This window comes from Sphingomonas sp. ABOLE (assembly GCF_003950455.1).
In the GTDB taxonomy this organism is placed as follows: domain Bacteria; phylum Pseudomonadota; class Alphaproteobacteria; order Sphingomonadales; family Sphingomonadaceae; genus Sphingomonas; species Sphingomonas trueperi.
In genome coordinates, this window is sequence record NZ_QQWY01000001.1 from 224,034 (window position 1) to 267,625 (window position 43,592).

Here is a 43,592-nt window from a genome sequence, read left to right on the forward strand (position 1 = left end):
ATCCAGAAACCGGTGAGACACCTCCGCCCCTCACGCCTCTTCCACCCGGCGGGCTTTGGCGCTAGCACCCGGCGATGGATACCCAGAAGCTCGCCATCCCCCGTTCGCTGTTCGTCTACGCCATTCTCTATGGCGGCATGGTCTGCATGGCGGGCGTGCTCGGGGTGAAGCAGGTGGCGCTCGGGCCGCTGGCGGTGGAGGCGGGGATCTTCGCCTTTCTGCTGCTCGTCGTGCTGTCGAGCGCCGTTGCCGAACTGCACGGCCAGGCGATCGCCACCGGGCTGGTGCGGCTGGGCTTCGTGCCGCTGCTGATGTCCGCCGCGCTGATCCAGCTGGTGCTGATCCTGCCGGCCGATGCGGGCATGTACCCGCCCGCGGTCGCCGCCTTCCCGATCGTGGTGGGGCAGGGGATGCGGATGATGCTCGCCGGGTTCATCTCCTACGGCACGTCGCAGACGCTCAACGTGTTCATCTTCAACAAGCTGCGCGGGCGGGACGGGCCGGGCGGCCTCGTCTGGTTCCGCGGCATGGTGGCGAGCGTGGTGTCGCAGATCGTCGATACCGTGCTGTTCATCAGCATCTCCTTCCTCGGCACGCGGCCGATCCTGGAGCTGATGGGCGGGCAGATGCTCACCAAGGTGGTGCTGTCGATCGTGCTCGTGCCGTTCCTGATCACCGGCGCCGTCGCGCTCGGTCGCGCTCTCGATGGACGTAGGGCCTGAGCGGCTCTAAAGGGCCGCGCATGACCGACCACGCACCCCATCCGGCGCTGCTCGCCAAGGCCGAGACCCTCACCGAGGCGCTGCCCTATCTGCAGCGCTATGCCGGCGCCACCTTCGTCGTGAAATATGGCGGCCACGCCATGGGCGATCCCGAGCTCGCGCGCGACTTCGCCGAAGACGTGGTGTTACTGAAGGCAGTGGGGATCAACCCGATCGTCGTCCATGGCGGCGGCCCGCAGATCGGGCGCATGCTCAAGCGGCTCGGCGTCGAATCGACCTTTGTCGGGGGCCTGCGCGTCACCGACAAGGCGACCGCCGAGATCGCCGAGATGGTCCTGGCCGGATCGATCAACAAGGAGATCGTCGCCTGGATCGCGGCGGCCGGCGGCAAGGCCGTGGGCATTTCGGGCAAGGATGCGGGCCTCGTCCGCGCCGAAAAGGTGCAGCGCACCGAGGCCGATCCGCTGCAGGGCATCGAACGGCATGTCGACTTAGGCTTTGTCGGCGAGCCGGTGGCGGTGGACATCTCCATCCTCCAGTCGCTCGCGGCCTCGGGCTTCATCCCGGTGGTCTCGCCGATCGCGCTGGGTGCGGACGGGCACACCTACAACATCAACGCCGATACCATGGCGGGGGCGATCGCGGGCGCGTGTGGCGCCAAGCGCTTCTTCCTGCTCACCGACGTGCCGGGCGTGCTGAGCAAGACCGGCGACCTGCTCACCGATCTCGATGCGGCGCGGGTGCAGGCGCTGAAGGACGACGGCACGATCTCGGGGGGCATGATCCCCAAGGTGGAGACCTGCGTGAACGCCGTCGCGGCGGGCGTCGACGCGGCGGTGATCCTCGACGGGCGCATCCCGCACGGCATGCTGCTGGAGATCTTCACGCGCCAAGGCGTCGGCACGCTCGTCCACGCCTGATTGTCCGGCGCGGATTTCATCCTATATCGCACCTGAAACGGTGTCGCGGAGAGTGAATTGACCCAGATTGGCCTGATGCTGCTGCAGATCGTGCAGGTGGTGCTCAACATCGTCTGGTGGATCATCGTGATCCAGGCGGTCCTGTCGTGGCTGATCGCGTTCAACGTCATCAACACGCACAGCGATTTCGTGCGTGCGGTGTGGACCGCGCTGCAGCGGATGACCGAGCCGCTCTACCGTCCGATCCGGCGCATCCTGCCCGATTTCGGCGCGCTCGACATCTCGCCGCTGGTCGTGCTGCTGATCCTCTACATCCTCCAGAACATCGTGATCCCGCGGATCGCGATCATGGTCGCCGGCGCCGCGCTCTGAGCCGTGCCGGCCTGGCGGCCTAGCGCCACAGGACTCGAGATCGCCGTGCGGGTGACGCCCCGGGCGTCGCGCGACGTGCTCGCAGCCGGGACGCAAGAGCATTTCGCCGCGCGACTCGCCGCGCCGCCGGTGGAGGGCGCCGCCAATGCCGCGCTGGTGCCGCTGGTCGCCAAGACGTTCGGGGTTCCCAAGCGCGACGTGACGCTGATCGCGGGCGAGACGTCGCGGCTCAAGCGACTTTCGATCGCCGGAGACGCTACGGCGCTGGAACAGATCGCCCGCAGCCTCTATGGCGAGGGGCATGACGGCTGAGATCATCGACGGCAAGGCATTTGCCGCGGGCTTGCGCGCCCGCATCGCGACCCTGGTTCCTGCATTCGAAGCGGCGGCGGGGCGCGTGCCCGGCCTTGCCGTGGTGCTGGTGGGCGAAGACCCGGCGTCCGCCGTCTATGTCCGCTCCAAGGGCAAGCAGACGCGCGAGGCCGGGATGGCGAGCTTCGAGCACAAGCTGCCCGCGGATACTACCCAAGCGGACCTGCTCGCGCTGGTCGACCAGCTCAATGCCGATGCGAGCGTGGACGGCATCCTCGTCCAGCTGCCGCTGCCCAAGCATATCGACGAGCAGGAAGTGCTGCTGCGCATCTCGCCCGAGAAGGATGTCGACGGCTTCCACCCGGTCAATGCCGGTCGCCTCGCGACGGGCCTGGAGGGCTTCGTGCCCTGCACCCCGCTCGGCTGCCTGATGCTGCTCGAGGACAAGCTGGGCAGCCTGTCCGGCCTCGACGCGGTGGTGATCGGCCGCTCGAACATCGTCGGCAAGCCGATGGCGGCGCTGCTCACCAAGGCGAGCGCGACGGTGACCCTCGTCCATTCGCGCACCCGCAACCTGCCGCATTATCTCCGCCATGCCGACATCGTCGTGGCGGCGGTGGGCATCCCCCACTTCGTCAAGGGCGAGTGGCTCAAGCCCGGCGCGACGGTGATCGACGTCGGCATCAACCGCACCGAGGATGGCCTGGTCGGCGATGTCGACTTCGACGGCGCGGCGAGCGTCGCGGGCGCGATCACCCCGGTGCCGGGCGGCGTCGGCCCGATGACGATCGCCTGCCTGCTGCGCAACACGCTGGTCGCCGCGCACCGCAATGCGGGGGTAACGCTCGAGGCAGACGCGATTTGATCGAGCTGTTCGTCTCGTCCTTCGTCACCTTCTTCGTCATCATCGACCCGCCCGGCTGCGCGCCGATCTTCGCAGGGCTGACGGCGGGGACCAATGCCGTGCATCGCCGCGCGATGGCGGTGCGCGCGGTAATGGTCGCCGCGATCATCCTGCTCGGCTTCGCGCTGTTCGGCGAGGCGCTGCTGCATGCGCTGGGGATCAGCCTCAACGCCTTCCGCATCGCCGGCGGCATCATGCTGTTCCTGATCGCGCTGGAAATGGTGTTCGAGAAGCGCACCGAACGCCGTGAGGACCGCGCCGAGAAGGTGAAGGCCGAGGATCCGGTCGACATCTCGATCTTCCCGATGGCGATGCCGATGATCGCCGGACCGGGATCGATCGCCTCGGTGATGCTGCTGATGGCGCAGAGCAAGGGGATCGAGCAGTCCGCGGTGGTGCTCTCGGCGATGCTGGCGGTGCTGCTGCTGTGCGTGCTGGCGCTGCTGGCGGCGGGGCCGATCATGCGGATCGTCGGCGCCAAGATCGAAGCGGTGGTGTCGCGGCTGCTCGGCGTCCTGCTCGCGGCACTGGCGGTGCAGTTCGTGATCGACGGCATCCGCGCGGCGCTGGCGGCGGGGTAGGCCTACACCCGTAGCTCGGTTGGCGAGCGCAACGATTCGCTTCATATTGTGGGGATGGCATCGCCCCACCCCACTCCGACGCAGCGCAACGCCGGCATCGATCTGGTGCGGGTGCTGATGACGATGCTCGTCATCCTGCACCACACCGCAATCGTCTATGGCGGGTCGGGGGGATGGTTCTGGCGGCAGGAGCCCAACGCGTCGAACCCGCTGCTGGTGATGTTCAACGCGGTCAACCAGTCCTATTTCATGGGCCTGTTCTTCCTGCTGGCGGGCTATTACACGCCCGCCTCGTTCGGCCGGAAGGGCGCCGGCCGCTATCTGGCGGACCGCGGGATCCGGCTCGGGCTGCCGCTGCTGGCGTTCTTCTTCGTCCTGTTCCCGCTCACCGTCGCGATCGCCGACGCCGTGAGTGGCGAGGATCTGCTGCGGCGGTGGGGGCGGGGGATCATGGGCGGGACGCATGGCCCGGGCCCGCTCTGGTTCGCGCTGGCGCTGCTGATCTTCGCCCATGCCTATGCGCTGTTGCGCTGGGCGGGCGCGTTTCCGGCGAGCGGGCGAGCGGCGGCAGCACTGCCGCGGCCGGGGACGCTGTTGCTGGCGATGCTCGGGATCGGTCTGGTGGCCTTCGCGGTGCGGCTGGTCATCCCGGTCGGGCACGAGGTGCTGTGGCTGCAGCTCGGCTATTTTCCGGGCTATATCCTGTTGTTTCTCGCCGGCATCGCTGCTGCGCCGAACCGGCTTCTGGAGCGGATCGGCATGCGTGCGGCCCTGCCCTGGCTTGCCGTCGCGGTTCTCGCCATCGTGACGCTGCCCGTCGTGATCGCCCTGCACGGCGCCGCCGGTGGCTTCGAAGGTGGGTGGAATTGGAACGCGCTCTACTATGCGCTGTGGGAGCCGTTCGTCGCGACCGGCGTGATCCTGACGCTGTTCGCCTGGGCCGCGGCGCCGGCCCGGCGCTCGGGCCCGGTGGCGCGGTGGTTCGCGGCAAATGCGTTCGGCGCATTCATCGTGCATCCGCCGGTCGTCGGCGCGCTCAGCCGATGGGCGGCGACGATCCCCGCTGCGCCTTGGATCAAGTTCATCGGGGTCTCCGCAGCAGCTTGTATCTGTGCATTCGCGCTTGCCAGCGCGTTGCGAGCGATCCCGGGGGTGCGGCGCGTTCTGTGACGATCCTCGGGTAGGATCGGGGGAGCAGCGCGCGCACCTTAGGGCTTGTGCAGCGCGCATCTCCGCCGCGCCTTTCGAAGTGCTGCACGACCCTGCGCCTGCCTCTCCTGAAGCGCGACCAGCTCTCCGACCAGCAAAAGCCGCGCTATGACGACATGCAGCGTGGCATTTCCTCCAACTTCGACGCCTTCGTCGCGGTGGACGCGGGCGGCAGCCTGATGGGGCCGTGGAACCCGTGGCTGCCGAGCCCCGGATCGGCGGCGCGATCGGCGCGCTGACCAAGGCGATGTCGATGGAGGGACGCTGCCTGAGCCGTGCTTCCGCCGGCGTTTGGCTCAGCCGCCCATGCTGCCGCCCATCGATCCGCCCATATGGCCACCGCGGTGACCGCCGCCGCCACGCCCGCCGCGGCGCTTCATCGATCCGGTGCGCAGCTCGGGCAGCTCGGCCTTGGTGAGCTTCCCGTCATGGTTGGTGTCGAGCAGGTCGAAGCGGCGCTTGGCGGCGCTCATGAACTCGATCGGGCTGACGCCGCCGTTGAGGCTGGTGTCCGCGGCGGTCACCGGCTCGGGGCTGCCGAGATAGTTGAAGCGGGCGAGGCCGCTCAGCACGCGGGTGGAGCCGATATCGGCCGCCTTCACCTCGCCATTGTCGCCCATCGTCGGGCCGCCGGTCTCGAAGCCGCCGCCGCGCGCCTCGGGGGCGAGGACGGTCTCGTAACGCTCGATATCGGCGGGGTCGATCTCGCCGTCGCCCTTGCGGTCGAGGACCTTGAACCAGCGCATCGCATCCTCGCGGAACTCGTCGAGCGTCAGCGCGCCGTCATGATCGGCGTCGGCGCCGTCGAACCAGGCGTCCTGCGGCGCCTTGCCGTCGGGGGTGCCGCGGAACGGCTCGCCCATCGGGCTGACGAACAGCCCACGCGGGCGTGGCGCGTCCTGCGCCTGCGCGACTCCCGACACCAGCAGCAAGCAACCCGCGACCAGCAATCCCCGCATTCTTTCCCTCCCGGTGAAATCCATCCGTCCCGCTATGCCCGGATTGTCGCGAAATTATGCCCGAAAAATTTCTGGGGGAGGGCGGCGGATTGTGGCAGCAGGCGGCGCATGACCGGCGCCACCCCCATCACCCCCGATACCGAACATCGCGGCTTCATCGGCCTGCTGCCCAGCGGCTGGCGGCCCTATGCGCTGCTCGCCCGGCTGGACCGGCCGATCGGCTGGTGGCTGCTGTTCCTGCCCTGCGCCTGGGGGGCGCTGCTGTCCGGGCTGCCTGAGGGCGGCTGGTGGCGGATCGGGGCAATGCTGCTCGGCGCGATCGCGATGCGCGGCGCGGGCTGCGTCTACAACGACATCGTCGATCGCGACCTCGACGCGCAGGTGGAGCGCACCCGCAGCCGCCCGCTGCCGAGCGGTGCCGTCTCGCTGCGCGCGGCCTGGACCTGGCTCACCGTTTTGCTGGCGATCGGCCTGGCCGTGTGGCTGGCGATGCCCACCCCCGCCAAGCTCTGGTCGCTGGCGACGCTGCCGGTGGTCGCCGCCTATCCGTTCATGAAGCGCATCACCTGGTGGCCGCAGGCGTTCCTCGGCATCGTGTTCGGATCGGGCGCGGTGGTGGGGTTCGTCGCGGGCGATCCGGTCGCGGCCTTCGCCAGCCGGCAGGGGGCGCAGTGGTGGCTCTATGCCGGCACGATCCTGTGGGTGATCGGCTATGACACGATCTACGCGCTGCAGGACGTGGAGGACGACGCGATCGTCGGCGTGCGCTCCTCGGCGCGGCGGATGGGCGCGCGGGTGCGGGGCGGCGTGGGGCTGCTCTATATCGGCGCGGTGGCGCTGTGGGCGGCGGCCTTGTGGACGGTGCGGCCCGATCCGCTGGCGCTGCTCGCGCTGCTGCCGGTGGCGGTGCATTTCGTCTGGCAGCTCGCCACACTCAAGCCCGCCGACGGGGCCAACGCGCTGCGTCGTTTCCGCGCCAATCGCGATGCCGGGTTCCTGATGCTCGCCGCCTGCGCGGTCGTGGGGATGTCCGGACTTTGATTTTGTGCCCCCGCGCCCCTAAGTCGCGGGGATGCTGAACAACGATCAGGCCCTGGAGCGCGCCGCCGATGCGGTGGCGCGTGCCCGCCGTGCCGGTGCCGATGCCGCCGACGCCGTCTTCTCCGCCGACCGCTCGCTTTCCGTCTCCGTCCGGATGGGGGCGCTGGAGGATGTCGAACGCTCCGAGGCCGAGGAGCTCGACCTGCGCGTCTTCGTCGGCAAGCGCTCGGCGAGCGTTTCGACCAGCGACCTGAGCAGCGACGCGATCGCCGCCCTGGTCGAGCGCGTCGTCGCGATGGCGCGCGAGGCGCCCGAGGACCAATGGGCGGGCCTCGCCCCCGAGGACCGGCTGATGCACGGCCTGCCGCCGCATCTCGACCTCGACGACGGCGCCGAGGTGGAACCCGCCGCGCTCAAGGCGCGCGCGCTCGCCGCCGAGGAAGCCGCGCGCGGCGTAGAGGGCGTCACCAACAGCGAGGGTGCAGGCGCCGGCGCGAGCCGGGTGCAGCTCGCGCTCGTCACCAGCCACGGCTTCCACGGTGCCTATGCGCAGTCGAGCCACGGCATTTCCGCCAGCGTGCTCGCCGGCAGCGACGGCGCGATGGAGCGCGACCATGCGCACCACTCGGCCCGTCATGCGGCGATGCTCGACTCGCCCGAGGCGATCGGGCGGCTGGCCGGCGAGCGCGCGGTGGCGCGGCTGAACCCGCGCAAGATCGCCAGCGGCGCGATGCCGGTGGTGTTCGATCGTCGCGTCTCCTCGGGGCTGCTCGGCCATCTCATGGGCGCGATCTCGGGCGCCGCCATCACCCGCAAGACCAGCTTCCTGCTCGATGCACTGGGCACCCAGATCTTCGCCCCCGGCGTGACGATCTGGGACGATCCGCACCGCCCGCGCGGGATGCGCTCGCGTGCCTTCGACGGCGAGGGGCTGCCGGTCAGCCGGATGCAGATCGTCCGCGAGGGGCTGCTCGAGACCTGGCTGCTGGAGAGCGCCGCTGCCCGCCAGCTCGGGCTCGAGCCGACCGGCCATGCCACGCGCGGCGGCGGCGGCGCGCCCGGCGTGTCGCCGAGCAATCTCTATATGGAAGCGGGCCATGTGCCCGCCGAGACGCTGATCGGCGAAATCGAGCATGGCCTCTATGTGTTCGAGCTGATCGGCCAGGGCGTCAACGGCGTGACCGGCGATTACAGCCGCGGCGCGGCGGGCTTCCTGATCGAGAAGGGCGAGCTCACCGTCCCCGTTTCCGAAGTGACGATCGCGAGCAACCTCAAGGACATGTTCCTGGCGCTGACGCCTGCCAACGACCTCGAGTTCCGCTACGGCATCAACGCGCCGACGGTCCGGATCGACGGGATGACAATCGCCGGTGCCTGAGCTTGCCGCCGAGGTCGCGGCGATCGCCGCCGAGGCGGGCCGGCACGCGATGGCGCGCTGGCAGAGCGATTTCGCGCGCTGGGAAAAGGCGCCGGGCAACCCGGTCTGCGCGGTGGACCTGGAGGTCGACGCGCTGCTCCGCGCGCGGCTGGGGGCGCTGCTGCCCGAGGCCGGCTGGCTCTCGGAGGAGACGGTGGACAATGCCGACCGGCTGGCATTGTCGCGGCTCTGGGTGGTCGACCCGATCGACGGCACCCGCGATTATCTGCGCGGGCGGCCGGGCTGGGCGGTCTCGATCGCGCTGGTGGAGAACGGCCAGCCGGTGATCGGCGTGCTCGACGCACCGGCGCGCGGCGAGGTGTGGACGGCGCGGGCCGGAGCGGGGGCATGGCGCAACGGCATGGCCTTGCGGGCCGCCGAACGCGCGGAGCTCCCCGGCGCGCGGGTGCCGGCGGACCAGCTCCCCAGGGTCGACCGCGACCTGGTGGCGGTGCCCAAGCCCAATTCGATCGCGCTGCGCATCGCGATGGTCGCGGCGGGCGAGGCCGACCTCGTCGCGACGCTGCGCTGGGGGCATGAATGGGACATCGCCGCCGCGGTGCTGCTCGCCCGCGAGGCGGGTGCGGCGGTCACCGATGCACTGGGCCAGGCGCTGGGCTTCAACACCCCCGCGGGTGAGGCGTACGGCGTGCTGGCGACGACGCAGGGCATCCACGCCGCCGCAGTCGCGCGGCTGGCGGACCGGGTGGATCCGGGAAAGCGCTGAGGCGCCGCAGTCGCGGTCCGAGCGGCGCGCGGTTAGTGACTATGCTGAATCAAGTCTTCATCCGGGCCGACCCTGGCGGTGCCCCGCGTCTATAAGACCTACAGCTACTCCATGCTTCCGGACGTGCGCGGCCACGGCCTCCGCGCGCCCGTGCCGCTGGGAATTGGGGACGGACACGCTGCGCGCGCGACGGCCATCGGATCGAAGGACTGCTGCATGATACCCAAGATTCTGCATTTCATCTGGGTGGGGGACGAAACCAAGCGGCCGGACAATTGCATCGACACCTGGCGCACCCGCAATCCCGGCTGGGAGATCAGGATCTGGGGCAATGAGTCGCTGCAGCAGCGCGGCTGGATCAACGGCCGCCACATGAGCGAGATGTCCGAGCGCGAGCTGAACGGCGTCGCCGACATGATGCGGTGGGAAATCGTGTACGAGCATGGCGGCTTCGTCGTCGATGCCGACAGCGTGTGCGTACGCCCGCTCGACGACCATCTGCTCGACTGCGAGGCCTTCGCCTGCTGGGAAAACGAAATGACGCGGCCCGGGCTGATCGCCGCGGGCTATTTCGCCGCGCAGCCGAAGAACCCGTTCGTCGCGCAGATCATCGGCGACATCTATCAGGAGCCGACGGTGGTCGACCGGATGGCGTGGGAAAGCGTCGGCCCGAAGCGTCTCACCGACTCTTATCGCGAATATCGCTATCACGGCTTGCGCATCTACCCGAGCCACTATTTCATCCCCGAGCATTTCTCCGGCGTGAAATATGAGGGCCCCGGGCCGGTCTATGCCGAGCAGCTATGGGGCAGCACGCTGGACATCTATGACCAGCTGCACCAGCAGGTGGTGACCGGGCAAGCCCCGGAGCCGGCCCCGGTCGCAGCCCCGGTCGACCGCAAGCCGGTCCCGGCAGCCGCGGTGCGCCCGAACCCCGTTCCCGCTCTGGGCGGCGCGCCGAACGCGCCCACTGTCTTCCACCGGATCTGGTTCGGCACGCGGCCGATTCCGGACTCCTACGAAGCCTATTGGCAAGCCTGGCAGCGCCAGTTCCCCGACTGCGCATTCCGCACCTGGACCGACCGCGATCTCGACGAGCTGACGCTGTCGCGGCCGGCGCTCGATCGTTTCGCCAGCCATGTCTCGCGCGCCGATCTCGCGCGCTACGAGATCCTCTACACGCATGGCGGCATCTATCTCGATTGCGACATCATGCCCTATGCGCATTTCGAACCGGCGGCGCTGTGCCGCGAACTCACCGTCTGCAACGAGACCGATGCCACCGAATATTGCTCGATCGGCTTCATCGGCGCGCCGGCGGGGCATCCGATCTTCCGCGACCTGATCGACCATATCCTCGCCGCCGAGCCCGATGAATCGCGCCCGAACGTCACGACCGGCCCCTGGCTGTTCGGCAGCTATCTGGCGAAGCACGCGCATCGGCGGCTGCCGCCGGCAAGCTTCTACCCCTATCTGTACGATGCCCCCTTGTCCTCGATCCGCCGCAAGGACCTCGGCGAGACGCTGGGCATCCATGTGTGGGGCGGTGCCTGGCTGCCGCCCGAGCAGAAGAAGGGCAAGGCGCTCGACCTGCTCGCCAGGGGCGACCTGGTGGACGCGGCCGGCATCCTGGAAGGCTTCGACGACGAATGGGCCGCGAATCTCCAGGTCGTGCTCAAGGTCATGGCCGATTCGCGCGCCATGGCCGCCGAGGCGGCGCAGTTTCTCGGCGGCAGCCTGACGGTGGCGCCGGCGGACCGCCCGGCCTTCGCATTCGACAAGATCGTCCACTGGCTGCTCGACCAGGACCGCGATCGCATGGTGTGGCAGATCGGCGCGGCGGACGGCGTCCTCGTCGATCCGCTGCGCTCGGCGATGGTCAATTACGATCCGCCCGCGCTGCTGCTCGAGCCCAACCCGTACATGTTCGGCATGCTCGAACGCGGCTATGCCAACAACCGCAACGCCGTGCTGCTGCAGCAGGCCTATAGCGCCGACGGAAAGCCGCTGGTCCTCAACGCGATCAACCCGGACAAGGCGGCAGCGGCGGGCCTGCCGCGCTGGGTGCTCGGCATTTCGTCCGTCTATGACGACAAGAATGCGATCGGCGGCCTCACCATCGATGCGGAGACGACGCGCCGCATCCAGAGCTGCATCGAACGCGTCACCGTGCCGGTGACCGGCTTCGACGCGCTGGCCGCGCAGGTGGAAGGCCGCATGCCGGAGATCCTGGTGATCGACGCCGAAGGCATGGACAAGGCGATCATCGACGACGTGCTCGACCATGGCTGCCGTCCGGCGGTGATTCACTTCGAGATCCAGTGCATGGATCCCGCCGAGAGCAGTGCGCTGACCGAGCGGCTCGGCACCGACTATGCAATGTTCACCTTCGGCAACGACGTGACCGCCTATCGCACCGACGTCTTCCTGGACTATGCGAAGTGGATCTACATCCACAACGGCCTGCCGACGATCTTCGCCTCGGCGCTGCCGATCGTGGCGGGGCTGGTGCAGTAGCGCGACGGACCTGCGCCCGTGCGTCGGCGCGGTTCCCGTGCTAGGGGCTTCCGATGTCGAAATCCCTGAGCACCAGCGGTGCCATCGATCTGGATGGCGTGACCTATGATTGGCGTCTGCAGCGCGAGCCCCATCTGTCCGACGACGAGGGCTGGAAGGGGATGACCATCGCGGTCGCCCAGCGCGATGCCAAGCGCGAGGCGTGGATGGAGTTCCCGGCGCCCAAGCGGTTGCTCAAGGGACTGCCGCGCGGCCGTCTCCAGCTGGACGATGCGACGATCACGCGTTGCGTTCGCTCCGCGCTGTCGGCCGGCTGGGATCCCCTGTCGCGGGGCAAGCCCGAGGTGTTCGTCGTCGATTCCGAGGGCAATTGACCCGCCCCGCGCGCGGGTGAGGGAGGGTTAGCCCCGCTTCACCCGCGTGACATGCCCCATCTTGCGCCCCGGCCGGGCCTGGCCCTTGCCATAGAGGTGAAGGTGCGTGCCCGGCTCGGCGAGCAGCTCGGGCCAGCGGTTCGCCTCGTCGCCGATCAGGTTTTCCATTTCCACATGCGTGCCCGCAAGCGCGGTCGAGCCGAGCGGGAGGCCGCAGATCGCGCGAACATGGTTCTCGAACTGCGAGGTCTCGGCACCCTCGATCGTCCAGTGGCCGCTATTGTGGACGCGCGGCGCCATCTCGTTGAACACCGGGCCGTCCTCCGTGGCGAAGAACTCGCAGGTCAGCACGCCGATATGGCCCAGCGCCTCGGCGACGCGGCCGGAGAGCGCTGCCGCCTCGGTCCAGTGGCGGGCGATCTCGGCGGGGGCGGGCAGGGTGGAGCGGGCGAGGATGCCGTCCTTGTGCTCGTTCCAGGGCGGCGGATAGCTGGCGAGCGTGCCGTCGAGCCCGCGCACGGTGATGATCGAGAATTCGTGGCTGAAGGTGACGAAGCCTTCGAGGATCGCCGGCCGCTCGCCGATCGCCGCCCAGGCCGCCTCGGCCTCGGAGGCGTCGTGCAGGCGCACCTGGCCCTTGCCGTCATAGCCGAGCCGCAGCGTCTTCAGGATCGACGGCGCGCCGATCCTGGCGATCGCGGCGTGCAGCTCGTCGCGGGTGGTGACCAGCGCCCAGGGCGCGGTGCGGCCGCCGAGCTCGGCGACAAACGCCTTTTCGTTGGCGCGGTCCTGCGCGATCTCCAGGCTCCGGGCGCCGGGGCGGACGGGCACCTTGCTCGCCAAGTGCGCGACGGGGGCGAGCGCGACATTCTCGAACTCGTAGGTGATCACGTCGGCGTGGGACGCCAGTTCGTCGAGCACGATATGGCTGTGATAATCGGCGCGGGTGAAGCTGGAGGCGGTCTGCGCGGCGATGCTTTCCTCGTCGGGGGCGAGGACGTGCGTGCGGTAGCCGAGCTGGGCGGCCGCAACCGCGATCATCCGGCCGAGCTGACCGCCGCCGAGGATGCCGATGGTCGAGCCGGGGGGAAGCGCGCCGCTCATGCCGGTTCCTCCGCGACGCTGTCGGTCTGCGCGGTGCGCCAGGCGATCAGCTTCTCGGTGAGCGCTTCGTCCGAGGTGGCGAGGATCGCGGCACCGAGCAAGGCGGCGTTCTTGGCGCCGGCCTTGCCGATCGCCAGCGTGCCGACGGGAATGCCGCCGGGCATCTGGACGATCGAATAGAGGCTATCGAGCCCCTTCATCGTCTTGGATTCCACCGGCACGCCGAGCACCGGCAAATGCGTCATCGCTGCCGCCATGCCGGGCAGGTGCGCCGCGCCGCCGGCGCCGGCGATGATCACCTTGAGGCCGCGGTCGGCCGCGCCGGTGGCATAGTCATAGAGCCGCTGCGGGGTACGATGCGCGGAGACGACCTTGGTCTCGTGCGGCACGCCCAGTTCGGTGAGAATGTCGGCCGCGTGGCGCATCGTCTCCCAATCGGAGGTGCTGCCCATGATGATGCCGATAAGAGGTGCGTCCGCCATTGCCTGCCCGACCGTGGAATGGAAGCGGGGTGTTAGTCAGGCAGGGGCTTCAGGGCAATGGTCTAGGAATCAAGTTCGAGCAGTTCCTCGCGGACATGGATCGCCTTGAGCGACATCCGCACCTCGACGAGGAAATAGAGCAGCCCCGCGATCAGCAGCAGCATCGAAATGATGAAGGCGACGGCTACCCAGATGCCGACATGCAAATTCGCCAGGCGCGAGACGAACATCAGCGCGACGACCAGGCAGATGGCGAGCGCGCTGGCGGTGCACAGGAAGATCGCGTTGTTGATCACCGAGATGCGGCGATCGATGATGCGGAGTTCCCAGACATGGCGGTCATGCTCGGGGCCGCTGGAGCGCGGATGCAGCTCCTCGATTACCCGCGCGCGATCGACGATGCGGGCGAGCCGGCCGACCATGGTGTTCAGGAACGCGCCGATGCCGGCGAGCAGGAACACCGGCGCGATCGCGGCCTGGATCGTATCCGAGACGGTGGAGAGATAGGGACCTTCCATGCATGCTCCTTATGCAAGGGGTGGTGCGTGCGGCGCAAGCAGGGGCTGCACCGGATGGTAACGGGTGAGGGGGTAGAGTGGATGCATGGCTCCCGTCGTCCGCTTCGAAGCCGGCCTTGCCGATGCGCTGGACGACGCCGCCATGCGTGCGGCCGAGGGGCACCGCTTCCTCCGCCGCGCCTGGTACGCCGCGGCGCTGCAGGCCTATGGCGGGACGGCGCGAACGCTGGGGGTGGAGGAGGCGGGCGTGCCGGTGGCGGCGCTGCCCTTGGTCGCCAAGGGGCCGGGCTGGCTGGGGCTGGCGGAGATTCCCGGCTGCTACTGGCCGTTCCGCAGCTTCCCCGTGGTGGAAGGCGCAAGCGCGGCGGCGGCGGATGCGCTGCTCGGCGCGCTGGCGCGACGCGTGCGGGCGCTGCGGATCGGGCCGGTCTATGACTGCGATCTGGCGCTCGACTGGCTCAAGGCGCGTGCGCTCGCGGCCGGCTGGACGCTGCTCGACCGGCACGTGGCGGACAGCTTCCTGCTCGATATCGCATCAGAAGACTGGCCGCGCGGATCGACGCTTCGCAAGAACCGGCATCTGGAGAAGCATCTGGCAAGCACGGGCACGCTCGCTTGGGAATGGGGCCCGCCCGATATCGACACGCTCGCCGAGATCGAACGGCACAGCTGGATCGCCGAGCGTACCGAGGGGCGCGATGCCAAGTTCACCGCCGAGGGGCACGGCGCCTTCTGGAAGGCGGCGCTGCACGATCCGGTGCTGGCGGACATGCTCTCCGCCGCGATGCTGCGGATCGACGGGCGGCCGATGGCCTTCTCGTTCGATCTCGTCACCGGCGCGCGCTGCTATGCCATCGCCAACAGCTATGATCCGGCGGTGGCGAAGCATTCGCCGGGCAAGCTGCTCCAGTATCGCAACCTGCTGCGCGCCCGCGAGCGCGGGGTGAGGCTGGTCGATTGGGGCGCGGGCGACAGCGGCTACAAGCAGACCATGGGCGCCACCGCCGGCCCGGCGATCCGCGACTGGATCTTCGTGCGGCCGGGGCTGGAGGCGCTTGCCGCGCGGCTGCTGCGCGGGGCCTGGCGCCGCAGCGGTCAGGCGGCGGGCGGCCAGGCCTGAGCGTCGAGGCGCTCACGCAGGGCAAGAACCAAAATCGCGGTCTTCATGTCCGCCAGCGCCGCCATGCCCTTCTCCCAAAGATCATCGAGCCGCATTTCGATCACCTCGATATCCTCATGGTCGTGGGCAAGCCCGCCGCCCGCGCTGGTGCGATCGGCAAGGCTGTAGGGCGCGAGATAGAGGCTCAGCCGCTCGGTCGAGACCGCCGGCATCGCGAAGAAATGGCCGACCAGGTCGATCGCGCCGAGGGCGACGCCGCATTCCTCCATCGCCTCGCGGCGGGCGGTGGTGTCGGCGGCCTCGCCCGGATCGATCCGCCCGGCGAGCGCCTCGTAGACTGACTCGGGCTCGCCCCGGAAGATCAGCGGCGGGCGCGACTGGCGGACCAGCAGCACGGTACCGCGGGTCGCATCATAGGGGAGCACCGCGACGGCATCGCCATGGTCCTCGATCTGGCGGGTGATGACGCTGCCGTCGGGGGTGCGCAGCGTCGCCAGCAGCAGCCGGCCCCACCCCTGATAGACCGTCTCGACGCGTTCGATGCGGTGGCCGGGCTCAGACCCGGACATAGCGGAAATACCAGACCTCGTGTCCTTGGCGGCGCGCCTTGCGCTCGTAGCGGGTCTCGGGCCAGTCGGCGGGGCGGGTGAGGAAGTCCTGCGCGGTCTGCGCCTGCCAGACGAAGTCCTTGCGCTGGCCCAGCACCATCATCGCCCAGCGGCAATAGGTGGGATCGTCGGTGCCGAGGCGGAATTCGCTGCCGGGCTTGAGCTTGGCCGCGATCAGGTCGAGCGGGCCGTGGTTGACCATGCGGCGCTTGGCGTGGCGCGCCTTGGGCCAGGGATCGGGGTGGAGCAGGTAGACGCGCGACAGGCTCGCGTCGGGCAGCCGCTCCATCACCTCGAGCGCGTCGCCCATGTGCAGGCGCACATTGGCGAGTTCGCCGTCGCGGATATGGTTGAGCGCGCCCACCACGCCGTTGAGGAAGGGCTCGCAGCCGATGAAGCCGTGATCGGGGCGCATCGTCGCCTGGCCGGCGAGATGCTCGCCGCCGCCGAAGCCGATCTCGAATTCGAGCGGGCGATCGTCGCCGAACAGGGTCCGCGCATCGAGCGGGCCGGCATCGGGCACGCTCACCTGGGGCAGCAGTTCCTCGACGAGCGCGGACTGGCCCTGGCGGAGCTTGTGGCCCTGGCGGCGGCCGTAAAGACGGCGAAGAGTGATGGGATCGGCCATGGGGCGCAGCGCATAGTCGCGCCGCCGCGTGCTGGCAAATCCGGGGCGTTCAGGCGGCGAGGCGGGTCGCGGCGATCGGCGCACCCCAGCGGCGGACCGGGCGGGTATAGCGGCGGACGTGCGGCGCGCTATTCGGTGTGCCCTGGAAGTGGCGGAGCCCGGCGGCGGCGGCGGCGCGCTGCCCGGCTTCCTCGGTGGGAACCGGTGCGATCACGGTGACGCCCATGCCGCGGGCGAGGCGCAGCACGCCTTCGACCAGGCGCGCGCGCGCCGGGGCGGCCTCGAGATGGTGGACCAGCGCCGGGGCGAGGCGGATCAGCCGCGGCGAGCAATGGGCGAGCAGGCCCAGCGCCAGCGGGCCGGCGGCGAAGTCGCTCAGGCCGATCATCATGCCGCGATCGGTGCAGGCGTGGATCATCGCGGCGGCGGCATCGCGATCGGTCGATTCGTCGGCGCTGATCTCGACGACGATCTGGTCGAGTGGGAAGCGGTGGCGCAGCGCGGCGCGGAACAGGTGGCCGAGCAGGCGATCCGGCGCACCGGCGCGGACCTGGACCGGCACTGCCAGCAGCGTGCCGGCATCGGCCAGCCCGGCCGCGGCAGCGGCGGCGAGCGCGCGATCGAGGCGGATGCCTTCCAGTTCGGCCCGGTCCTCACGCAGCAGGATCGCATCGACGGTGTGGAAGGCCTGGGCGCGTGCCTGGATGCCGGCATGCCAGGCGAAGGGTTCGGTGCTGCCTTGCGCCGTGATCGGCTGCAGGTCGATCCGAAGATCCATCGTGGTTGCCATGGGGTGTGCTCCTCAACGCGATTCTTGTGAACCTGAATGTTGGGTACCCAATTCGACCCGACCCTCCCATTCCGTGCGTCGCCGCAGCGGATTCAACCGGTTGGGGAATCTACGGTGCTTGCTTTCGGCAGTTGCAAACGATTCCCCGATTCGGGCCTCATGCCGCCGCGTTGAGCCGCAATGCAGGGGCGGGCAACGCGCCCACCTGGGCCGGTGCGATCAGGTCGCCCTGCATCAGCGTCACCTCCAGCGACCGCAGCCGATCATGCTCGGCGCGAGTCGAGACGCCTTCGGCGATCAGCCGGATGCGGCTCTTCTTCGCGATCTCCGCGACGCGCTCGACGACGATTCGCTTGGCCCAGCTGCTGCACAGGCTGTGCACCAGTTCGGGGGCGAGCTTGAGCGTATCGGGGGTGAAGGCGGAGAGCAGGTCGAGCCCCATGTCGCCCGCGCCGAAATCGTCGAAGGCGATGAGGAAGCCGAGCTTGCGATAGGCCTTCATCAGCCCGAGCATCTTGTCGCTTTCGAGATCGTCGCGGTCGCTGAACTCGAACACCAGCTCGCGCGCCGGGAAGCCGAGGCGGCGGACGATGCGCAGCATGCGATCGGCATCGGCGACCGGATCGGTGATGTAGCGCGGCATCACCTTGATCGCGAGGCGGGTATGGCGCTCGGTGATGCCGAGCGCCATCGCCTGTTCGATCGCCGCGACGCGGCAGCGCAGGTCGAAGGTGGGACGCTTGTCCTCGGCCAGCGTCTCGACGAACGCGGCAGGGCTTTCGCCGTCCGGGCCGCGGAACGTCGCCTCATAGGCCGTGACGATCAGGGTTGAGGTGTTGACGACCGGCTGGAACGCCATCGCGAACCAGTCCCGGCGAAGCGCTTCCTGAAGCGGAGCGGGGGCGATTTGGTCGAGCATGGGGCATCTCCAAGCTGGATCCCCTTGGCTCGAATGGTAGGCGGAAGTGATTACCCGAGCGTTGATGGTGACGCTCGGGCTAACACCATATCAGGCGGCTGCAGCCGGGCGTTCGATCCGGGTGGGCGGGAGCATGCCGGGCATCGGCGGCGCGACCAGATCGCCCTGGAGGTGGAAGATGCCGAAGCTGCGCAGCCGGCGTAGCACGCCCTCGTGCGACACGCCGTCGGCGATCACGCGGATGCCCTGTTCGCGCAGGCGCGGCGCCAGCTCCTCCAGCATCAGCCGGCGCGACCAGCTGGCGTCGATGCCGTTGACCAGATCGGGATCGAGCCGCACCATCGCCGGGCGGTAGCGCACGCAGGGGCTGAAGCCGATCGGGTCGTGCCCGAGACCGAGGAAGGCGGTGAGCGCGCCCGCGCGGGCATGGCCGTCGACCAGGTCGGCGAGCTGCTGGCCGGGCACGTCGGCAAAGCCGTGGATGCCGAAGATCATCCGCTCGGGGATCAGGCCGGTGCGCTGCCCGGCCAGGGTGGCGGCGGTCAGCGCGGCGCCCGCCGGGGCGGCGTTGGGCGCATGGATCGGGATCAGCAGGCGGGCGGTGGTGGTGCCGAGACCCATCTCCATCGCCCTGGTGACCGCGCCGGCGGCGACGCGGCGGTCGAGCTCGGCATGGCGGTCGGCGGGGATCCGGGCGAGGATGTCGTCGCCTTCCTCGCCGTCGGGGCCGCGTAGCACCGCCTCATAGGCGAAAACGCGGGCGGTGATGACATCATGTACCGGTCGAAATGCGAGATGCAGGCCTGGTGCCGGCGCGGCCTGCCAGTCCTCCGTGTCGAGAACCATTGCTACTCCCTCCGTTGCCCGTGTTAACCATGACGGGCCCCACAAGGCCTTATAGGTCGCAGGCGAAACAAGGGGATGGGAGGGCATGAAAAAGCCCCGCGCGGCGGGTGCCGGCGGGGCTCTTTTCATCTTCGGATCAGAAAGCCCGATCAGGCGGCGAGTGCGGCCTTCAGGTCCTCGACCAGGTCGGTGCGCTCCCAGGGGAAGAAGTCGCCCTCGGGCTTGCGGCCGAAGTGACCATAGGCAGCGGTCGGCTGGTAGATCGGCTTGTTGAGGCCCAGGTGGGTGCGGATGCCGCGCGGGGTGAGGCCGCCCAGCTTCTCGATGCCCTGGATCGCCTGCTCGATCTTGTCGTCGCCGACGGTGCCGGTGCCGTGGGTGTCGACATAGAGCGACAGCGGCTTCGACACGCCGATGGCGTAGGCGAGCTGGATCGTGCAGCGACGGGCGAGGCCGGCCGCGACGATGTTCTTCGCGAGATAGCGGGTGATGTACGCCGCCGAACGGTCGACCTTGGTCGGATCCTTGCCGCTGAACGCGCCGCCGCCGTGCGGCGAAGCGCCGCCATAGGTGTCGACGATGATCTTGCGGCCGGTCAGGCCGGCGTCACCGTCCGGGCCGCCGATTTCGAACGAGCCGGTCGGGTTGATGTGATACTCGGTCGCGTCCGAGAGCAGCTCGGCCGGAAGCAGGTCGGCAACGACCTTCTTCACATAGGCGTGGAGCTCGGCTTCCTTCTCGCCCTGGTCATAGCCCGGGGCGTGCTGGGTCGAGACGACGATGGCGGTCGCGGCGACCGGCTTGCCGTTCTCGAAGCGCAGCGTGACCTGGCTCTTGGCGTCCGGCTCGAGGAACGGCGCCGCGCCCGAGTGGCGGTCGGCGGCCATGCGCTCGAGGATCTTGTGGCTGTAGTCGAGCGTCGCCGGCATCAGGTCCGGGGTCTCGTCGCAGGCGAAACCGAACATGATGCCCTGGTCGCCGGCGCCTTCGTCCTTGTTGCCGCTCGCGTCCACGCCCTGCGCGATGTGCGCCGACTGGCCGTGCAGGTTGTTCTCGAAGCGGAAGGTCTGCCAGTGGAAGCCCGACTGCTCATAGCCGATGCGCTTCACCGTCTCGCGGACGGTCTTCTCGATCTCTTCCTGCGCGCCCGGGGCCCATTCGCCGTTCTCGTAGACGCCCTTGCAGCGGATTTCGCCGGCAAGCACCACGAGCTGGGTGGTGGTCAGCGTCTCGCAGGCGATACGCGCTTCGGGATCCTTCGACAGGAACAGGTCGACGATCGAGTCGGAAATCTGGTCGGCAACCTTGTCGGGATGGCCTTCGGAAACGGACTCGGACGTGAAGAGATAGTTGGAACGCATGTAAATTCCTCAGGTTGGGAAGGAGCGCCGGGCCGTTGCCATGCCCATATAAAGCTTTCCTTATATGTGCTCCCTAGCGGGCGAAGCGCCGATATGCAATCGCGAACAACCCCGTAAGCGCCGCGACCAGCAGCACCATCCAGTTGCCGGTCCGCGAGAACAGCGTCGGCGGCAGCGAGCGGGGGAGCGGCAGGCGGATCGCGCCCGCCTGGTTCGGTGGGATCGTGCCGAGCAACCGGCCATGGCCATCGATCAGCGCCGAGATGCCGGTGGGGGTGGAGCGAAGGATCGGCAGGCCTTCCTCGATCGCGCGCAGCCGGGCCTGTGCCAGATGCTGCGGCGGGCCCCAGCTGCCGAACCAGGCGTCGTTGGAGGGATTGAACAGGAAGTCGGGGCGATGCGCCTCGTCCACGACCTGTCCCGAGAAGATGATCTCGTAGCAGATCTGGATGCCGGCATTGCCGAAGCCGGGCACGGCAATCGCGCGTGGGCCGGGGCCGGGCAGGAAGTCGACATCACCCATCACCAGCCGGGCGAGGCCGAGCGGGGCGAGCAGGGTGCGCATCGGCAGATATTCGCCATAGGGCACCAGATGCGCCTTGTCGTAGCGGCCGCCGAGCATGCCGTCGGGCCCCAGCGCCCAGACCGAGTTGCCCGCGCCCTGCAGCTGGTTGTCGCGGCCGAACTCGAGCGCGTTGCCGCCGATCAGCGCTTGGTCCCAGGGACCGAGCACCGCGCCGATGCGGGCGCGGACCAGGCGCGGGTCCTGGCGGTACCATTGCACCGGATAGCCGTCCTCGACGAAGTAATCGACCATGCCTTCCGGCCAGACGACGAGGCGCGGCAGCGCGCCGGGCTTGCCGCTGAGCGCGATCATCCGGTTGAGCAGATACTCGGCATAGTCGGGGCGGCTGACCGCGTCCTGGCCGATATTCGGCTGGACGATTACCACCTCCTTGCCGCTGGCGGTGCTGATGCAGCGGATCCGGTCGCAGCGATCCGACCAGGCGAGGTTCAGTGCGAGCAGCGCCACGGCGGCGACGAGCAGCGGGCGGTACTGGCGCTGGAAGGCGAGGTAGAGGCTGCCGGCGACCGCGACCGTCACGCCCGACAGCGCGTAGGTGCCGATCAGCGTCGCGAGGTTGCGCACCCCCGGCACCGGCACCCAGACCACGGCCAGCGGGTTCCACGGATAGCCGGTGAACGCCACCCCGCGCAGCCATTCGGTGACGATCCAGGCGGCAGCGCCGGCGAGGACATAGCCGAGGTCCGGCTCGACCCAGCCCGAGCGGGGCTTCACCTTGCGCGCGAACGCCCAGGCCGCGCCCATCGCCAGCGCCGGATATACGGCGAGGTACAGCGCCAGCAGCACGACGGCGACATAGCCGAGCGCAGGCGGCATCTTGTCCTGGAAATCGAAGGCGTGCTGGATCCAGTTGTCGCCCAGCGTGAAATGGCCGAGCCCGAACAGCCAGCCGCGGAGCAGCGCGCTGCGCAGCGTGGGCGCGGCATGGACCAGCGCGAACAGCCCGGCGAAGCAGAGCAGGGTAAGCGGCCACCAGCCCAGCGGCGCGAAACCGGTGGCGGAGGCGATGCCGAGAAGGAGCGAGGCGAGCAGCGGACGGCGAAACATCGCCGGCGGGCCTACACGAAGCTTGGGGCCAGGGGGAGAGGCGTTGCGCGGCGCGGCGGGAACGCTGTGCGCGCGGCGGCAGGACGCCGCCGGGCGCGTGTGACGCGGATGGGCGAGCTGGGACTCACGGCCGTCCGGCGGCCCGCATCCCGGTGTTCAAACCAGCGGCGCGGCAAAGTCCGTGATGTGTCGGGCGACGACAGCCGGTGCCTCCAGCGGCGACAGGTGACCGGTGTCCGGCAGGATGTAGAACGAGGCGTGCGGAATGCGCGGCAGCAGTTCGGCCGTCAGCGCCGCAGGGGTGTCGATGCGATCGCGCTCGCCGGCGAGGACCAGCGTCGGCACGTCGATCCGTCCCACCATGGCCGTGATGTCCTCCAGGCTCGTCGCACTGGGCCAGGCCTTCTTCGCCTGCGGCGCGGCGCGGAGGCTGTCCGCGATCACCTGCGCGCGGTCGCGCGGATCCAGCGGGTTGCCGGCGAGCACCCGATCGATCGTTTCTGCCACAGCGCTCTCCGAATCATAGGCGCCGGCCATCATCTCGCGGGCGAGATCGGGCAGCGCGATCGGCGTCGGCGGTGCCGGCGCGACCAGGACGAGGCCGAGCAACCCGTGCGGGCGCTGCGCGGCGATCCACTGCGCCACTTTCCCACCCATCGAGTGCCCGACGAGCACATAGCGTTCCAGGCCCAGCGCATCGATCACGCCCAGCGCGTCGGCCGCGAGATCCGCCAGCGCATAGCCGCTCGGCGGCGCATCGGAATCTCCCCACCCGCGATGGTCTGTCGCGATCGTGCGAAAGCGCGCCGCAAGCCGCGCCGTGACGTGCCGCCATGTCCGTGCCGAACCACCCCAATAGTGGAGGAAGACCAGCGCCGGCGCGCCACTCCCCTGGTCCTCGACGTTGATCCGGATGCCGTTGGACGCGACCTTCATGCTTGTGCCTTCCCGATGTTGCGGCGGCTGTCTGCCGTCGGGCGGGATGTAGGACGCGTGGGACTGGTATATAATCGGCGGATTGTTATCATCATCTGATAACCATTGGATATAATTGCCGTCGCATGGATCGCTTCACCAGCATGGCCGTCTTCGTCGCCGCGGCCGACGACGGCAGTCTGATCGCCGCCGCGCGGCGGCTCGGTCTTTCCGCCTCGATGGCGGGAAAGCATGTCGCGGCGATCGAAGCCGATCTCGGCGTGCGGCTCATGCAGCGAACGACGCGCAGCCTGGTGCTGACGGAGGCCGGACGCGCCTATTACCTCCGCAGCAAGCGGATATTGGAAGACTATGCGGATGCGCGGCGGGAAGCCGCGGATGCGCGCGAAACGGTCCGCGGCGTGCTGCGCGTCGCTGCGCCCTTCACCTTTGGCGAGATGCACCTGAGCGGCGCGATCGGCCGCTTCATGGCGCGCCATCCCGAGGTCTCGGTCGAGGTGCTGCTGGACGATCGCTATGTCGACCTGCCGGCGCAGGGGATCGACGTTGCAATCCGGATCGGCCAGCTCCGCGACTCCGATCTCGTCGCGCGGCGTCTCGCGTCCTGCAAGATGCTGTTCTGTGCTGCCCCGGACTTCATCGGGCGGCACGGCCTTCTCCAGACGATCGAGGCGTTGCGCGAGGCGCCGCGTTTGGTGTTCAGCGATGCAGTGTCGCCGGGCGACTGGAGCATCGGTATCGCGGACGGTGGGCGACAGGGGATCGACGGGCCCGTTCGGCTGCGGGCGAACAACATGAAGATGCTGCTCGCCGCCGCACGGGACGGCCTGGGGATCGCCTATGGCCCCAGCTTCGTGTTCGACGACGATCTTGCAGCCGGCAGGCTCGTCGCGCTCATGCCCGAAGGCGAGACCGCCGATCTCGCGATCCAGGCCGTGTATCCCGCGACGCGCTACCTTCCCCTGAAAGTGCGAAGCTTCGTCGATCACCTCGTCGAGACTTTCCGCGGTGGCTTTCGAAACACGCAGGCATCAGGCGCCGGCGGGCGTCCGATGCAGCAGCTCGAACCGCCCGGGGCAGATGGCGAGCAGCCGATCTCGGCCGATTGACCCCGTGCGGTGGCGGGCAGCGGTCGGATGCAGGGGCGCGCGCGCCCGGTGCCCAGCAGCGAGGCGCAAGCCTTACCGCAGCGCCGTGCGTTCGCCGCCAATGGGCCCGGCTGCTGCTGCTGCGGGGCGGCGGCGGGGGCGGCGGTGTCGGTGCCGGGCAGCGCCCAGCGCAGGCCCGCCGCAGCGCCCGTTGTGCCGCTTGCCCCACCCCCGGAGTTGCGGGCCTGCCGGGGTTCAACGCCCGGCAGACCCGTCCCCCGCGCTTGCGCGCTGCGGGTAGCACGAGAGGGGGTTAACCCGCGCCGCCCGTTTCAAACCGCTCCCTTCGCCGCCGGGTCCGTGTCGCTGACCGGTCGTTCGACCGGCCGCGTCGGCCGATGGCAGTGGTGGCAGAAGGCGAAATCGAACAGGTGGCTGAGCACCCATGCCTGCTCGGCCACGCTCCATTCCGCCCACGCCTCGCGGGTCACCCCCAGGCGGCCGCAATGTTCACAGGCGACTTCCAGCGGCGTATCGACGGGGGTGATCCGCGCGTTCATCACGCGGCCCCTTGTAGCGCATCCGATGAGGGTGGCGGCGGAGACCTGCTCCGAAGCGGATCAACCGGCGGCGGCGGCAGTAGCGGCGGCCTCGGCGGCGGTGCGCGCCTGCACCGCCATGGCGCGGCACATGCGGTGGAGCGCCTCGCTCATCTGGCGGGCGGTTTCGGGTTCTATGCCCGGATCGGCGGCAATCGCACGGTCCATCGCGTGCGCCCATTGCGCCGCGGTCTGCGCAGTGACGGCAAGCTGGCGGTGGAAGCCCATGATGCACATGCCCGGCCGTGCTTCGAACCAGTCGCGCGGGCCGCCGAGCCAGGCGACCAGGAAGCGGGTGAGCGAGTGGCGGAGCGCGGTCAGGTCCGGCTGGTGCATCGCGTGGAGTGCCGCATAGGCGGGGTCCTGCTCGACCAGGTCGTAGAATCGGTCGACGATGGCGCGGACGGATTCCTCGCCGCCGACGCGGTCGAAGGGGAGGGACGATTCGGACATGGCAACGCGCCCTAGCCGAAAATGGCGGGTGCGGCTTGACGGGAATCAAGGGGATGCCGCCCTCCCCATGAAGGGAGGGCGGTGGACCCGATCAGAAGTGCGCGATCACACCCGCCATCGGGCGGAAGCTCTTCGCATCGCTGAACGTGTTCATCTCGAGGCGCAGGCGCAGGCCGCTGTTGCCGGTGATGCCGCCCAGGCCGATGTCCTTCGGGCCGACTTCGACGCCGACGCCGTAGGTCATCGCGTGATAGTCACGGTTGGTGTTGGCGTTCTTGTCGAAATTGACCCACTGATAGCCGACCTTGCCGTAGATCAGGCCGCTGTCGCCAGCACGCAGGCCGAAGCGGCCGGCGGCGCCATATTCCCAGTCGATATCGCCGCTGACGCCCTTGGCGACGTTACCTTCGGCGCCGACGAACACCGGGCCTAGCGGCACGTTCACGCCGGCGACGCCCTGGACCATCGCGCCGTCGAGGCGATAGCGGTTCGGCTGGATCGGGATGCCGGCGTTCGGCTGACGGTCGAACTGCTCCCAGCCGCCGAGCACGCCGACATAGGGCTCGATGCCGAAGGCCTTGGAGCCGTCCGGCGAGGTCGGGGTGCCGCTGTCCTGCGCGGCGGTCGTCTCCATCGTGCCGGAACCGGTGGTGGTGTCCTGCGCGAAGGCGGGGACGGCGAAGGGGAGCGCGGCAGCTGCTGCCGCGACGGCAATGATCTTACGCATGGGGGATAACCTCTACGCTGGTGAAACACACATCTTCCGGCCCGGGCCCGCCACAACAGGCGGAGCGGCCGGAGATGGGCGCACAATGCCCGGGCTGCGTCCAAGGTTGCATCGCCGCGCAGCATTTGCGGCAAAGGTGTTGCACTGCGGCAACGGTTCCTGTCGCCCCGATGAACAAACGTTTCGATCCGCCCCAGTCAGGATCGGCCCTTGGGCTGGACGTCCGCCGGCACGGGCGTCAACTCATAGACGTCGACGCTGCCCGGCACCGCGCCGTGTACCGCGAGACGCCAGCGGAAGGTGCCGAACCGTTCGACCATGCCCACCACGTCGCGCGCGCCGGAATTGCCATAGCCGATGTCGTTGGCGCCGGGCTTGGCCTGGCGCGCGCCGAGGAACACGTAGCGCTTGCCGTCCGGAAACACATAGCCGGCGACGATGTCGGTGCCGGTCTGCTTGGCGAGGCCGAGCGGGGCATCGTCCTTCAGCTCATTCGTTGCGGAGATATAGCAGAAGCCGGCGGGGCTCGGCTGCACCAGCGCGCGGCCGGCGGGTCCGGGCTTCAGGTGCAGGGTGCGGCAGCGATAGGAGCCGGGGGGCAGCGCCGGGTGCGGCTGGCCGGCATCGGGATCCAGCACCGCGCCCTGCAGCTTGCGCACCGGCGCGCGCACATTCTCGTACAGCTGGCGCCAGCTGGCCGGCAGGTTTTCCAGCCGCGGCATGTCGGCCTCGGCGATGCGGGTGCGCCACAGGGGGGGCGGCGGCGGCATCTCGACGACCGCGATCGGGCGAAGATCCGTCTTGGTCGTGGCCGCCTGGCAAGCGGCGAGCATGGGCAGAGCGAGCATCGCAAAGGCGAGCCGGTGCATGATACTTCCCCTGTGAAACTTTTGGCCCTGTGAACCTGCGGGAGGCGCTTTGCCGCGACAGTCCCACGAAGCAAAGTCGTAAATGAAGGTTAACGAAAAGTAAAAGCTGCGGTGGACGTGTGATCTGGTGCGGCGAACCGAAGCAATCGGTCGTACGCGACTGGCGGATGGACCGAACCACCCCGCGAGGCCCTTGGAACCGCGGGCAAGAAGGCCCATTACGCACCAAGGACATCGCCGGGAGATTGAAGATGAAGGCTTGGGGAATCGGCGCAGGCGCGGCAGCGATCGGGATGCTGCTGGGCGGCTGCGCGACGACGCAGCAGAACGAACGCTACATGGCCGGCCATTTCCGCGCCCAGGCGGAACTGCACGATGCGGGCGGCAAGGTGGTGGGCACCGCGGTGGCCGAGCAGGTCGAGGGATCGATTCGCGTGCTGGTCGACGTGAACGGCATCTCGCCCGGGCCGCACGGCGTGCATGTCCACACCACCGGCGTCTGCACGCCGCCCGATTTCGCCAGTGCCGGCGGGCACTGGAACCCGGGCGCCACCAAGCATGGCAAGGAGAATCCGATGGGTCCGCATGCCGGCGACCTGCCCAACATGAAGGTGGACGAGAAGGGCCAGGGCCATCTGCGCTTCACGCTCGCCGGCGGCAGCTTCGAGCAGCTGATGGACCAGGACGGCGCGGCGCTGGTCGTCCATGCCGGCGAGGATGACTACAAGAGCGATCCGGCCGGCAACAGCGGCGGCCGCATCGCCTGCGGCGTGTTCCAGACGGTCTGAGCGGTCACACGGCCTCCCCGGCGGCGCGGGCGCGGGCGAGCTTGCTCGCCTCCGCCGCCGGCAGCAGCCGATAGGCGGCTCCGATCGCAGCGAGCGCGAGGGGCACGCTGGCGAGCAGCGCCAGCACCCCCGTCGCAAGATCGCCGGTGAGCGTCGCGATCCGCCCGGCGCAATAGGGGCCCAGCGCCAGGCCGATCAGCGTCGTGCCGATGAAGAAGGCGGCGGTCGCGGTGCCGCGCATGCGGGGCAGCACCAGGTCCTGCGTCGTCGCTGCGGCGGCACCGAGCCCGCCACAGATCAGGAACTGCGCGAGCGGCAGCATCACATAGGCGGTGCTGAGGTCGCGCGCGGTGAACAGCAGCATGATCGGCAGGATCGGCGCCAGGCAGGCGAAGAGCAGTATGTGGATCCGCCCCACCGGGCTGCGCGCGCGCAGCGCATCGGCGAGGCGGCCGGCGATCGTCACGCCGAGGAACCCCGCCAGCGCCACCGGCGCACCGATCCAGAAGCCGAGCGACCCCAGCTGCTCGGGCGGGATATCGAAGGCGCGGCGGAGGAAGCTCGGCGCGAACCCGGCCATCGCATAGGCGAGGAAGGTGTTGAGGCCGTACGCCAGTACCACGCACAGAAAGGCGGGCGTGCCGACGATCAGCGCATAGGTCGGCGGGTCGCGCCGCTTGAGCGCGGTCGCCCAGCTGAACACCGCATAGACGCCGATCCCCACCGCGATCCATTGCGCGGGCGGCTCGCCGAGATGGACGAGCAGCGCGACCAGCCCGGCGACCAGTGCGAGCACGGCCAGGTTGCGCGCCAGTGCCGCCGGACCCAGCCGCGCGGCGCCGATCAGCGTGAAGGGCGGAATGATGGTCAGCAGCTCCTGGAAGAAGGCGCGAAACGGGGCCGGGTGGGGCGGGGTCTCCATGCCCTCGGAAAGCCCGCGCGGCGGCTCGCGCAGCGTGACGATCCACGCCGCGACGAGCAGCCCCGGCACGCCGACCGCGAGGAACGCCGCCTGCCAGCCGACCAACCCCAGCGGTCCGCCGCCCGGATAGGCCTGGTCCCAGCGCTGGACGATCAGCGCGCCGAGGAACAGCGACAGGCCGCCGCCGAGATAGACGCCCGAGGAATAGAGCGCGAGCGCGGTGGCGCGCAGCCGTTTCGGGAACCAGTCGGAGATCAGCGAATAGGCGGCGGGCCCGGCGGTCGCCTCGCCGATGCCGACCCCCATCCGCGCCAGCCCCAGCACCAATCCGGTGCGCGCGAAGCCGGACAGCGCGGTCATGCTCGACCAGAGCGCCAGGCCCGCCGTCATCAGCCGCACCCGGTGCCAATTGTCCGCTAGCCGCCCCAGCGGAATGCCGAACAGCGCGTAGAACACCCCGAATGCGGTGCCGTACAGAAAGCCGATATCCTGGTCGCGCAGCCCCAGGTCGCGCTTGATGTCGTCGGCGAGGATCGCAACAATCTGCCGATCGATGAAGTTGAGGATGTAGACGAGCAGCAGCAGCGACAGCACATACCACGCATAGGGGGTCGCCTTCGCCCCGTCGGGCGGTGGGGGCATGCTGACCATATCCTCTCCTTCGGCGTTGTGCGTGCCGTTGCCAGTCAGGCTAGCAGAGCGTACCCGTTTTACGAAAGGATGATTTTCACGATGGCCGAACCGGCGTTCCTGTTCGTCTGCTTGGGCAATATCTGCCGCTCGCCGCTGGCTGAGGCGGCGTTTCGCGCGGCGGCGGAAGATGCGGGTGTGGCGGTGATCGCCGACTCGGCGGGGACGGGCGGCTGGCATGCCGGCGAGCAGCCCGATCGCCGCTCGATCGCAGCCGCGGCCAAGCACGGCATCGACATCACCGGCCAGCGCGCACGCCAGGTGACGCGCGAGGATTTCGACCGGTTTGACCATATCCTCGCGCTCGATCCGCAGAACCTCGCCGACCTGCGCCGGATCGCGCCCGACGGCGCTCGCGCCCGGCTGCGGCTGCTGCTCGATGCGGTACCCGGCTGGGAAGGCCGCGCCGTCGACGATCCCTATTATGGCGGGCCGGAGGGCTTCGACCGCACCTGGGCCGAGGTGCGTACGGCGGCCGACCGGCTGGTAGAAGAACTCGTACAAACGCGTTGAACAAACCGAAGGAGAGGAATCCATGGCATTCACCGGACGCGAACTGCGCTCGACGCTGGGCGAGGACGGCACGCTGCGGCTGTCGTTGGAGCAGGTGACCTATGACGACCCGGCCGCGGACGAAGTGATCGTCCGCATCGAGGCGGCACCGATCAATCCGAGTGACCTCGGCCTGCTGCTCGGCCCCGCGCAGGTCGATACGCTGCGTACAGACGGCGATGCGCTCGTGTTCGAAGTGCCGAAGGGCCGGCTCGGCAGCATGAAGGCGCGGCTCGGCCAGTCGATGCCGGTGGGCAATGAAGGCGCGGGTACCGTGGTCGCCGCCGGGGCCGATGCCGCTGCGCTGATGGGCAAGCGCGTTTCGGCGGTAGGCGGCGCGATGTTCGCCGACTATCGCGTGCTCAAGGCCCGCGACGTTGTCGAACTGCCCGAAGGGACGGCGGCGGCGGACGGCGCGGCGATCTTCGTCAATCCGCTGACCGCGCTCGGCTTCGTCGAGACGATGCGGCGCGACGGGCACAGTGCGATCGTCCACACCGCCGCGGCCTCGAACCTGGGGCAGATGCTGCAGAAGATCTGCCTCGCCGACGGGGTGCCGCTGGTCAACATCGTCCGTTCCGAGGAACAGGCGGCGATCCTGCGCGACATCGGCGCCACCCATGTGGTGAACAGCCGCGACGAGGATTTCCGCGCCAAGCTGACCGATGCGGTGGCCGAGACCGGCGCCACCGTGGCCTTCGATGCGATCGGCGGCGGCTCGCTGGGCAGCGACATCCTCCAGGCGATGGAAGCGGCTGCGGTGCGCAAGATGACCGAATATAGCCGCTATGGATCCGAACAGTTCAAGCAGCTCTATATCTACGGCGCGCTCGACATGGCACCGACCACGCTCAACCGGCTGGCCTTCGGTTTCCAGTGGAGCGTCTCGGGCTGGCTGCTGACGCCGTTCCTGCGCCGCGCGGGCATGGAGGCGCTGGGGGCGATGCGGCAGCGCATCCTGGCCGAGCTCACCACCACCTTCGCCAGCCGCTACACCCGCACCATCGGGCTCGCGGAGGCACTGCAGCCGGACGTGCTGCGCGCCTATGAGCGCAAGGCGACCGGCGAGAAGTTCCTGATCGATCCCGGGCGGGATTGACCCGGGCCACCCTCTCATTTCGGGTTGAGGGTTTCAGACAAATTGTTTCCGACACATGTCAGAATGAACTTTATCAACCTCTACTCCTCTACAATGCAGCTGGGTGGGCGCAACGCGGGGCCGGCGGAGCAAGTCAGGCACCCGACGGGTTAGGGACGAACATGCTGCACTGGTTGGAAGTAAAGGCTCCCATTCGGGAGAAGCTGAAGGTCACCTTCGGCGCGATGATCGGGATCATGGTGGTCCTGGCCGTTTTGAACCTGGTGCTGCCGCACTGGGTGATGCTGGGGCTCAACGTGGTGGTAATCGCCACCGCCTTCGTGCTCACCCGCATGTTCGCCCGCGTGATTGCCGATCCCTATGTCGCGACCGTCGTGCGGATGGAGGGCCTCGCCGCCGGCGACCTCGCCGCGCCCATCGCGCATACCGAATATGAGGATTGCGTCGGCCGCATCTCGCGCGGGATGCTCGTCTTCCGCGATGCCGCCGTCGCGCAGCGCGAGGCCGCCGAGCAGCAGGCCGAGGTCGTGCGGGTGCTCGGCCAGTCGCTCGAGCGGCTCGCCAAGGGCGACCTGACCGCCGACGTCACCGCCGATTTCCCCGGCACCAATGCGGTGCTCAAGACCAATTTCAACGAAGCGCTGGCCGCACTGCGCGAACTGGTACGCTCGGTCGCGACGTCGGCGGAGACGATCAGCACCGGCTCCGCCCAGATCGCGGTTGCCTCCGAGGATCTCTCGCGCCGCACTGAAAGTGCCGCTGCGAGCCTCCAGGAAACCGTCCACTCGATCGCCGAGATGGATCAGCGGCTGCGCAGCACCGCCGGCAGCGCCAGCCAGACGGTGGCGCGCGCAGACGGCGCGATCGCGTCGGTCCAGGCCGGCCGCGACGTCGCCGACGAGGCGGTGTCGGCGATGAGCCGGGTGTCGGAAAGCGCCAAGGGCATCGACGACGTGATCGAGGGTCTCGACAAGATCGCCTTTCAGACGCGCGTTCTCGCGATGAACGCCGCCGTCGAGGCCGGTCGCGCCGGTGAGGCCGGGCGCGGCTTCGCGGTGGTCGCCGACCTCGTCTCCGCCCTGGCGATGCGCGCCGAGGAGGAGGCTGGCCGCGCCCGGGATCAGCTGACCACCACCCAGGCCGACGTTACCGCGGCGGTGGGCATGGTCCAGCGCGTTGACGATGCCTTCGCCGCGATCGCCACCGACGTGCGCGAAGTGCACGGCCTGCTCGGCAGCATGGCGACTGCCAACCAGGCCCAGGCCTCGTCGATCGGCGAGATCAGCACTGCCATCACGGTGATGGACCAGGCGACCCAGCAGAACGCCGCGATGGTCGAGCAAACCTCTGCCGCCGCCCGCAACCTGAGCGGTGAAGTCGAGGCGCTGAAGCGTTCGGCCCAGGCCTTCAACGTGGGCGAGGGACACAATCCGCGGATGAGCCTGCCGCTGCAGCGCCCGAATCTGTCGAAGCGCGGCGGCGCGGGTGGTCGGCCAGCCCCGGCTCCCGCGATGGCGGACGGCGACTGGGCGTCGTTCTGACGACGCCCGCCCGGCTTAGCCCTCCATCCCCATATGGGCGTGGAGGCGCTGCCGAGAGGACATCAGCGTGCCCACCGGCTTGGCAATCGGCGCGAACATGCCGAGCCCGAGCCGCTGGCCGGGCAGGTTGACGTACACCGCCTCGATGCCGCGCGCGCTATAGGCCTCGTGCCAGAAGCCGGCCCCCTGCGGGTCCTTGAGGAACTCGCGCCACCAGATGCTGTGCGGCGCGCTGCGGGTGAAGGCCTCCAGGCTCGGCAGGTCGCGCCAATATTGGCGGAAGCCGACATGGTTCCAGCCGAACAGCATCCCGTCCTCGGCGAGCAGCCCGTCGGGCGGGTTCTTCTTGATCTCGGCCAGCCCGCGGCCGATCCGCAGCATCGCGGGAAGTGCGCGCCAGCGGCGCAGCTTGAATCCCAGGATCACGACAATCAGTTCCGGATAGGCCGCGAGATCGACCGTCTCGCGGAGCGTGTTGGCTTGCATGGCGAGTCTCCTTGTTTACACTGTACACGATACGGGCAGTTTACGGTGTAAACAAGATGGAAACTGCGGACGGACTGCGCGCGCGTCTGATCGACGCCGCGACCACATTGCTGGACGAGCAGGGCGAGGCCGGGGTGACGCTGCGCGCGCTGGCCAAGGCGACCGGCGTATCGGCGATGGCGCCTTATCGGCACTTCGCGGACAAGGCGGCCCTCCTTGGCGCGGTGGCGGAGGCGGGGTTCGCCGAACTCGCGGCGGTGCTGGCCGAAGCAGACCGCGCCGAGCCGGCCAAGGCGGCACTGGTCTCGCAAGGCATCGCCTATTTCCGGTTCGCGCAGGCCCACCCGGCGATGTTCCGGCTGATGTTCGGCGGCAATCCCGGCTGCGCGGTGCAACCCAAGCACTATGGCGAGGCCTTCGCGATCCTGTCGCGCCGCGTGGCGAGCCTGACGGGCGGCGATCCCGGCCCGGCGACGCTCGCCGCCTGGGGGGTGGTGCATGGCCTGTCGACGCTGGCGCTCGACGGCAAGGTGCCCGCCGAGGACGGCATGGTCCGCGCCGCGATGGCGCTGGTGGCGGACGGCGTTGCGGGCGCTCAGCCCCGCAGCTTGTAGCGTTCGATCGCCTCGTAGCTCGCGCCCTCGCGGCCGAGATGGCTTTCGTAGAGCAGGAAGCTGTCGACGGTGAAGAGCGCGCTGGCGAGCCCGGCATGCGCCTCGAGGAAGCGCTCGTTGGCGCCTGCCTGTGCGTTCATCCGGGCCAGCGTGATGTGCGGCAGATAGGCGCGGCGTTCGGGCGCCAGGCCGGCGCGGACCAGCGCCTGGTCGATCTTGTGGTGGAGCTGCGTTACCGTCTCGTGCGGCCGCAGCCCGGCCCAGAGCGCGTTGGGCCGCCCGCGCGAGTCGAACTCCCCGACGCCGGCGACCGCCAGCTCGAACGGCGCGAAGCGGACCGCGCCAAGCGCGAGCGCGATGTCCTCCGCCACCGGCCGCTCGACCTCGCCGATATAGCGCAGCGTGCAGTGGAGTTGCTCGTCGCTCTGCCAGCGCGCGCCGGGCGCGCCGCCCGCAAGGCCGAGCAATTGCGCGCGAATCGCAGACGGAGGGCGGAAGCCGACGAACAGACGATGCATCACCAATATTCTAGCCGACCCGCTAGCTTGTTCAAAGCGAACGAGAAGTCTTCGCCGCCTCTGTTTCGAAACGTTGCTGGGCCCGGTTTCGCTTGAAAACCCCTGTGGCGAGGCCGATATTCCAGCCATCCGGCACTGCGCCGGGCAAAGGAGTTTTTCGAATGGCTAACTGGTCCGATCCCCGCACGAGCGAGTCGCCCTTCGCGACCGCGAGTGCACGCGCCGCGGCGCATGACGCGGGGCTCCGGTCGTACATGCTGTCGGTCTACAACTACATGCTGTCCGGCGTGCTGCTGACCGGCATCGTCGCGCTGGCGTTCGGCAAGGTCGCCTCGCTGCAGGCGCTGCTGTTCCAGGTGGTGGAAACCAGCCGCGGCCTGTCGCTGCAGCCGACGCTGCTCGGCTGGGTGGCGATGCTCTCGCCACTGGCGATCGTGTTCGCGATGAGCTTCGGCCAGAGCCGCATGTCGGAGGGCACGCTCAAGGTGCTGTTCTTCGCCTATGCCGGCCTGCTGGGTGCGTCGCTCTCGACGATCTTCACCACCTATACCGACATGTCGATCGCCCAGGTGTTCTTCGGCACCGCCGCCGGCTTCGGCGCGCTGAGCCTCTATGGCTACACCACCAAGAAGGATCTGTCGGGCTTCGGCACCTTCCTGATCATCGGCTTGGTGGGGCTGCTCGTCGCGTCGATCGTCAACATCTTCCTGCAGTCGGGCGTGATGAGCCTGGTGATCAGCGTCGTCGGCGTGCTGATCTTCGCCGGCCTCACCGCCTATGACACGCAGAAGATCAAGAGCATCTACAGCTATGTCGCCGGCACGCCGGAGCAGGGCAAGGTCGCGATCATGGGGGCGCTGAACCTCTATCTCGACTTCATCAACATGTTCCTGTTCCTGCTGCGCCTGTTCGGCAGCTCGCGCGACTGATCCCGCGCGGAACGGAAGACAAAGGGGCCCGGCGGAGCGATCCGCCGGGCCTTTTGTTTTGCGTGGTCGGGCAGGCACGGAACGCGACTCCCGGCATGTCCGTTTAATCCGGGTAACGCTCAGGAGAGTGCAGCATGACCAACAATCCCCTCGACCCTGCGATGGACCGGATGTCGGTCGCTCCCGACCCCCGCGCCGATGACGACGCCAAGGGCGCGGCGCATTCCGCCGATGCCGGCACCGATTCCTCGATCGAGGAGCGGCTCGCCCGCGATCCGGCGAGCAAGGAAGCCCGTCTCGATCGCGCGCTCGACGAGTCGATGGACGCCTCCGATCCGCCCGCCTCGACCCAGCCGGTGCACAACAACGACATTCCGGAAAGCTCGGGTTATGACGCTAAGGCGGAAGCCGATCGCGCCGAGGGCAAGGAGGACAAGGGCCTGATCGACAAGGCCCTGCACAAGCTCGGCCTCGACTGAGGCCGGCGCGTATGGCCGCGTCTCCCGCGTCGGGCTGGCGCGCCAATATCGTTCTCTATGCGGCGCTCGCCGCCAATGTCGGGATCGCCGTCGCGAAGTTCGTTGCGGCGGCGATCACCGGCTCGTCCTCGATGCTCACCGAGGGCGTGCACAGCCTGGTCGACAGTTTCAACCAGATCCTGCTGCTCTACGGCCAGCGCCGCGCCAAGCGCCCTCCTGATGCCGAACATCCCTTCGGCTATGGCCGCGAACTCTATTTCTGGGCCTTCGTCGTCGCGATCCTGATCTTCGGGCTGGGCGCGGGCGTATCGGTCTATGAGGGCTGGCTCCACATCCTCGACCCGGAGCCGCTGCGCGACCCGCTGGTCAATTACATCGTGCTCGGCATCGCCACCGCGATGGAGGGCACCAGCTGGGTCATCGCGATCCGCGAGTTTCGCGCAGGCAAGGGCGATTGCGGCTGGTGGAACGCGATTCGGGAATCGAAGGACCCCGCCGGCTTCATCGTGCTGTTCGAGGATTCGGCGGCGCTTGCCGGGCTGGTCGTCGCGGGCGTGGGCGTCTGGGCCAGCCATGCCTGGGGTGACCCGCGGATCGATGGTGCGGCCTCGATCGTGATCGGGCTGATCCTCGCCGCGGTCGCGACGCTGCTGGCGCGCGAGGCCAAGGGCCTGCTGATCGGCGAGCGCGCCAACCCGGAGCTGATCGCCCAGGTTCGCGCGATGCTGGAGGCCGAGCCGCGCATCACCGCCGTCAACCATGTCCGCACCATCCACACCGCGCCCGATCGCGTGTTCGTGGCGATCAGCGCCGATTTCGACGACGGCCTGGCGATGGGCGAGGCCGAGACGCTGATCGAGCGGATCGAGGCCAAGCTCAAGGCGGCGCTGCCCCAGCTCAGCTCGATCTATATCCGCCCGGAAAAGCGCGAGGATGCCGAGGTGGTGGCCTAGCGATGGATCCTCCCCCTGGCGGGGGAGCATCCATCGGATTCAGTCGCCCAGCGCGCCGAGAAGTTCGTGCATACGCAGCGGCTTTTCGAGCAGTGTGGCATAGCCGGTCGCTTCCGCCTCGGCGGTCAGCCCGGGGCTGGGATAGCCGGTCATCAGCACCGCGCGGCCGGTCCAGCCCCGCGCGTGCAGCGCCCGCAGCAGGGCGATGCCGTCGCTGTCGGGCAGGCAGTAATCGGCGACCAGATAGTCGGCGCTGAGGGACGCGGGATCGGCGAGCGAGGCCCCGGCGACGCTGTGCGCCCGCACCTGATAGCCCTGCCCGTGCAGCAGCAGCTGGGTCGACCGGCGCACGCCGTCATCGTCTTCGACGAGCAACACGCTGGGGCGTTGGATGGGGGAGGGAGTGGTCATGGAGCGCGCCTGATCGCATCGCCTGCCACGGCGCGGCGGCGGGGTCTCTACGCAAAGCTCCTAGGGGGTCGGCCGGTCCGATGATGCGCTCCGCTGGCCCAAGGGGCGGTTGCGGGCTTTGGCGGGATACGGCACCTTGGCCAGCGATGTTCTTCGACGAGAATCGCGTCTGGCCCCGGCCGGAACCGCCGCGGCCCGTGCCTTTGCCGCCGGGCCGGCGCGAGCGATTCCTGACGCGGATGTTCCTCGTCTACGCGCTGGTCCTGCTGCTGCTGCCGGTCAGCGCGAGCGGGATCGCCGACCTGATCCGGTATCTGCTCGCCTTGCTCTGATGGTGCATGTTCCCCTCCCGCTTGCGGGAGGGGCAAGGAGAGGGGACGTTGCAGCTTGGGCCGCGCCATCTCCTCGTCAGTCCCTCCCCCGAGCCCTCCCGCAAGCGGGAGGGGAGCGCGGGTGGAGAGGGGCGCGCCTCGCTTAGCCCAGTTCGTCGTCCTTGTACTTGATCTGCAGGAAGTTGCCGCGGGTCGCGAACGCGTCGAGATCGCCTTGGGCGAGCTGCGCGGTCATCTCGGCGATTTCCTCGTCGATCACCTGCAGCCCCTGCGCCAGCTGCTGGTCGGGCGTCATGCCGTTGCGCGGCACGGTGCGCAGCGGCTCGGGCACGCGGCCATAGCCCTTGACCAGCTCCGGCAGCTGCTCGCCGATCAGCTTGCGGACCTCGTTCGCCGCCGGCGAGGCCTCGTCCAGCCGCGCGAGCTGCGGCGCCAGCGTTTCCAGCTTCACCCCGATCGAGTCGACCAGCGTGCGGGCAGGCGCGGGCAGGGCCAGCCGCTGCGTCTCCAGCCAGCGTTCGGTGGTGGACGGCAGCGCCTTGAGCGGCACCTGCACCAGCTGCTCGACGCGCGGCGCGCTGGTCACCGGCAGCGACGCGAAGACCAGCGTCGCCAGGATCAGCAGCGCCATCACCGCGAGTGCGCCGAACATGCCGAGCGGCACGAACATGCCGATCGTGATCGCGGCGATGAGAATCACCGCATCCGCCGCCGCGATCCGCCCGAGGCGTGCGAGGATCTCCGCCTCGCGCCGCTTGCGGGTGCGGGTGGCGAGCGCGCCTTCGGTGCGGGCGCGCGAACGCTCGATCAGTTCCTCGCCACGGGCGAGCAGGCGGTCCACGTCACTCGGCATCGCGGCTTACATCGCCTCCAGCTTGAAGCCGTCGGTCGGGCCGCCCAGCCGGTTCTGCTCGGCACCCTCGGCGCGGGCGATATAGCCCTTCGACTTCTCGACCTCGCTCGACAGCGTGTTGACCGTCACCTTCATGCTGTCGAGCGCCTTGAGCTTGAAGGTGTCGATCGCGTCCATCGTGTCGTAGATGTTCTGGAACGCGCGCTGCAGCGTCTCCACGGGAATCGTCGCGCTCGCCGCCTGTTCGTGGATCGCTGCGGTCTGGCTCTTGAGCAGCTGGCCGGTCGATTCGATCAGGTTGGCGGTGGTGGTGTTGAGCGCGGTGATCTGGTCGAGCACCAGCTTCTGGTTGTTCAGCGCCTGGGCGACGGTCACCGCGGTGCGCAGCGCCGAGACGGTGGTGGTCGAGGCGCGGTCGACGCCCTTGATCAGCTCGACATTGTTCTTCTTGACCAGATCGAGCGCGAGATAGCCCTGCACCGTCACCGCCATCTGGGTGAGCAGGTCCTGGGTGCGCTGGCGGACGTAGAAGAGCGCGGTCTCGCGGATCGCCTTGGCCTTGGCGGGATCGGTGTGGTCCAGCTCGTTGGCCTTGTCCTCGAGCTTTTCGTCCATCGCCTTGGACAGATAGATCATCTGCTCCAGCCGCCCCATCGCGTTCCACAGATTGGCGCGCTCGGTGGCGATCGCGGCATTGTCCTGCAGCAGCTCGTCCTTGCCGTTGGCCAGGCTCTTGAGCACCGCGTTGATGTGGCTCTGCGACGACTGGTATTTGCGGAAATAGTTGGTCAGCCCGCCGCCGCCGAAGATCTTCGACAGGAAGCCGTCCTTGCCGCCGATCAGCTTGCCGTTGCGCGAGGGATCGAGGTCTTCCACCGTCTTGCGCAGTGCCAGCAGGTCTGCGCCGACGCCGCCTTCGCTGCCCATCGCGCGGACCGGCCGATCGAGGAAGCGGTTCGACTGCCCGGCGGCGTCGCGGATTTCCTTCTGGCCCATCGCCGCGATCGCATCGACGCGCTTGCCGAACTCGGGCGAGTTCACGTCCTGCGCGATCAGATCGTCGATGAAGCCGTCGACGCGCTTGTCGAGCTCGGACTTCTTGGCGTCTTCGACCGGCACCAGCCCGGCAGCCTTTTCGGGCGCCACGACAGGCACGGGATCGGGGGGCGTGAGCACCAGACCCTGTTCTGCGGTATCCGTCACAGTCGCCATCGTCGCTTCTCTCTCCAACTCCGAGGGGATAACCATGCAGGCGAAGCACGTATCCCGCAAGTGTGTCATGTAGCTAGGGCACCCGCGATTGCAACTTGACCGGCCGAGACCCCGCGCATTGTATTGGCGCATAGCAAAGGGGAGGGGCGGATGCAGCGACGCGACATGCTGGGGGCGATGGGACTCGCAGGGCTGGCGGGCGGTATTGCCCCCGATGCGGAGGCGCCGCCGGAGGCAAGCTTGGCGCTGGAGTTCGCCTATGACGCCATCGTCACCCTCGGCGCGGCGACCCCCGTGGGCCGCACGCCGTACGGCGTTCGCAACCGCATCCCGATCACCGGCGGCAGCTTCGAGGGGCCGCGCATTCGCGGCACCGTGCTGGCGGGCGGCATGGACTGGCAGCTGGAGCGCCCCGACGGGATGCTCGACATTCATGCCGACTATATGATGCAGGTCGAGGACGGCACGCTGATCCATGTGATCAACAAGGGGCTGATCAGCCGCGATCCCAAGCGCCCTTATGTGCGCACGACTCCCTGGTTCGAGGTGCCGGATGGTCCCCATGGCTGGCTCAACCAGTCGATCTTCACCGGCACGATCGGCACCCCGCCAGAGGGCAAGGGGCCGGCGGTGCGGATCACGATACATCGAATCCTCTAACGGGAAATACGGGGGCCTTCCCGCGACGCACCATTTCCGCTATGGGCCCGCCCGTACGCGCGCTTCCGCGCCAATCAGGAAATCGCATGAACCTCCGTAACGTGGCGATCATCGCACACGTCGACCATGGCAAGACCACCCTCGTCGACCAGCTCTTCCGCCAGTCCGGCACCTTCCGCGACAACCAGCGCGTCGAAGAGCGTGCGATGGACTCGAACGACCTCGAGAAGGAGCGCGGGATCACGATTCTCGCCAAGCCGACCTCGGTCGACTGGTCGCCCGACGGCACCGAAGAGAACAGCATCCGCATCAACATCGTCGACACGCCCGGCCACGCCGATTTCGGCGGCGAGGTGGAGCGCATCCTGAGCATGGTCGACGGCGTGATCCTGCTGGTGGATTCGTCCGAAGGCGCGATGCCGCAGACCAAGTTCGTGACCGGCAAGGCGCTGAAGCTGGGCCTGCGTCCGATCGTGGTCGTCAACAAGATCGACCGCGCCGATTCGCGCGTGCAGGAAGTGCTCGACGAAGTGTTCGACCTGTTCGTGACGCTGGAGGCGACCGACGAGCAGCTCGACTTCCCGGTGCTCTACGCCTCGGGCCGCAACGGCTATGCCTCGGACGATCCCGAAGCGCGCGAGGGCACGCTGACCCCGCTGTTCCAGAAGATCGTCGACCATGTGCCGCCGCCGCAGGTGGACCCGGACGCGGAGTTCAAGTTCCTCGTCACGCTGCTCGACCGCGACAACTTCCTCGGCCGCATCCTCACCGGCCGCGTCGAGAGCGGCACGGTGCGCATGAACCAGCCGATCCACGCGCTGGATAACGAAGGCAACATCATCGAGACCGGTCGCGCCTCGAAGATCATGTCGTTCCGCGGCCTCGACCGCGTGCCGGTGGAAGAAGCCAAGGCGGGCGACATCATCAGCCTCGCCGGCCTCGCCGTCGCCACCGTGTCGAACACCATCGCCGACACCTCGGTCAGCGTGCCGCTCCAGGCGCAGCCGATCGATCCGCCGACGCTGTCGATGCGCTTCGCCGTCAACGACTCGCCGATGGCGGGCCGCGAGGGCAGCAAGGTGACCAGCCGCATGATCCGCGACCGCCTGTTCCGCGAGGCGGAATCGAACGTCGCGATCAAGATCACCGAGAGCGACGAGAAGGACAGCTTCGAAGTCGCCGGCCGCGGCGAACTTCAGCTCGGCGTGCTGATCGAGACGATGCGCCGCGAGGGCTTCGAGCTCGGCATCAGCCGTCCGCGCGTGCTGTTCCGCGACGGCGAGAACGGCCGCGAGGAGCCGTATGAGACCGTCGTGATCGATGTGGACGAGGAATTCTCGGGCACGGTCGTCGACAAGATGAACCAGCGCAAGGCCGAGATGACCGACATGCGTCCGAGCGGTGGCGGCAAGACCCGCATCACCTTCTCGGCCCCGTCGCGCGGCCTGATCGGCTATCACGGCGAGTTCCTGTCGGACACCCGCGGCACCGGCATCATGAACCGCCTGTTTGAGAAGTACGGGCCGTACAAGGGCAAGATCGAAGGCCGCAAGAACGGCGTGCTGATCTCCAACGGCGCCGGTGAAGCCCAGGGCTATGCGCTGGGTCCGCTCGAAGAGCGCGGCATCCTGTTCGTCGGCCATGGCGAAGCGCTGTATGAAGGCATGATCATCGGCGAGAACGCCAAGACGGAAGACCTCGAGGTCAATCCGATGAAGGCGAAGCAGCTGACCAACTTCCGCGCTAGCGGAGGCAAGGACGACGCGATCCGCCTGACCCCGCCGAAGAAGATGACGCTGGAACAGGCCATCGCGTACATCGACGACGACGAGATGGTGGAAGTGACCCCGAAGAACATCCGTCTGCGCAAGCGCTTCCTCGATCCGAACGAGCGCAAGCGCCAGAGCCGGGCGAAGTCGGCCGCGTAAGCACTTCCGATACGGTGAAGAAAGGGCCCCTGCCGGCGACGGCGGGGGCTTTTTCTTTTGGGAGTTTGGGCGTCCTCCACCAGAGCGTTTCCATGGGCGGCGGCCCGGCGCTGATGTACGCGGCGGATGCGCTGCGGGTCTATGACCCGTTCGCGGACGGCAACGGCGGAGACGCAAGTGCCGCAGATGGAACCTAACGGGAACAAAATTCTGTCCTACAGCAGGTAAAATCGGTACAGGCTTTCCGGTTTCCCATCTTCAGGGAGTCGGAAGCAATGCAGAACCGAGTGCCCGTCCCGCGCGCGGCGCGCGACCTGCCGGACTTCGATCCGGTGCCGCGCCAGCGCAATCGCCACGATGGCTGGACGCCCGAGCGGCAAAAGGCGTTCATCGAAGCGCTCGCCGATACCGGATCGGTGCGGCGCGCAGCCAACATGGTCAACATGGCGCAGGCCAATGCCTATGCGCTGCGCCGCGCGGCAGGCGCGGAGGGCTTTCGCCGCGCCTGGGACGCGGCGCTCGACTTCGGTCTCGCCCGTCTGAAGGACGAGGCGTTCACCCGCGCGATCGAAGGCGAGCTGATCCCGGTGTTCGACCGCGGCAAGCTGATGGGCTTTCGCCGCAAGCGCAACGACGCGCTGCTGATGTTCTGCCTGCGCCATTACGGCCAGGATGCGAACGGCAAGCGGACCACCATCAACTATTTCTCCGCCCGCGCGGCGGCGGGAACGGGCGAAGGCGGGGCGGGCGCGGCGGCGAGCACGACGACGGTGCGCACGGTGATCACCGGCGATGGGGCAGGCGACAGCATGGCGGCGCGCGACGACCGGACGGCGGCTGCGCTGGAGTCCTTTGCCGGGGTGACGCTCGATGCCGAGGCGCAGGCGGCGATCAACGCGGCGCTGGAGGCCTGTGCCGCGCGCCGGGCGGCGGCGGACGCGCAGATCGCGCTGGGTGGCGAGGACGCGATCGACGCGCTGGAAGCCGATCCGGAGGAGCATTTCATCCGGCTGGGCGAGGATGCGCTGCCCTGGCGCGGCGTCATCGAGCCGCCGAGCGAGGTGGAGGATGCGGGAGATTGGGAGGCGTAGCTCCGCGTGGCCGTTCGTCGGTGGGTAGGGGATGGCAACTCTCGCCCCAGATTCGGACGTTCAGCGCATTCGATCCGTCAGCTTCTTGATTGCGATCCAGACATACAGCCCCGACATGACGCCGCTGCCTATGAGCCATGCCCATGCGCCAGGAGAGCGGTCATTCGCAGTGACGCTGCCGAAAAAAATAGCTCCGCTGAGGATGAGCGCGAAAACAACAAAGGGCCAGTTCAGTGCAGCCCTTGCATCCCGCCGCGCCTCTGCCGCTCCCCTAGGCGGAGTGATGGCTGGTCGATCGCTCACGAGGCGGCGAGGCGTGGTGCTGGCCCAAAGGAACCAAGCACACACTCCTAAGACTATAGCCGCTACGAGAAGAGATTCTCCCCATTCAGGTACGGAAACGAGATCCGACAACAACGTCCAGAGCGCTATGACAGCAATGATGATGCCTATCGCCTTCCAACGGCCTGTTCGTCCAGCAGCTCGCTCCCATCCTTTGATAAGGTGATCATACTCCTCGTCGCTGATGAGTTTTCCGCCAATCTTCCGCGAAGGGTAGACAAGATAGCCGCCTTCCACGCGTGTGAACTGCTTCTTGAATGCGCCACTCGTATCAAACATCCGGTCACCTCCCGCGGAACATGATGCCGCGCCCTACGTCCGCTTTCCACCGATTATGTTGAAAAACCCGCCCTTGAAGTCGCGGTGACGGTCTGATTCACTCCAGCCGGTTGGCGGGAGACGTTTGGATGATGGGCGAGCGAACCGTGCCGCAGGAGTCGCTGTTCTACAGCTTCA

Annotated in this window: 50 protein-coding genes; 27 read left to right on the forward strand and 23 right to left on the reverse strand. The window is 68.5% G+C overall.

All coding sequences use genetic code 11. The features are described from left to right. The first annotated feature begins 74 nt into the window (after positions 1-74). The 8 genes from CA234_RS01050 (at position 75) to CA234_RS01085 (ending at position 5,259) form a co-directional block, all read left to right on the forward strand. A complete protein-coding gene (locus CA234_RS01050; RefSeq protein WP_125976653.1) occupies positions 75-722 on the forward strand; it encodes a queuosine precursor transporter in 648 nt (215 codons plus the stop codon). 20 nt (positions 723-742) lie between these two features. After that, positions 743-1,642, forward strand: a complete 900-nt coding sequence (argB, locus tag CA234_RS01055) for an acetylglutamate kinase (protein WP_093297079.1) — start codon at positions 743-745, stop codon at positions 1,640-1,642. A gap of 75 nt (positions 1,643-1,717) precedes the next feature. After that, positions 1,718-2,014, forward strand: a complete 297-nt coding sequence (locus tag CA234_RS01060; protein WP_206431069.1) for a YggT family protein — start codon at positions 1,718-1,720, stop codon at positions 2,012-2,014. 3 nt (positions 2,015-2,017) lie between these two features. Further along, entirely contained in the window at positions 2,018-2,326 is a 309-nt protein-coding gene (locus CA234_RS01065) for a DUF167 domain-containing protein (protein ID WP_125976654.1), read from the forward strand. Next, entirely contained in the window at positions 2,316-3,191 is an 876-nt protein-coding gene (folD, locus tag CA234_RS01070) for a bifunctional methylenetetrahydrofolate dehydrogenase/methenyltetrahydrofolate cyclohydrolase FolD (RefSeq protein WP_125976655.1), read from the forward strand. The genes CA234_RS01065 and folD overlap by 11 nt, the downstream gene beginning before the upstream one ends. Then, on the forward strand, positions 3,188-3,811 hold the full coding sequence (locus CA234_RS01075) for a MarC family protein (RefSeq protein WP_125976656.1): 624 nt from the start codon (positions 3,188-3,190) through the stop codon (positions 3,809-3,811). Before folD ends, CA234_RS01075 begins: the two co-directional genes overlap by 4 nt. Before the next feature lie 54 nt (positions 3,812-3,865). Further along, entirely contained in the window at positions 3,866-4,981 is a 1,116-nt protein-coding gene (locus CA234_RS01080; protein ID WP_126000661.1) for an acyltransferase family protein, read from the forward strand. A gap of 47 nt (positions 4,982-5,028) precedes the next feature. Beyond that, positions 5,029-5,259: a hypothetical protein gene (locus CA234_RS01085; protein ID WP_125977206.1), complete on the forward strand. Its 231-nt coding sequence runs from the start codon at positions 5,029-5,031 to the stop codon at positions 5,257-5,259. Between the two features lie 57 nt (positions 5,260-5,316). Here the strand turns inward: CA234_RS01085 and CA234_RS01090 are convergent, their stop codons facing one another. Beyond that, positions 5,317-5,979 (reverse strand): EF-hand domain-containing protein, encoded by a 663-nt coding sequence (locus CA234_RS01090; RefSeq protein ID WP_164521670.1) that lies wholly within the window; start codon positions 5,977-5,979, stop codon positions 5,317-5,319. Positions 5,980-6,087: 108 nt separating this feature from the next. Here CA234_RS01090 and ubiA point away from each other — a divergent pair, with 108 nt between their 5' ends. The 5 genes from ubiA (at position 6,088) to CA234_RS01115 (ending at position 12,055) form a co-directional block, all read left to right on the forward strand. Then, positions 6,088-7,020, forward strand: a complete 933-nt coding sequence (ubiA, locus tag CA234_RS01095) for a 4-hydroxybenzoate octaprenyltransferase (RefSeq protein WP_126000663.1) — start codon at positions 6,088-6,090, stop codon at positions 7,018-7,020. A 31-nt stretch (positions 7,021-7,051) separates the two neighbouring features. Continuing rightward, positions 7,052-8,398 (forward strand): metallopeptidase TldD-related protein, encoded by a 1,347-nt coding sequence (locus tag CA234_RS01100; RefSeq protein WP_125977203.1) that lies wholly within the window; start codon positions 7,052-7,054, stop codon positions 8,396-8,398. Continuing rightward, positions 8,391-9,164 (forward strand): 3'(2'),5'-bisphosphate nucleotidase CysQ, encoded by a 774-nt coding sequence (locus CA234_RS01105; protein ID WP_126000664.1) that lies wholly within the window; start codon positions 8,391-8,393, stop codon positions 9,162-9,164. The genes CA234_RS01100 and CA234_RS01105 overlap by 8 nt, the downstream gene beginning before the upstream one ends. 216 nt (positions 9,165-9,380) lie before the next feature. Then, the gene (locus tag CA234_RS01110) at positions 9,381-11,681 is read left to right on the forward strand and encodes a glycosyltransferase (RefSeq protein ID WP_126000665.1); all 2,301 of its coding nucleotides are present in this window, start codon (positions 9,381-9,383) and stop codon (positions 11,679-11,681) included. A 53-nt stretch (positions 11,682-11,734) separates the two neighbouring features. Further along, positions 11,735-12,055, forward strand: a complete 321-nt coding sequence (locus CA234_RS01115) for a hypothetical protein (protein ID WP_125977200.1) — start codon at positions 11,735-11,737, stop codon at positions 12,053-12,055. 27 nt (positions 12,056-12,082) lie between these two features. On the opposite strand, the gene CA234_RS01120 is transcribed toward CA234_RS01115, so the two are convergent. From CA234_RS01120 to CA234_RS01130, 3 genes are all read right to left on the reverse strand, one after another. Continuing rightward, a complete protein-coding gene (locus CA234_RS01120; protein WP_126000666.1) occupies positions 12,083-13,159 on the reverse strand; it encodes a 5-(carboxyamino)imidazole ribonucleotide synthase in 1,077 nt (358 codons plus the stop codon). Continuing rightward, a complete protein-coding gene (gene purE, locus CA234_RS01125) occupies positions 13,156-13,641 on the reverse strand; it encodes a 5-(carboxyamino)imidazole ribonucleotide mutase (RefSeq protein ID WP_125977198.1) in 486 nt (161 codons plus the stop codon). The genes CA234_RS01120 and purE overlap by 4 nt, the downstream gene beginning before the upstream one ends. 62 nt (positions 13,642-13,703) lie before the next feature. Then, positions 13,704-14,159: a DUF2721 domain-containing protein gene (locus CA234_RS01130; RefSeq protein ID WP_125977197.1), complete on the reverse strand. Its 456-nt coding sequence runs from the start codon at positions 14,157-14,159 to the stop codon at positions 13,704-13,706. An 85-nt stretch (positions 14,160-14,244) separates the two neighbouring features. On the opposite strand from CA234_RS01130, the gene CA234_RS01135 reads away from it, so the two are divergent. After that, positions 14,245-15,279 (forward strand): GNAT family N-acetyltransferase, encoded by a 1,035-nt coding sequence (locus tag CA234_RS01135; RefSeq protein ID WP_126000667.1) that lies wholly within the window; start codon positions 14,245-14,247, stop codon positions 15,277-15,279. On the opposite strand, the gene CA234_RS01140 is transcribed toward CA234_RS01135, so the two are convergent. The 8 genes from CA234_RS01140 to CA234_RS01175 form a co-directional block, all read right to left on the reverse strand. Beyond that, positions 15,255-15,848, reverse strand: a complete 594-nt coding sequence (locus CA234_RS01140) for an NUDIX hydrolase (protein ID WP_126000668.1) — start codon at positions 15,846-15,848, stop codon at positions 15,255-15,257. The two genes, CA234_RS01135 and CA234_RS01140, sit on opposite strands and share 25 nt — an antisense overlap. After that, complete coding sequence (locus CA234_RS01145; RefSeq protein WP_126000669.1) at positions 15,835-16,515, reverse strand: tRNA (guanine(46)-N(7))-methyltransferase TrmB; 681 nt, start codon at positions 16,513-16,515, stop codon at positions 15,835-15,837. Before CA234_RS01145 ends, CA234_RS01140 begins: the two co-directional genes overlap by 14 nt. A 49-nt stretch (positions 16,516-16,564) precedes the next feature. Next, a complete protein-coding gene (locus CA234_RS01150) occupies positions 16,565-17,305 on the reverse strand; it encodes an EAL domain-containing protein (RefSeq protein ID WP_126000670.1) in 741 nt (246 codons plus the stop codon). A gap of 157 nt (positions 17,306-17,462) precedes the next feature. Beyond that, the gene (locus CA234_RS01155; RefSeq protein WP_125977192.1) at positions 17,463-18,224 is read right to left on the reverse strand and encodes an EAL domain-containing protein; all 762 of its coding nucleotides are present in this window, start codon (positions 18,222-18,224) and stop codon (positions 17,463-17,465) included. A gap of 90 nt (positions 18,225-18,314) precedes the next feature. Beyond that, positions 18,315-19,070, reverse strand: a complete 756-nt coding sequence (locus tag CA234_RS01160) for an EAL domain-containing protein (RefSeq protein WP_126000671.1) — start codon at positions 19,068-19,070, stop codon at positions 18,315-18,317. A gap of 149 nt (positions 19,071-19,219) precedes the next feature. Further along, positions 19,220-20,431 carry a methionine adenosyltransferase gene (gene metK / locus CA234_RS01165; protein WP_126000672.1) on the reverse strand — a complete coding sequence of 404 codons (1,212 nt, stop codon included), beginning with the start codon at positions 20,429-20,431 and terminating at the stop codon, positions 19,220-19,222. A gap of 73 nt (positions 20,432-20,504) precedes the next feature. Continuing rightward, entirely contained in the window at positions 20,505-22,064 is a 1,560-nt protein-coding gene (gene lnt, locus CA234_RS01170) for an apolipoprotein N-acyltransferase (protein WP_126000673.1), read from the reverse strand. 156 nt (positions 22,065-22,220) lie between these two features. Beyond that, positions 22,221-23,000, reverse strand: a complete 780-nt coding sequence (locus CA234_RS01175) for an alpha/beta fold hydrolase (protein ID WP_125977189.1) — start codon at positions 22,998-23,000, stop codon at positions 22,221-22,223. Positions 23,001-23,125: 125 nt separating this feature from the next. On the opposite strand from CA234_RS01175, the gene CA234_RS01180 reads away from it, so the two are divergent. Beyond that, the gene (locus CA234_RS01180) at positions 23,126-24,109 is read left to right on the forward strand and encodes a LysR family transcriptional regulator (RefSeq protein ID WP_125977188.1); all 984 of its coding nucleotides are present in this window, start codon (positions 23,126-23,128) and stop codon (positions 24,107-24,109) included. A gap of 311 nt (positions 24,110-24,420) precedes the next feature. Here CA234_RS01180 and CA234_RS01185 read toward each other — a convergent pair whose 3' ends face one another. The 4 genes from CA234_RS01185 to CA234_RS01200 form a co-directional block, all read right to left on the reverse strand. Next, positions 24,421-24,648 carry a hypothetical protein gene (locus CA234_RS01185; protein WP_125977187.1) on the reverse strand — a complete coding sequence of 76 codons (228 nt, stop codon included), beginning with the start codon at positions 24,646-24,648 and terminating at the stop codon, positions 24,421-24,423. A 60-nt stretch (positions 24,649-24,708) separates the two neighbouring features. Next, positions 24,709-25,140: a group II truncated hemoglobin gene (locus tag CA234_RS01190; protein WP_126000674.1), complete on the reverse strand. Its 432-nt coding sequence runs from the start codon at positions 25,138-25,140 to the stop codon at positions 24,709-24,711. A gap of 91 nt (positions 25,141-25,231) precedes the next feature. Next, positions 25,232-25,867 (reverse strand): opacity protein, encoded by a 636-nt coding sequence (locus CA234_RS01195; RefSeq protein ID WP_125977185.1) that lies wholly within the window; start codon positions 25,865-25,867, stop codon positions 25,232-25,234. A gap of 197 nt (positions 25,868-26,064) precedes the next feature. After that, positions 26,065-26,715: a DUF4893 domain-containing protein gene (locus CA234_RS01200; protein ID WP_241213127.1), complete on the reverse strand. Its 651-nt coding sequence runs from the start codon at positions 26,713-26,715 to the stop codon at positions 26,065-26,067. A gap of 272 nt (positions 26,716-26,987) precedes the next feature. Here CA234_RS01200 and CA234_RS01205 point away from each other — a divergent pair, with 272 nt between their 5' ends. Further along, the gene (locus CA234_RS01205) at positions 26,988-27,524 is read left to right on the forward strand and encodes a superoxide dismutase family protein (RefSeq protein WP_125977183.1); all 537 of its coding nucleotides are present in this window, start codon (positions 26,988-26,990) and stop codon (positions 27,522-27,524) included. Between the two features lie 4 nt (positions 27,525-27,528). Here CA234_RS01205 and CA234_RS01210 read toward each other — a convergent pair whose 3' ends face one another. Continuing rightward, positions 27,529-29,097 (reverse strand): MFS transporter, encoded by a 1,569-nt coding sequence (locus tag CA234_RS01210; RefSeq protein ID WP_125977182.1) that lies wholly within the window; start codon positions 29,095-29,097, stop codon positions 27,529-27,531. 81 nt (positions 29,098-29,178) lie between these two features. Here CA234_RS01210 and CA234_RS01215 point away from each other — a divergent pair, with 81 nt between their 5' ends. The 3 genes from CA234_RS01215 (at position 29,179) to CA234_RS01225 (ending at position 32,328) form a co-directional block, all read left to right on the forward strand. Continuing rightward, positions 29,179-29,649 (forward strand): low molecular weight protein-tyrosine-phosphatase, encoded by a 471-nt coding sequence (locus tag CA234_RS01215; RefSeq protein ID WP_125977181.1) that lies wholly within the window; start codon positions 29,179-29,181, stop codon positions 29,647-29,649. Positions 29,650-29,671: 22 nt separating this feature from the next. Continuing rightward, entirely contained in the window at positions 29,672-30,787 is a 1,116-nt protein-coding gene (locus CA234_RS01220; RefSeq protein ID WP_126000675.1) for a zinc-binding dehydrogenase, read from the forward strand. 161 nt (positions 30,788-30,948) lie between these two features. After that, positions 30,949-32,328, forward strand: coding sequence for a methyl-accepting chemotaxis protein (locus CA234_RS01225; protein WP_125977179.1), 1,380 nt, complete (start codon positions 30,949-30,951; stop codon positions 32,326-32,328). A 15-nt stretch (positions 32,329-32,343) separates the two neighbouring features. On the opposite strand, the gene CA234_RS01230 is transcribed toward CA234_RS01225, so the two are convergent. Next, positions 32,344-32,814 (reverse strand): DUF4188 domain-containing protein, encoded by a 471-nt coding sequence (locus tag CA234_RS01230; protein WP_125977178.1) that lies wholly within the window; start codon positions 32,812-32,814, stop codon positions 32,344-32,346. Between the two features lie 56 nt (positions 32,815-32,870). Between CA234_RS01230 and CA234_RS01235 the strand changes: the two genes are divergently transcribed. Continuing rightward, positions 32,871-33,428, forward strand: a complete 558-nt coding sequence (locus tag CA234_RS01235) for a TetR/AcrR family transcriptional regulator (protein ID WP_241213129.1) — start codon at positions 32,871-32,873, stop codon at positions 33,426-33,428. Here CA234_RS01235 and thpR read toward each other — a convergent pair. Next, entirely contained in the window at positions 33,410-33,946 is a 537-nt protein-coding gene (gene thpR / locus CA234_RS01240) for an RNA 2',3'-cyclic phosphodiesterase (protein WP_125977177.1), read from the reverse strand. The genes CA234_RS01235 and thpR overlap by 19 nt on opposite strands. Before the next feature lie 161 nt (positions 33,947-34,107). On the opposite strand from thpR, the gene CA234_RS01245 reads away from it, so the two are divergent. The 3 genes from CA234_RS01245 (at position 34,108) to CA234_RS01255 (ending at position 36,307) form a co-directional block, all read left to right on the forward strand. After that, entirely contained in the window at positions 34,108-34,875 is a 768-nt protein-coding gene (locus CA234_RS01245; RefSeq protein WP_125977176.1) for a Bax inhibitor-1/YccA family protein, read from the forward strand. A 134-nt stretch (positions 34,876-35,009) separates the two neighbouring features. Continuing rightward, a complete protein-coding gene (locus CA234_RS01250; protein ID WP_125977175.1) occupies positions 35,010-35,354 on the forward strand; it encodes a hypothetical protein in 345 nt (114 codons plus the stop codon). 11 nt (positions 35,355-35,365) lie between these two features. Then, positions 35,366-36,307: a cation diffusion facilitator family transporter gene (locus tag CA234_RS01255; RefSeq protein WP_126000676.1), complete on the forward strand. Its 942-nt coding sequence runs from the start codon at positions 35,366-35,368 to the stop codon at positions 36,305-36,307. A 39-nt stretch (positions 36,308-36,346) separates the two neighbouring features. Here the strand turns inward: CA234_RS01255 and CA234_RS01260 are convergent, their stop codons facing one another. Then, on the reverse strand, positions 36,347-36,718 hold the full coding sequence (locus tag CA234_RS01260) for a response regulator (protein ID WP_164521671.1): 372 nt from the start codon (positions 36,716-36,718) through the stop codon (positions 36,347-36,349). Positions 36,719-36,864: 146 nt separating this feature from the next. On the opposite strand from CA234_RS01260, the gene CA234_RS01265 reads away from it, so the two are divergent. Next, on the forward strand, positions 36,865-37,050 hold the full coding sequence (locus tag CA234_RS01265) for a hypothetical protein (RefSeq protein ID WP_125977173.1): 186 nt from the start codon (positions 36,865-36,867) through the stop codon (positions 37,048-37,050). Between the two features lie 142 nt (positions 37,051-37,192). Here CA234_RS01265 and CA234_RS01270 read toward each other — a convergent pair whose 3' ends face one another. Next, on the reverse strand, positions 37,193-37,903 hold the full coding sequence (locus tag CA234_RS01270) for a hypothetical protein (protein ID WP_125977172.1): 711 nt from the start codon (positions 37,901-37,903) through the stop codon (positions 37,193-37,195). A 6-nt stretch (positions 37,904-37,909) separates the two neighbouring features. Then, positions 37,910-39,115, reverse strand: coding sequence for a toxic anion resistance protein (locus CA234_RS01275; protein WP_125977171.1), 1,206 nt, complete (start codon positions 39,113-39,115; stop codon positions 37,910-37,912). A gap of 150 nt (positions 39,116-39,265) precedes the next feature. On the opposite strand from CA234_RS01275, the gene CA234_RS01280 reads away from it, so the two are divergent. The 3 genes from CA234_RS01280 to CA234_RS01295 all read left to right on the forward strand — a co-directional run bounded on the left by CA234_RS01280 (position 39,266) and on the right by CA234_RS01295 (position 42,794). Next, positions 39,266-39,775, forward strand: a complete 510-nt coding sequence (locus CA234_RS01280; protein WP_125977170.1) for a DUF3237 domain-containing protein — start codon at positions 39,266-39,268, stop codon at positions 39,773-39,775. An 86-nt stretch (positions 39,776-39,861) separates the two neighbouring features. Further along, positions 39,862-41,703: a translational GTPase TypA gene (gene typA / locus CA234_RS01285; RefSeq protein WP_125977169.1), complete on the forward strand. Its 1,842-nt coding sequence runs from the start codon at positions 39,862-39,864 to the stop codon at positions 41,701-41,703. A 275-nt stretch (positions 41,704-41,978) separates the two neighbouring features. After that, positions 41,979-42,794, forward strand: coding sequence for a hypothetical protein (locus CA234_RS01295; RefSeq protein WP_241213130.1), 816 nt, complete (start codon positions 41,979-41,981; stop codon positions 42,792-42,794). A gap of 60 nt (positions 42,795-42,854) precedes the next feature. Here CA234_RS01295 and CA234_RS01300 read toward each other — a convergent pair whose 3' ends face one another. Continuing rightward, positions 42,855-43,415 carry a hypothetical protein gene (locus CA234_RS01300; RefSeq protein ID WP_126000677.1) on the reverse strand — a complete coding sequence of 187 codons (561 nt, stop codon included), beginning with the start codon at positions 43,413-43,415 and terminating at the stop codon, positions 42,855-42,857. Positions 43,416-43,592 lie beyond the last annotated feature (177 nt).

Coding starts and splice junctions, on each gene's coding strand:
- CA234_RS01050 (WP_125976653.1), top strand. CDS start 75: ATGGATACCCAGAAGCTCGCCATCCCCCGTTCGCTGTTCGTCTACGCC.
- argB (WP_093297079.1), top strand. CDS start 743: ATGACCGACCACGCACCCCATCCGGCGCTGCTCGCCAAGGCCGAGACC.
- CA234_RS01060 (WP_206431069.1), top strand. CDS start 1,718: ATGCTGCTGCAGATCGTGCAGGTGGTGCTCAACATCGTCTGGTGGATC.
- folD (WP_125976655.1), top strand. CDS start 2,316: ATGACGGCTGAGATCATCGACGGCAAGGCATTTGCCGCGGGCTTGCGC.
- CA234_RS01080 (WP_126000661.1), top strand. CDS start 3,866: ATGGCATCGCCCCACCCCACTCCGACGCAGCGCAACGCCGGCATCGAT.
- CA234_RS01090 (WP_164521670.1), bottom strand. CDS start 5,979: ATGCGGGGATTGCTGGTCGCGGGTTGCTTGCTGCTGGTGTCGGGAGTC.
- ubiA (WP_126000663.1), top strand. CDS start 6,088: ATGACCGGCGCCACCCCCATCACCCCCGATACCGAACATCGCGGCTTC.
- CA234_RS01100 (WP_125977203.1), top strand. CDS start 7,052: ATGCTGAACAACGATCAGGCCCTGGAGCGCGCCGCCGATGCGGTGGCG.
- CA234_RS01110 (WP_126000665.1), top strand. CDS start 9,381: ATGATACCCAAGATTCTGCATTTCATCTGGGTGGGGGACGAAACCAAG.
- CA234_RS01115 (WP_125977200.1), top strand. CDS start 11,735: ATGTCGAAATCCCTGAGCACCAGCGGTGCCATCGATCTGGATGGCGTG.
- CA234_RS01120 (WP_126000666.1), bottom strand. CDS start 13,159: ATGAGCGGCGCGCTTCCCCCCGGCTCGACCATCGGCATCCTCGGCGGC.
- purE (WP_125977198.1), bottom strand. CDS start 13,641: ATGGCGGACGCACCTCTTATCGGCATCATCATGGGCAGCACCTCCGAT.
- CA234_RS01130 (WP_125977197.1), bottom strand. CDS start 14,159: ATGGAAGGTCCCTATCTCTCCACCGTCTCGGATACGATCCAGGCCGCG.
- CA234_RS01135 (WP_126000667.1), top strand. CDS start 14,245: ATGGCTCCCGTCGTCCGCTTCGAAGCCGGCCTTGCCGATGCGCTGGAC.
- CA234_RS01140 (WP_126000668.1), bottom strand. CDS start 15,848: ATGTCCGGGTCTGAGCCCGGCCACCGCATCGAACGCGTCGAGACGGTC.
- CA234_RS01145 (WP_126000669.1), bottom strand. CDS start 16,515: ATGGCCGATCCCATCACTCTTCGCCGTCTTTACGGCCGCCGCCAGGGC.
- CA234_RS01150 (WP_126000670.1), bottom strand. CDS start 17,305: ATGGCAACCACGATGGATCTTCGGATCGACCTGCAGCCGATCACGGCG.
- CA234_RS01155 (WP_125977192.1), bottom strand. CDS start 18,224: ATGCTCGACCAAATCGCCCCCGCTCCGCTTCAGGAAGCGCTTCGCCGG.
- CA234_RS01160 (WP_126000671.1), bottom strand. CDS start 19,070: ATGGTTCTCGACACGGAGGACTGGCAGGCCGCGCCGGCACCAGGCCTG.
- metK (WP_126000672.1), bottom strand. CDS start 20,431: ATGCGTTCCAACTATCTCTTCACGTCCGAGTCCGTTTCCGAAGGCCAT.
- lnt (WP_126000673.1), bottom strand. CDS start 22,064: ATGTTTCGCCGTCCGCTGCTCGCCTCGCTCCTTCTCGGCATCGCCTCC.
- CA234_RS01175 (WP_125977189.1), bottom strand. CDS start 23,000: ATGAAGGTCGCGTCCAACGGCATCCGGATCAACGTCGAGGACCAGGGG.
- CA234_RS01180 (WP_125977188.1), top strand. CDS start 23,126: ATGGATCGCTTCACCAGCATGGCCGTCTTCGTCGCCGCGGCCGACGAC.
- CA234_RS01185 (WP_125977187.1), bottom strand. CDS start 24,648: ATGAACGCGCGGATCACCCCCGTCGATACGCCGCTGGAAGTCGCCTGT.
- CA234_RS01190 (WP_126000674.1), bottom strand. CDS start 25,140: ATGTCCGAATCGTCCCTCCCCTTCGACCGCGTCGGCGGCGAGGAATCC.
- CA234_RS01195 (WP_125977185.1), bottom strand. CDS start 25,867: ATGCGTAAGATCATTGCCGTCGCGGCAGCAGCTGCCGCGCTCCCCTTC.
- CA234_RS01200 (WP_241213127.1), bottom strand. CDS start 26,715: ATGCTCGCTCTGCCCATGCTCGCCGCTTGCCAGGCGGCCACGACCAAG.
- CA234_RS01205 (WP_125977183.1), top strand. CDS start 26,988: ATGAAGGCTTGGGGAATCGGCGCAGGCGCGGCAGCGATCGGGATGCTG.
- CA234_RS01210 (WP_125977182.1), bottom strand. CDS start 29,097: ATGGTCAGCATGCCCCCACCGCCCGACGGGGCGAAGGCGACCCCCTAT.
- CA234_RS01215 (WP_125977181.1), top strand. CDS start 29,179: ATGGCCGAACCGGCGTTCCTGTTCGTCTGCTTGGGCAATATCTGCCGC.
- CA234_RS01220 (WP_126000675.1), top strand. CDS start 29,672: ATGGCATTCACCGGACGCGAACTGCGCTCGACGCTGGGCGAGGACGGC.
- CA234_RS01225 (WP_125977179.1), top strand. CDS start 30,949: ATGCTGCACTGGTTGGAAGTAAAGGCTCCCATTCGGGAGAAGCTGAAG.
- CA234_RS01230 (WP_125977178.1), bottom strand. CDS start 32,814: ATGCAAGCCAACACGCTCCGCGAGACGGTCGATCTCGCGGCCTATCCG.
- CA234_RS01235 (WP_241213129.1), top strand. CDS start 32,871: ATGGAAACTGCGGACGGACTGCGCGCGCGTCTGATCGACGCCGCGACC.
- thpR (WP_125977177.1), bottom strand. CDS start 33,946: ATGCATCGTCTGTTCGTCGGCTTCCGCCCTCCGTCTGCGATTCGCGCG.
- CA234_RS01245 (WP_125977176.1), top strand. CDS start 34,108: ATGGCTAACTGGTCCGATCCCCGCACGAGCGAGTCGCCCTTCGCGACC.
- CA234_RS01250 (WP_125977175.1), top strand. CDS start 35,010: ATGACCAACAATCCCCTCGACCCTGCGATGGACCGGATGTCGGTCGCT.
- CA234_RS01255 (WP_126000676.1), top strand. CDS start 35,366: ATGGCCGCGTCTCCCGCGTCGGGCTGGCGCGCCAATATCGTTCTCTAT.
- CA234_RS01260 (WP_164521671.1), bottom strand. CDS start 36,718: ATGACCACTCCCTCCCCCATCCAACGCCCCAGCGTGTTGCTCGTCGAA.
- CA234_RS01265 (WP_125977173.1), top strand. CDS start 36,865: ATGTTCTTCGACGAGAATCGCGTCTGGCCCCGGCCGGAACCGCCGCGG.
- CA234_RS01270 (WP_125977172.1), bottom strand. CDS start 37,903: ATGCCGAGTGACGTGGACCGCCTGCTCGCCCGTGGCGAGGAACTGATC.
- CA234_RS01275 (WP_125977171.1), bottom strand. CDS start 39,115: ATGGCGACTGTGACGGATACCGCAGAACAGGGTCTGGTGCTCACGCCC.
- CA234_RS01280 (WP_125977170.1), top strand. CDS start 39,266: ATGCAGCGACGCGACATGCTGGGGGCGATGGGACTCGCAGGGCTGGCG.
- typA (WP_125977169.1), top strand. CDS start 39,862: ATGAACCTCCGTAACGTGGCGATCATCGCACACGTCGACCATGGCAAG.
- CA234_RS01295 (WP_241213130.1), top strand. CDS start 41,979: ATGCAGAACCGAGTGCCCGTCCCGCGCGCGGCGCGCGACCTGCCGGAC.
- CA234_RS01300 (WP_126000677.1), bottom strand. CDS start 43,415: ATGTTTGATACGAGTGGCGCATTCAAGAAGCAGTTCACACGCGTGGAA.